Below are 55893 nucleotides of genomic sequence, written 5' to 3'. Positions count from 1 at the left end.
GCGGCGGGTGGTTGCGCGGCAGGGGTTCGGTGTTCTGCGCACCGCCCGACCCGGCACCCGGCTGGCCCTGGTAGTCGTCGTAGGGGTTGTCGTTGACCTCGCGGTAGATCACCGTGTGCACGCGCTCGACCTGGGGGATGTCGTCGAAGCGCAGCGGCTCGTCCGACGCCGATTCGATGATCAGCGTGCCGCAGCCGAACACGCGGTCCAGCAGCCCGTGCTCGAACTGGACGCTGTTGATGCGCGACATCGGGATGTCGATGCCGGTGCGCTTCAGCACGCCCTCGCGCGCGATCAGGCGGTCGGTCGTCACGATGAAGTGCGTGGTGCGCCACCGCACGAGCGGCGTCAGGAACAGCCACACCACCAGCACGAGCGCGACGACACCGATGGCGATCATGGCCACGTTGTTCCAGGGCGCCGTCGCGTCCTGCGCCAGCAGCAGGAGCCAGACGGCGGCCGCGATCGTGATCACGAACGCGACGAACGGGAAGATGAGCATCTTGAAGTGCGGGTGGCTGTGCACCACCACTTCCTCGTTCTGGCTGAGCAAATCGTCCGGATAGGCCACGGCGGACGCTCCCCTGGTGTGTGCCGGTGCTGGTGCACTCACCGTACCGGCGGCGGGCCTGCGCGGACCTGCGGACACCAGGTGATTCCGCTCAAGCGGGACGGACGTGCACCACGTCGCCCGCGGACACGGTCACGCGGCGCCCGTCGGTGGCGTCGACGAGCAGCCGGCCGCTCGCGTCGATGTCGGTGGCGCGGCCGGTGAGGGTGGCGTCGCCGGGCAGCTCCACGCGCACGTCCTGGCCGAGGGTCGCGCAGTGGGCGCGGTACTCGTCGAGCAGGCCGGCGGCGGTGAGGTCGCCGGCCGCGGCGCGCCAGCGGCGTTCGAAGTCGTCGAGCCGGGTGAGCAGGGCGAGCGCCACGTCGGTGCGGTCGGGGTCCGCGGCGCCCTGTTCGGCGAGCGACGTCGCGGGCAGGCCGCCGGGGCCGGCCGGCACGTCTTCACCGAGCGGCAGCACGTTGAGGCCGATGCCGAGGACGACGGCGGGCTCGGGACCGGTCACGGCCTCGGCGAGGATGCCCGCGCACTTCGCGCGGTCCGGCCCGGCGAGCACGTCGTTGGGCCACTTCAGCACCGCGTCGACCCCCACTTCGGCGGCGGCGCCGCGCACGGCCAGGCCGGCCACCACGGACAGTGAACCGAGCGCCGCGAACGGGACCCCCGCGGGCCGCAGCGCCACGCTCAGGTACAGCCCCGCGCCCCTCGGCGAACTCCACGACCGGGCCCGCCGCCCGACGCCCGCGGTCTGCTGCTCGGCGAGCAGCACCGTGCGGTCGGCACCGCCGTTTTCGAGGGCTTCCCGCAGGTCGGCGTTGGTGGAGCCGGTGGTCTCCACCACGTCGACGCGGGTGTAGCGACCGGCGAGTCCATCCCGCAGCCGCGCTGCGTCCATCCCAGACATGTGCTCAGAATATGAAAGTCCCCCTAACGTGCAAGCGACTCGCTCGTTACGCACAGGTGCGCTCTTCTAGATTGGACGCCGTGACGCCGCCGGAACCCGAGCACGACGCCGTGCCCGCCGCCAGGTCGTGGGCGCGCGGCGCCCTCCACCGTGGACTCGTCGCGCTGCCGCTCGTGGCCGGCCTCGTCACCGCGGGCTGGCTCGTGGCGGACGGTGACCAGCCCGTCCCGCCGGCTCCCGTCGCGGCGGCCGCGGTGACCGGTCCTTCGGTGCTCCAGGTGAGCGCACCCGTCCAGGCGCAGGAGCCCGGGCAGGGCGCGTCGGGTGGCGGCGGCAAGACGCCGCTGGAGCAGTGGGCCGACTCGCTGTCCGGCCCGCTCGACATCCCGGCGGCGGCGTTGATGGGCTACGCCGGTGGCGAGCTCGCGCTGCGCTCGGAAGACCCCGGCTGCCACCTGTCCTGGGTGACGCTCGCGGGCGTCGGCGAGGCCAGTTCCGACCACGGCCGCCAGGGGGCGAACCCGCTCGGCCTGTCGTCGGCGATGTGGCAGAAGTACGGCTCGAAGATCCCGGGCGTCGGCAAGCCCGCGCTGACCGACGCCGCTTCCGCCTCGGTCGCCGCCGGCCGCGCCCTGTGCGCGAGCGGCGCCGACCTGTCCGCGGGCACCGGCTGGTGGAAGTCCATCGCGGCGTACGCGAGCAAGGACACCGAGCTGTTCCGCCAGCGCGTGCTGGGCAACGCGCAGCTCTACGCCACGCTCTCGCTGGACCCGGCGAAGGCTTCCTCGCCGGCCGTGCGCGCCACTCGCTTCGCCCTCGGCCAGCTCGGCCTCCCGTACGTCTGGGGCGGCAACGGACCCGACGCCGGCGCCGCGGGCTTCGACTGCTCCGGCCTGACCAAAGCGTCGTACGACAGCGCCGGCGTCGCCCTGCCCCGCACGGCCGACAGCCAGTTCCGCGCCACGCCCCGCGTCGCCGGCGAACCCCAGCTCGGCGACCTCGTCTTCTACGGCGACCCGGCGACGCGCATCCACCACGTGGGGCTGTACCTGGGCAACGGCCTGATGATCAACGCGCCCACCGAGGGCCAGGCCATCCAGATCCACACGTACCACTCCCCGGGCGACGACTACGCGGGCGCCGGACGCCCCGCCTGAGCGGTGTCGGTGCCGTCGTTGCCCGAGTGGCTGCCGGGGTGGTGCCGTGCGCACCTCGGCTCCGCGCCGGCCACCGCGCTGTTCCAGGCGAACGGGATGTCTTCCGTCTTCGGCCTCCGGCTTACCGACGGCACGCCCGTCGTGGTCAAAGCCCGCCCCGACGACGGCCGAGCGGCGTCCTGCGTGGCCGCGCAGGAACGGCTGGCCGACCGGGGGTTCCCGTGCGCCCGGCCACTCACCCCTGTGACGACGGCCGGCGCGCTGGCCGTGCACGCCGAGGAGTTCCGCCCCGGCGGCGAAGTGCTGCGCGGCGATTCGCTGGAAGTGGCAGTTCGCTACGCGCGGGTTTTCGCGTCGTCGATGGCCCTGCTCGCCGACTTCACCGCGCCGCCCCCGCTACCGAACCCGCGCTGGATCCGGTGGGACCACCCGGATTCCGGCGTGTGGCCCGCCATCGACTTCCTCGACGAACGCGACCAGCGCGCCGTACCGGCTTTTGTCGTCGACACGGCTTCGCGAGCCCGCACCCGGCTGCTCGCCGCTGACCTCCCGCGCACACTCGGCCACGGCGACTACGAAGCCCAGAACCTCCGCTGGCACGGCTCGCGCATCCACACCGTGCACGACTGGGACAGCCTCACCTGGCAGCCCGAAGCCGCCCTCGCCGGTGCCGCGAGCGGCACGTTCGCCAGCGCGGGCCCACCGACCCTCGCCCCGATCGAGAGCTCCGCCGCGTTCCTCACGGCGTACCAGCACCTGCGCGGCCGCCCCTTCACCCCGGCGGAACTCCAGGTCGCCTGGGCGGCCTCACTCTGGCCCGCCGCCCACAACGCCCGCTGGGAAGCCCTCCACGACGACCCACCACAGTGCACTTCGGCGTTGCGGGAGCAGGCTGCCGAACGCCTCCACCTCGCGCACGCCTGAGGCGATCACCACTGCGGCACAACGCTTTCCTCCGGCTGCCGGTCCGCGTGCATCGTCCACAGGAGGTCCGCCAGGTCGGCCGGATCGGCGGCCGGGAAGGTGGCCTCGGGTTGGCCGGAGGCGCGGAAGGCGGCGTCGAAGGGGGTGCCGGTGATGCGGGCGCCGATGTAGAGGCGGCCGACGTACACGCCGCGGGCGGAGACCTCCGCGGAGAGGGACTGGAGGTAGTTGCGTTGCGCGGCGAGCAGGGGCGGCCAGCCGCTCATTCCGGCGCGGCCCTCGACGGCCGCGGCGCCCTGGGCGGTGAGGAGGGCGCCGTCGCCACGGGCGAGCATGGGTGGGAGGAACTCGGCGACGACGGCGAGCAAGGTGTCGAGCGTGAGCGGCACGAGCGAGTGGAGCCGGGCGGCGGTCAGGGAAACCGCGGGGGTGAACTCCGGATCCGCGGGAGACGGGCCGTAGTAGAGCGCCGTCGGGTCGCCGACGGCGGAGCGGATCCGCGCGGCGAGGGCCGGCACGTCGCCGGGGCGGGACAGGTCGGCCGGGACGACGTGCGCGGTGACCCCGTCGGCGGACAGCTGCGCCGCGAACTCCTCCAGCGGGCCGCGGCGGCGGGCGACGAGAACGACGTCGTAGCCCTCCTTCCCGTACCGCCGCGCGATCGCCCGGCCCACGCCCGGGCCGGCTCCGAACACCACAAGGGATTTCGTCATGGCTTCAGCCAACTCCGCGTGACCCAGACGATCCATGGCTGATCGTCGCCGATCCCTTTGCGATCGTCTACGCTCGCTGCGGTGGACGTCCTCACCGACCTCCTGAACCGCGCCCGCGCCCGGACCGCGCTGGTGCGCCAGCTGATCCAGCGTCCGCCGTGGTCGGTCACCTACGCCGACGCGCCGCCGCTCACCGTGCTGGCGACGCTCGGCGGCCGCGCGTCGATCCGGCTCGGCGACGGCGCGCCCACCGGGCTCGAACCCGGCGACATCGCCCTGGTCACCGCGAGCCGTGAGCACACGATCGCCGACGACCCGGGCACCGCCGACCAGGTCACCATCCGCGGCGGCCGCAAGTACCTGCCGACGGGCGAACCCACGTCGGCGCAGTGGCTGCTGGCCCCGCGCACGCACGGCGCCGGCGGCGACGGCGCGACGGTCCTGCTGCGCGCCGCGTACGAACTCCACGGCGAAGTCAGCGATCGCCTGCTCGCTCGCCTGCCCCCGCTCGCCGTCGTGCCGGCCGGGGCGCGGACTGACGCGACGCTGGCACTGCTCGCCGCCGAGGTGTCGCGCGACGAACCCGGCCAGGACGCCGTGCTCACCCGGCTGCTCGATCTGGTGCTGGTGCAGGCGTTGCGCGCGTGGTGGGCCGAGGCCGCCAACCCGCCGGCCTGGTACGCCGCCCTCGCGGACCCAGCCGTCGGCGAAGCGCTGCGGCTGCTGCACGCCGAACCCACGCGGCGGTGGACCGTCGCCGAGCTCGCCGGGAAGGTCGGCCTTTCGCGCGCCGCGTTCGCCGCCCGGTTCGCGGCGCTCGTCGGCGAACCGCCGCTCACCTACCTCACCGGCTGGCGCATGACGCTCGCCGCGGATCTGTTGCGCGACACGGAAAAGACCGTCGCGGCGATCGCGGGCGAAGCCGGCTACGCGGACGCGTTCGCGTTCAGCGTGGCGTTCCGGCGCGCCCGCGGCGTCAGCCCCTCCGAATGGCGCAACCCTGCCGGCTAGCTTGCTAGCATGCTAGCCTCAGCCTCGTGGGCGACGAGGACGTGAAGCAGTTCAACGTGTACCTGCCGGTCAGCCTGATCAAGCAGGTCAAGATCCGCGCGATCGAAACGGGCTCGTCGCTGTCCGCGCTCGTCGCGCAAGCGCTGCGCGAGTACCTCGACACCGAGGAGGAAGAGTGACCACCGACGGGATCGAGGCCGTGTTCCTCGAGACGCACAACTGGGGCAAGGCCGCGAAGTTCTTCCAGGCACTGGGGTTCGAGCTGGAGTTCGAAACCGATCACCACTCCGGGCAGTTCCGCGGGAAGCGGGGCCCGGCCGTGTTCATCGCGGAAGTCCCGGAATCCCGGGCGCCGCGCGCGCAGCTCGTACTGACGGCACCTGACGCCGCCGAGCCCGGACCGGACGTCGAAGTCGTGTCGCCGTACGAAGACACGCACTACGGCACGCGCGAGATGGTCGTCCGCGATCCCGACGGTCGCTTGTGGACACTGCAGGCATGACCGTCGACAACACCGCCCTGCGCACCGCGTTGTGGCGCGCGCTGCACCTGGAGGTGGACGCGCCGCCGCACGTGCTCGAAGACCACATCGGACTCGAGATCGCGGCACCGGACGAGGGCTGGCGGCAACGGCCGGACATGGAACCGCGGGCCACGTGCGGGTTCCGGGCGAGCGTGGTCGCACGGGCGCGGTTCGTCGAGGACCTCGTCACGGGCCGTGGCCCGGCCCAGTACGTGCTCCTCGGCGCCGGCCTCGATTCCTTCGCCCAGCGCCGGCCCGGGTTCGGGAAGGTCTTCGAAATCGACCAGCCGGAAACGCAGGCGTGGAAACACCGGCGGCTGCGCGACCTGGGCTACCCGGTCCCGGCGCTCGTCCCCGTCGACTTCGAAGGCGGCGAGTCCTGGCCGGCCGCCCTCACCGCCGCCGGTTTCGACGCCACCGCACCCGCCGTCTTCGCGTCGACCGGCGTGAGCATGTACCTCGAGAAGGACACCACCGCCGAGACCCTGCGCACCATCGCCGGTTTCGCCGCGGGCACGACCGTGGCCATGACGTTCCTCCTGCCCCCGGACCTGCTCGACTCGGAGGACCGCCCGGGCCTGCGCGCGAGCCAGGACGGCGCGAAAGCCGCCGGCACGCCGTTCGTCAGCTTCTTCCGGCCCGAAGAGCTGACAACGTCGGCGCGCGAAGCGGGGTTCACCGACGTCCGGCACGTGTCCGGTGCCGGCCTGGCCGAGCGGTACTTCGCGGGCCGGCCCGACGGGCTGCGGCCGTCGACCGGTGAGGACTTCCTGGTCGCCACGGTCTGACCCGGTACGCAATTCGCCAAGCGGACGAACGTGCTACTCCGCCCACCTGTTGTTCATTTTCCGACCACACCCCGGACTCCAACCGGGCACGCCCCGGTCCGCTCGTCTCCTCATCATGAGTCGCCCTTCTCCCCCCGAACCAGGAGGACTCATGATCCGCAAGCGGATCGTGGCCGCGCTCGCCGTGGCGACGCTGGCCGCGGCCGGCGTGGTGACCGCGGCCGTGACGAACGCCGGTGAACCGGACGTGGCGCCCGCCGCCGCGGCCGTACCGGCCTTCGGCCACGTCGTGCTGGTGATGTTCGAGAACAAGAAAGCCTCGTCCATCACCTCGTCGGCCGCCCCGTACTTCACGTCCTTGGCCGGCCAAGGCGCGAAGTTCACCAGCTCCTTCGCCATCACCCACCCGAGCCAGCCCAACTACGTCGCGCTGTTCTCCGGCGCCACGCAGGGCGTCACGAGCGACTCCTGCCCCGCCAACCTCGGCAGCAAGGCCAACCTCGGCCAGCAGCTGATCGGCGCCGGCAAGTCGTTCAAGGGCTACTCCGAGTCGATGCCGTCCGACGGCTACACCGGCTGCTCCAGCGGCACCTACATGCGCAAGCACAACAGCTGGGTGGACTTCTCGAACGTCCCGGCGTCGAGCAACGTCCGCTTCTCCACCTTCCCCACCGACTACACCCAGCTGCCCACCGTGTCCTTCGTGACGCCGAACATGTGCAACGACATGCACGACTGTTCGATCGGCACCGGTGACACCTGGCTGAAGAACAACCTCGACGGCTACGCCCAGTGGGCCAAGACGCACAACAGCCTGCTGATCGTCACGTTCGACGAGGACAGCGGCACCTCGGTCAACCAGATCTTCACCACGTTCGTCGGCGCCCACGTGAAGCCGGGCAGCTACTCCGAATCCATCAACCACTACACGGTCCTGCGCACCATCGAGGCCTCCTACGGCCTGCCGGGGATCGCGGGCGCGGCGAGCAAGTCGCCGATCCTCGACGTCTGGCAGTGATTCCCGCCGCGGGTGCGTCCACTGTGGACGCACCCGCGGTTTCCGGCTCGCCGAAGGGTGCGCGCGTGTACCTGTCCACCATCGGCCGGAGCGAGCACAAGGTCTCCCGCGGCAAGATCGCGGCGAACGTGCTCGCGCTCGGCACCGTCAGCCTCGTCACCGACATCTCCTCGGAGATGGTCACGGCGGTGCTGCCCATCTACCTCGTTCTCGGCCTGCACCTGAGCCCCGCGATCTACGGCCTGGTCGACGGCCTCTACACCGGCGCGACGGCGCTGCTGCGGCTCGTCGGCGGGTACCTCGCCGACCGCGTGAGCCGGCGCAAGACCATCGCCGGGATCGGCTACGCGCTCTCGGCCGTCGCGAAGCTCGGGCTCGTCGCGGCCGGTTCGTCGGCGGGCGCGATCGGCGCGGTGATCACCGCGGACCGCACCGGCAAGGGCCTGCGCACCGCGCCGCGCGACGCGCTGATCACCCTGTCGGCGCCGCAGGACATGCTCGGGCGCGCGTTCGGCGTGCACCGCGCGATGGACAGCGCGGGCGCGTTCGCCGGCCCGCTCGTGGCGCTCGGCGTGCTCGCGCTGGTCGGCGCTTCGAGCGCCGACGTGTTCGACGCGGTTTTCGTCACCAGCTTCTGCATCGCGGCGATCGGCGTGCTGCTGCTCGTGCTGTTCGTGCGGGACAAGCGCACGGCGCGCCCCGCCACGGGCACCGTCTCGCCGCGGGCCGCCGCGGCGCTCCTGCGGTCGGCGCCCGTGCGCCGGCTGCTGATCGCCGCGTGCGTGCTCGGCACCGCGACGATCGGCGACGGCTTCGTCTACCTGCTGCTGCAGCGGCGCGAGGACATCGGCACGGGCTGGTTCCCGCTGCTGGCCGTCGGCACGAACCTCGCCTACCTCGTGCTGGCGGCGCCGCTCGGTTCGCTGGCCGACCGGTTCGGCCGGCTGCCCGTGGTGCTGTGCGGGTACGGCGCGCTCGTGGCCGTGTACCTGCTGCTGGCCGGGCCGATCTCGGGCTGGCCGCTGGTGGTCCTGTCGCTGGCGCTCTACGGCGCGTTCTACGCCGCGACCGACGGCGTGCTGATGGCGCTGGCCGGGCCGGTGCTGCCCGAAGCGCTGCGGACCACCGGGATTTCCCTGATCCAGACCGGCCAGGCGGTGGCCTACTTCGTGTCGTCGGCCCTGTTCGGCCTGGCTTGGCAGGTGTGGGGCATCGGCTGGTCGATGGCCGTGGCGGCCGGTGCGGCCGTGCTGGCGATCGTGGTGACGTTCGGAATGCTGCGGAAGGTGCGATGAAGACTCGGGTGCTGGTGGCCGTCGCGGGGATCGTGGTGCTCATCGCCGCGGCGGCGGTGTACGTCGGGATGGCGGCGGCGCACAACCGCGACGACGCGGCCACGGGCACGGTGTCGCTGACGCCCGGGCCGCGGTTGCTCGTGCGCAGCACCGCCGACGGCTCGCGCGGCCACCTCGTCACGGTGTCCGCGGCCGACCCCGGCGGCGCGCGCACGGTGTCGCCGGTGACGTGCGCCCGCGTGTACGCCGCCGGCGGCACGGGGTTGTGCCTGCGCCAGGACGGCGACCTGACGACCTACCAGCTGGCCGTGCTGAACTCCGGGCTCGTGTCGCAGCGCGAGATCCCGCTGGTCGGCCTGCCCAACCGCGCCCGCGTGTCCCCGAGCGGGCGCATGGTGGCCTGGACCGTTTTCGTCACGGGCGACTCCTACAACGGCGGCACGTTCTCCACCCGCGCCGGCATCCTCGACACGCGGACCGGTGAGCTGGCGCCGTCGCTGGAGGACTACGCGGTCACGCTGGCCGGCAAGCCCTACCACGCCGTCGACCTCAACTTCTGGGGCGTGAGCTTCACCCGCGACGACCACACCTTCTACGCGACCATGTCCACGGCCGGCCACCGCTACCTCGTGCGTGGCGACTTCCGCGCCCACACGATCGTGTCGCTGCGGGAGAACGTCGAATGCCCGTCGCTGTCGCCGGACGAGACGCGGATCGCGTTCAAGTCGGCGATCGACGACGACCCGAACCAGGGCTGGCGGCTCTCGGTGCTGGACCTCGCGTCGGGTCGCGTGACGCCGCTGGCGGAATCCCGCAACGTCGACGACCAGGCCGCGTGGCTCGACAACCGGTCGGTCGCCTACGGGATCCCGCGGGGCACGCAGCACTCCGACGTCTGGACCGTCGCCGCGGACGGCAGTGGCGTGCCGCGGGTGCTGGTGCCGGACGCGGAGTCGCCGGCCGCGCTTTCGTGAGCTCCGCCCGGGCGGCGCCGGGACCCCGGTGAGTGTCAGACTTGTCCGGAACAGCGGATCTGACACCCAGGGAGAGCGATGAGCGCGGAGCCGGCCCCGGCCGACGTGCTCGCCGCCGAACTGGCCGCCCTGCGCGCCAGCGCCGGCAACCCGTCGTTCCGCAAGATGGCCGAGCGGTCCGGCTGCATCTCCCACACCACCCTCCACGAGGCCGTGAAGGGCACGCGCTTCCCCTCGTGGGAGACCACGCGGGAGTTCGTGAAGGCGTGCGGCGCCGACGAAGGCCCGTGGCGGACGCGGTGGGAAGAGCTGAAGGGCGTCCCGCCGGCACCGAACCAGCCAGCCGCACCGGGCGAAACCACGCAGCTCGGGTCGGCGGCGTTGCCAGGCCCACCGGCGAACGAGGCCGCCGGACCCCCTCCGGCGAGTCCCGCCGAAGTGCCCGCGCAGCTCGGCGAGCCGACCGGCGACGGCGTCCGCCCCGCCCCGCCGCCCCGTGCCCGGCCGCGGCGGCGGACCGCGGTGCTCGTCGCGGCGGCCGTGGTGGTCGTGCTGGCGGCGGTGGCCGCGTTCGTCCTGCCCGGCCGGCTGGGCTCGGCGCCGGCGGGAGACGGCACGGCCCGCATCCCCGGTGACAACACCAAGTTCATCGCCGACGTCACCGTCCCCGACGGCACGCCCGTGCGCGCCGGCGTCACCGTGCAGAAGGTGTGGGAGATCGAGAACGCCGGGTCCGTCGGGTGGCACGAGCGCTACCTGCAGCGCATGGACAGCCCGCCCGCGCCGGGCACCTGCCGCACACCCGACCGTGTGCTGATCGGCGACACCGCGCCCGGGGAGCACGTGATGGTGAGCGTGCCCGTCACCGCGTCCGACACCCCCGGCCGCTGCTGGATCGGCTGGAAGATGGTCGACGCGGCGGGCACCGAGTTCTTCGCCACGCGGCGTCCGGTGTACGTGCTCATCACGGTCGTCCCCTGACGCTGTCAGATTCTGTAAGACCTGGTCAGCCGGGTACCGAACACCCCGGGTCCGCGGGAACGATGGGTCGTGGGCGAAGACGTCCTCCCTCGTCTTCGACGGACCACTGGGGGTCGGTCCGTGGGTGCGACCGGCAAGCGCGCGCCCACGGACCGCCGTTTTCACGCCGTGCGGCGGAAGGTGTGGCGGTACGCGCTCGGCGACACCCCGAGCGCGCTTTGCAGGTGCTGGCGCAGCGACGCCGCCGTGCCGAACCCGCAGTCGGTGGCGATGCGGTCGATCGGCAGGTCCGTCTCCTCCAGCAGCTGCCGCGCCCGTTCCACGCGCTGCTGGGTGAGCCACTGCAGCGCCGACACCCCGACCTCCTCGCGGAAGCGCCGCGTGAACGTGCGCACGCTCATCGACTCCTTCGCCGCCAGGTCCCGCAGCGTCAGCGGCCGGTCGAGGTGCTCCAGCGCCCAGGCCCGCGCGGCGCTCGTCGACGAGGCCCTTGGCTCGGGCACCGGGCGGCGGATGAACTGGGCCTGCCCGCCATCGCGGTGGGGCGACACGACGGTGCCGCGCGCGACCTCGTTGGCCACGGCCGCGCCGAAATCGCGGCGGATCATGTGCAGGCACAGGTCGATGCCGGACGCGACGCCGGCGGAGGTGAGGACGTTGCCGTCCTCGGTGTAGAGCACGTCGGGGTCGAGCTTCACCCGCGGGTACTCGAGCTGGAACTCACAGGCCGAACGCCAGTGCGTGGTCGCGCGGCGGCCGTCGAGCAGGCCGGCGGCCGCGAGCACGAACGCGCCGGTGCAGATCGACGCGACCCGCGCGCCGGGCCGGATGAAACCGACAGCGCGGGCCAGCGACGGGGTGTACTCACGGCCGGTCGGCTCGTACTCCAGGGCGGACGCCGGGATCACCACGGTGTCGGCCTCGGCCAGCGCCTCGGGCCCCTGCGCGACGGGGAGCAGCAGGTCGGAGTCGCTGCGGAGGTCGCCGGGCTCGGGCGTGCAGGTGACGACCTCGTACAGCCGCTCGCCCTCGGCCGACCGCGCCTCGCCGAACAGGCGGTGGACGATGCCGAGCTCCATCACGAGCAGGCCGTTGCGCACGAGCACCGCGACGTGGTGCCGATCGGGATGACGGAAAACGGACATGGCCCGATTCTTGCACAGGTTGACCATCGGGCCACTGGTTCGCCGGCCGGGACCGAGCGAACCTGACGGCATGAACGTCCTCTGGCTCTTCGCCCATCCCGAACCGCACTCCCTCGGCGGCGCCCTGCGCGACGACGGCCTGGCCACGTTGCGCGCCCTCGGCCACGGCGTGTGCGAATCCGACCTCTACGCGATGGGCTGGAACCCCGTCGTCGACGAGATCGCGACGACCCCGCCGGAGGTGCGGGCCGAACAAGCCAAGCTGACCTGGGCCGACGCGGTGGTCGTTCAGTTCCCGTTGTGGTGGTACGGCACGCCGGCGATCTTGAAGGGCTGGTTCGACCGCGTCTTCGTGAAGGGCTACGCCTACGACGTGCGCGGCGCCGACGGCCGCACCCTCCGCTACGGCGAAGGCGCGCTCGCGGGCAAACGCGCGCTGGTCGTCGTCACCGCCGGCTCACCCGCCCCGGCGCTGGGCCCGCGCGGCGTGAACGGCCCACTGGCCGACCTGCTCTTCGGGCTCCAGCACGGCACGCTCTTCTACACCGGGATGTCCGTGCTGCCGCCCTACGCCGTGTACAACGCGGACCGCATGACCGACTGCGCGTACTCCTGCGCCGTCGCGGGCCTGCGGGAGCGCCTGCACGCGCTGGGAACGACGGCGCCGCTGCCGTTCCGCACCCAGAACGGCGGTGACTACGGACGGGATCTGGTGCTTCGCCCGGACCTCGCGCCCGGCCGCGAAGGGCTCGGCGTTCACCTCGGCTGAGGCTGCTTGATCACCTCGACGACGCTGGACACCCCGTGCTCGCCGTGGCCCCGCGCCACCGCCCGGTCGAACAGGCCCCGCACCGCCGCCGGCACCCCGTCGTCCAGCCCCTGCTCCCGCACGGCCGCCACGAGGTGCGCCAGCCCGGCGGCATTGAGATCCACAGTGGACACTTCGGTGCGGTGGTCGCCGCTCGCGACCGCGTCGGCCAGCCGGGGCAGGTTCGCGGTCACCACGTCGAGCCAGCCCGCGGCGAACGGTGCGAACTGCGCGGGCTGAACACCCGCGCCGCCGACTAGCGCGAGCGCTTGCAGGTAGCCGGCCATGGTGGTCCACATGATCCCCAGCAACGCGAGGTCGTGGACGGCCGGCAGGCCCGCGTCGGGCCCGAGGAACGTGGCGGCGCCCAAGGTTTCGAGCACCTCACGGTGTTCGGCGAACGCGGCGGCCGACCCGCCGTACAGCAGCCGCGCCGAGGGGCCGCCCACCGCCTGGGGCACGGCGAGGACCACCCCGTCGACGTAGGTGATCCCGTGCGCCGACGCGAACTCGGCGGTCGCGCGCGCTTCGGCGGGCGTGCCGGAGGTCAGCGACACCAGCGTGGTCCCGGCCGGCAGCCGCTCGAGCACCGGCCGCTGATCGTCGTAGGTCGACAGGCAGGTGACGACGAGCCCCGTCGCGTCCGCGGGATCGGCCAGTGGTTTCGCCCCGCGAGCCGCCGGCGCCGCCACCTTCCGCGGCGAACGGTTCCACACCGCGACGTCGTACCCCGCCGCGAGGAACGCCCCCGCGAGCGCCGACCCCATCCGGCCCAGTCCCAGCACACTCAATTCCATGGCAGCGATGCTGCGGCGCGGCTTTACTGGGCACAAGTACCGACTAATTCGTGCAGTACCCACCGAAACGTGAGGAACCAGCATGCAGCCGCGCAGGTACAACTGCGGACTCGACGCCGCGATCGACGTGATCGGCGGCCGGTGGAAATCGCTCGTGCTGTGGGCGTTGCACGAGCACCCGCTGCGCTTCGGCGAACTCAAGCGCCGCGTTTCGGGCATCAGTGAGAAGATGCTGACCGAGTCGCTGCGCGAACTCGAACACGACGGGATCGTGCACCGCGAGGCCTATCCCGAGATCCCGCCGCGCGTGGAGTACTCCCTCACCGAACGCGGCCAGGCCCTCAACACCGCGCTCCTGACCCTCGGCGACTGGGGCGAGCAGAACATGCACCACATCGCGGAGCGCCGGGGCGTGCTGCCCGCGCCCCGGCACTGACTCAGCCCAACGCCCGGTTGTACGGCGCGAACCGCCGCTCGGCGAGGCCGGGCAAGGCTTTCCCGCCGTGCACGAGCCGCGGCGCGGGGCCCACCGGAAGCAGCCCCGAGGCGCGGCACCAGGCGGAGAGGCCGGCGTGCGCGAAGTCCACGTCCACGCGGATCGGGCCGCCGGCCGCGCGGGCGATGCCGCGGATCAGGGCCTTCGCCTCGTCCTCGGCAGGCGCTACGACGGGGCCGATGACGGTCACGCCGTCGAGCACGGTGCCGAGCGCGAAGCCGCCGTCGGTGATGTGGACGTGTTCGGCTTCGAACAGCAGGCGGTCGAGCAGCGCGCGGCGGGGGAAGCCCTGGGCGAGGGCGTCCAGCTCGTACACGCGGGCCACGTCGGCAGGGGTGATCGGGCGGGCGGCCGGGCCGCCGTCGTCGGTCAGCGTGCCGAGGTGGCCTTCGCAGCCGCCGTCGACGACGAAGCCCAGCGCTTCGTAGAGCCGCCGGCCGAACGAGCTCGCGTGCAGGAACACGGTCGTGTCGCCCGCCGCCTCGACTGCGTGGGACGTCACGCGGCCACCCAGCCCCTGGCGCCCGTAGCGCGAAGCGACGACGACCATGGAGATCGACGCGACCGGTCCCGTTTCGACGAGGATCGAGGTCGCCGCCAGGCCGTCGCCGTCGGGTGCGTCGATGCCGAAACCGCGGCCGACGTCGAGGAGGATGGCCCACTTGCGGTGCTCCCGCGGCCAGTCGCGGTCGGCTCCGAGGTCGAGGCAGGCGGTCAGGTCGGCGGGCGTGAGCGGGCGGACGGGAGCGTCGGCGAGAAGCACACCGCCACCCTATGCCCGGGGAGGCGTACGCCACACGCGAAGCGACCTGGCGGTAGCTAAGCTCCGCTCCATGAGCAGTGCGACGCAGCCGCTCGGGAATCCGCCCGAGGAAGAACCGGACATCCACACCACGGCCGGCAAGCTCGCGGACCTCTACCGCCGCTACGACGAGGCCGTGCACGCCGGGTCGGCGCGCGCGATCGAGAAGCAGCACGCCAAGGGCAAGAAGACGGCCCGCGAACGCATCGACCTCCTGCTCGACGAGGGATCCTTCGTCGAGCTCGACGAGCTGGCGCGGCACCGCTCCACGAACTTCGGGCTGGAGAAGAACCGCCCGTACGGCGACGGCGTGGTCACGGGTTACGGCACCGTCGACGGCCGCCCCGTGTGCGTCTTCTCCCAGGACGTGACGGTGTTCGGCGGCGCGCTGGGCGAGGTCTACGGCGAGAAGATCGTGAAGGTCATGGACCTCGCGCTCAAGACCGGCTGCCCGATCATCGGCATGAACGAGGGCGGCGGCGCACGCATCCAGGAGGGCGTGGTCTCCCTCGGCCTCTACGCCGAGATCTTCCGCCGCAACACCCACGCCTCAGGCGTGATCCCGCAGATCTCGCTGATCATGGGCGCCAACGCGGGCGGGCACGTGTACTCCCCCGCGCTCACCGACTTCGTGGTGATGGTCGACGAGACGTCGCAGATGTTCATCACCGGCCCGGACGTCGTGAAGACCGTGACGGGCGAAGACGTGACGTTCGAGGAGCTCGGCGGCGCGCGCACGCACAACACGAAGTCGGGCGTCGCGCACTACCTGGGTTCCGATGACGACGACGCGATCGCCTACGTCAAGGAGCTGCTGTCCTACCTGCCGCAGAACAACCTGTCCGACCCGCCGGCGTTCGAAGCCGGTGAGCCCGCCGGGTTCTTCGAGAACGTCACCGACACCGACCGCGAGCTCGACACGATCATCCCCGACTCGCCGAACACGCCCTACGACATGCACGAGGTCATCACCCGCGTGCTCGACGACGGCGAGTTCCTCGAGGTCCACGAGCTGTTCGCGCCGAACATCCTCGTGGGCTTCGGCCGCGTCGACGGCCAGAGCGTGGGCATCGTCGCCAACCAGCCGACGCAGTTCGCCGGTTGCCTCGACATCTCGGCGTCGGAGAAGGCCGCGCGGTTCGTGCGGACCTGCGACGCGTTCAACATCCCGGTGCTCACCTTCGTCGACGTGCCCGGCTTCCTGCCCGGCACCGACCAGGAGTGGAACGGCATCATCCGCCGCGGCGCGAAGCTGATCTACGCGTACGCGGAGGCGACCGTCCCGCTCGTCACCGTGATCACGCGCAAGGCCTACGGCGGCGCGTACGACGTGATGGGGTCCAAGCACCTCGGCGCCGACGTCAACCTCGCCTGGCCCACCGCCGAGGTCGCCGTGATGGGCGCGCAGGGCGCGGCGAACATCGTGCACCGCAAGACGCTCGCCGCGGCCGCCGCCGAAGGTCGCGACGTCGACGCCCTCCGGGCCGAGCTGATCCAGGAGTACGAGGACACGCTGCTGAACCCGTACGCCGCCGCCGAACGCGGTTACGTCGACTCGGTGATCGTGCCCGCCCACACGCGCGGCCACGTCAGCAAGGCGCTGTCGCTGCTGAAGACCAAGCGCGAATCGCTGCCGCCCAAGAAGCACGGCAACATCCCCCTGTGAGGTCTCCCGTGAGCGAACGCCCCCTGCTCCGCGTCCTCCGCGGCAACCCGGACGACGCCGAACTGGCTGCGCTGACCGCCGTCGTCGCTGCGGCGGCGGCTTCCGCTGCCACCGCGCCGGCTCCTGCTCGCCGCACGTCGTGGTGGAACGACCGGGCCGCCGCGGTGCGCGCGCCCCTGCACCCGGGCGCCGGCGCGTGGCGGGCTTCGGCTTTGCCACGTTGACGTCGTTCGACAGCGGGCCGGACCTTCGTGGTCCGGCCCGTTTTCGTTGCGGCTAGGCGAAGAACCGGTCGACGAGGTCGTCGGTGAACCGGCGCGTGACCGGGGCGCCCGTGACGAGCACGCGGTAGTGGATCGGCCCGATGAGCTGCTCCACGGCGCGGTCGAGGTCGGTTCCGGGCGGCAGCTCGCCGCGGGCGAGGGCGCGTTCGAAGGGCAGCCGGTCGCGTGCGTGCTGGCCGCGCACGTGCTCGGCGCGCAGCCGCGCGGCCAGCGCGGGGTCGTGCTGGGCCTGACCGAGCAGGGCGCGGAAGACGGCCCCGGCGTCGGCCGTGGTCAGGAAGGTCGCGACGGCGGCGAGGTGCTGACGCAGGTCGCGGCGCAGGTCGCCGTGGTCGGGCGGGACGAGTTCTTCGGCGAGGTCGTCGCCGAGCGCGTCCAGCAGGATGTCCACTTTGGACGGCCACCAGCGGTAGATCGTCTGCTTCGAAACGCCAGCCGTGGCGGCGATGCGCTCCACCGTCAGCCCGGCGAACCCGTGTTCCACCAGCAGGTCGTCGGCGGCCTCGAGCACGGCGCGGCGCGCGTCTTCGCTCCGGCCGTACCGGTTCCCGTGGTGCCGGCGCGTGTCCGGCGCAGTGACCTCTCCCACGTCGCGAAGCCTAATCGGCTTGTAGACAAGACGCAACGTTGCGTCTAGCGTGACTCCTCGTTCAACGGAATGGGGGTCTCGAACTCATGTGTTCCGCGTGTGGGGTGCCGACGCACGTGCCGGAGGAGCCCGCGGCCGTCGCCGCGGCGCCGCGCAAGTTCGCCGCGCTGTACAACAAGGATTGCCGCCCGTACCTGTTCGGCGCGGGCCTGGCGATGATGGCCGACAACATCGAGCACGTGATCACGTACTGGGTGCTGTGGGAGAAGTTCCAGTCGCCCGCGCTCACCGGTTTCGAAGTCATCAGCCACTGGGTGCCGTTCCTGCTGTTCTCGGTGTACTTCGGCGGCCTCGCCGACCGGCACGACTGCCGGCGGATCATCCAGGCCGCGCAAGCGTTGTTCATGGTCGTGTCGGCGCTGTGGGGCGTGCTGATCCTCACCGGTTCCCTGCAGGTGTGGAGCGCGTGCGTGCTGCTCGTGTTGCACGGGTGCGCCGGCGCGATCTGGGGCCCGGGCGAACAGCTGATGCTGCACGACTTCGTGGGCCCCGCCGAACTCCCGAGCGCGGTGCGGCTCAACGCGACGTTCCGCAGCCTGGGCATCCTGTTCGGCCCGGTCGTCGGCTCGGCGCTGCTGCTCGGGCTGGGGCCGGTGGCGGGGATCTTCGTGAACGTCGCGTTCTACCTGCCGCTCACGATCTTCTTGTTCCGCACCAAGTTCACCGGCCACACCCGCGACGGCGGCATCATCGCGCGGCCGCGCGTGGGCCTGTTCGACTCCGTGCGCGTGCTCCGCGAAGTCGGCGCCAACCCGACCATGGTCGGCATGATCATCCTGGCGGGGCTCGGCGCGTTCTTCGTGGGCGCCTCGATGCAGAGCTCCATGCCGATCTTCGCCCAGGACCTCGGCGCGGGCAGCGCCGGCACGGCCTACGGGGTGCTGCTGTTCGCCAACGGCGCCGGCGGTGTCCTCGGCGGCGTCCTCCTGGAGGCGACGGGCCGCATCAAACCCAACGTGCCCGCCGCCGTGGTCAGCACCGCCGTGTACGGGTTGTCGAGCCTGTTCTTCGCCTGGACGGCCAGCTATCCCCTCGCGGTGGTCCTCCTGCTGGTCGGCGGGGTGGCGAACCTCGCGTCGATGTCGATCGGGCAGACGGTGGTGCAGCTGCTGGCCAAACCCGAAGAACGCGGCCGCGTGATCGGCGTCTACAACGTCTCGGCGAACGGCTTGCGCGCCGGCAGCGGGTTCACCGTGGGCCTGTTGGGCGCGGCGGTGGGGGTGCACTGGTCGCTCGGCCTGAGCGCCGCGGCGCTGACCGTGGGAACGGGCATCGCCGGGTGGTACTCGCTGCTGGGCCGGCGCGCGCGGGCGGCCCGGGAGCAGCTGCACCACGTGACCGACTGACCGAATGCTTCGACTTCGAGGCCCGGGCCCCACGGCCCGGGCCTCGTCGCTGCGCGGCTACGCACCGCGACGACCGGTTTTGTCGGACCCCCCGGCTACCGTGGCCGCACAACGCCCAAACCGGGCCATCACGCTCAGCAACAGTGCGTTCACCAGCACAAACCGCACTGGACCGCTGGATGTTCAACGCCGTATAGTCCACGTGGAATAACCACGCTGGATCACTCGAAAGGATCAAGGACCATGCCTTCCGTGAAGCTGACCGCTCTGGGGGTGGCCGTGCTGGAGCTGCTGCACGAGAAGCCGATGCACCCCTACGAGATGGCTCAGCTCATGCGCGAGCGGTACGTCGACCGGCGCGTGAAGCTGAAGGCCGGCTCGCTGTACCACACCGTGGAGCGCTTGCAGCAGAACGGTTTCCTCGAGGTCGTCGACACCCAGCGGGACGGCAGGCGGCCCGAGCGGACCGTGTACGCGATGACGCCCGCCGGCCAGGACGCGCTGGAACAGCGGGGCCGGGAGCTGCTCGGCGACGTCGCCGAGGAGTACCCCGCGTTCCTCAGCGGGCTGGCCGTGATCGACGAACTCGGGCACGACACCGCGCTGGTCGAACTGGAGCACCGGATCACCCTGCTGCGCGCGAGCGTCGCGGCGGACCAGGTGATGCTGAAGCAGGTGCGCGGCGAGGCCGTGCCCGAGGTCTACTGGCTCGACTTCCGCTACGCCGCCGACCACCGGGCGTTCGAGCTCGAGTGGTGCGAACGCCTCTACGCCGATCTTTCGTCCGGCCGCATTCCCTTCCAGGGCCACAAGCCCGCATTGAGCCTGATCACCGAGGAAACCCATGACCGCGAGACAAGCTAACCCGTGGGCCGCGCTCGGCGCGCTGTGCCTGGGGTTCTTCATGATCCTGCTGGACACGACCATCGTGTCCATCGCAGTGCCGGCGATGCTCAGAGAGCTGGACGCCGGCCTCAACGCCGTGGTGTGGGTGATCAGCGTCTACCTGCTGACCTACGCCGTGCCCATGCTGTTCACCAGCCGCCTCGGCGACCGCTTCGGGCCGAAGCGCGTGTTCCTCGCCGGCCTGATCGTCTTCACGGGCGCGTCGCTGTGGTGCGGCCTGTCCGGCAACGTCGAACTGCTCATCGCGGCCCGCGCCGTGCAGGGTCTCGGCGCCGCGCTGATGACGCCGCAGACGCTGGCGTTCATCACGCACCTGTTCCCGCCCGCCAAGCGCGGCCCGGCCATGGGGGCGTGGGGTGGCGTCGCCGGCCTGGCCACGATCGCGGGCCCGCTGCTGGGTGGCGTGCTCGTCGACCACCTCGGCTGGGAGTGGATCTTCTTCGTCAACGTGCCCATCGGCGCCGTCGCGATCGTGCTGACGCTGCTGCTCGTGCCCGACTGGCAGCCGAGGCACTCGCACTCCTTCGACTTCATCGGCATCTTCCTCTCGGCCGCGGGGCTGTTCTGCCTCGTGTTCGGCGTGCAGAACGGCCAGCAGTACGACTGGGGCACCGTCTTCGGCGGCATCACCGTGTTCGAGTTCATCGGCGCCGGTGTGGTGCTGCTCGTGGCTTTCGTGCTGTGGCAACGGTTCAACCGCCGGGAGCCGCTCGTGCCGCTCGCCGTGTTCGCCAACCGCAACTTCTCCGCCGGCACGCTCACCGCCACCACCGTCGGCTTCACGATGACGGGCATGTTCCTGCCGCTGATCATCTACATCCAGACGGTGCTCGGCCTGACCCCGACGCTCGCCGGCGCGCTGACCGCGCCGATGTCGCTGCTGTCCGGGGTCATCGCACCGTTCGTCGGCCGCGCGTCGGACCGGATCAACGGCAAGTACCTCGTGATGGGCGGCCTGTCGCTGCTGGCGCTCGGCATGGGCACCATCGCGCTGCAGGCGCGGCCGGACACGAGCCCGTGGGCGCTGATCCCGGCGCTGCTGGTTTGCGGCCTCGGCATCGGCTGCATCTTCTCACCGATGAGCAACCTGACGATGGCGTCGGTCCAGCCTCAGCTCGCCGGCACCGCGTCGGGCATCTTCAACACCGCCCGCCAGGTCGGCGGTGTGCTCGGCAGCGCGGCCATCGGCGTGCTGCTGCAGGCCCGCATCAGCGCCTCGATCACCGACGAAGCGGCGAACGCCGCGGCCCAGCTGCCCGAGCAGTACCGCCGGCCCTTCGCCGAAGGCATCGCCCACGCGGCGGCCTCGACGGGCGAGTTCGGCTCGTCCGGCGGCCCGGCGCCCTTGCCGGGGCTGCCCGCGGACGTCGCCGCGCAGGCCGGTCGCCTCGCCACCGAAGCCGTGCAGCACGGACTCACCGACGCGGCCCGTGCCACGCTGATCCTGCCGATCGCCGTGCTGGTGCTGGGGGTCGTCTCCGCGTCGTTCCTGCGCCGCGTCACCCCGCGCCCGCAGGCCCCGGCGAGCGCCCGGGAGTCGCAAGCGCCCGCCACCGCCTGACCCACGCGCCGCCCCTCGGCCACCGGCGCGGGAACCGGGGCCGAGGGGACGGTGCGCTTACCGCGGGAGAGAAAGGTCGAGGGGTCGTGCGCCAGTGGTCGGCCGATTGCAGCGGGTAGTCGGTCCGGCCGCGCCGGTCCGAGCGGCGCGCAGCCGGGCAGCGCAGGCGCGCGGCACGTGCGTCACCCGCGCAGCGGCGGGGAGGTCTTGCTGACCGCGCCGGTGTCCGGGCGCACCACCTCGCGGTGCTTCGGCGCACGCAGCCGGGCCCACCACGGAGAGCGCGACCTGGTCGCAGGCGTGGATTCGGTCACCCTCACGGTCATGCGTTCACCGTCGTCCCTTCCCGGCAATGCCCTGATACCGTCGAGGCCGGTCGTGCCGGGGAGCGCACGCGGGAGGCCCGGGCCGATATGTTGTGAGCAACAACAAACTACTCCCCGATCGAGTGTCGCAGGTCACAATTCGGCAACGCCCGCTACGAGCGGTAACTTTCACCCGTGCGCCTCGTTCTCGCCTCCCAGTCCCCCGCCCGCCTCGCCCTGCTCCGCTCCGCCGGTTTCGATCCGAGCGTCGTGGTGTCCGGGGTCGACGAAGACGCCGTCGCGGCGTCGCTCACCGACCCGGCCCCCGAGGAACTCGTCACAGCCTTGGCGAGCGCCAAGGGCAACGCCGTCTTCGCCGAGGTGGCCGGCGCGCTCACCGACGCCGTGATCGTGGCGTGCGATTCGATGCTCGACATCGGCGGCGAGATGGTCGGCAAGCCCGGTACGCCCGAGGTGGCACGCCGCCGGTGGGCGGCGATGGCGGGCAACTCCGGCGACCTGCTCACGGGTCACGCCATCATCCGCGTCGAAAGCGGCCACCGCACCAAGGAAGCCACCGGCACGCAGCGCACCACCGTCCACTTCGGACGACCCAGCGAAGAGGAACTCGAGGCGTACATCGCCAGCGGCGAGCCGCTGCAGGTGGCGGGCGCCTTCACGCTCGACGGGCTCGGCGGCTGGTTCGTCGACGGCATCGAGGGCGACCCGTCGAGCGTCATCGGGCTGAGCCTCCCGCTCGTGCGGCGCCTGCTGGCCGAGGTCGGCGTGAGTGTCGTGGACCTCTGGACGCCTCCCACATCCTGAGACAACTTTCACTCCACCGAGTGATCGAAGAAAGTTCATGTTCGGCCCGGATCGGGCCGGAACGGGAACTTTCGACCTCTGGGGTGGCTTCGTGTCTTTCCTCCGCGCGTACACCAAACCTCGTGTCTTCGCGGCCGCGGTGATCGGCTCGCTCGTCGTCGGCGCGGCGCTCGGCGTCCTGGCCAGGACGACGGGCGCCACGACGCTCACCGAAGTGCTGCACCAGATCGGCTCGATCTTCACGACGCTCCTGCAGATCGCGGTGATCCCGCTGGTCTTCACGGCGATCGTGGTCGGCATCACCAGCCTGCGCGGCCTCGGCGGCGGCCGGAAAGCTGCGCGCCTCGGCGGCCGCACCGTGCTGTGGTTCGCCATCACGTCGTTCATCGCGTCGCTCATCGGCATCGTGATCGGCAAGCTGTTCAACCCCGGTTCGGGCGGCCTCGGCGCCGGCGTCGCGGCCACGGCCAAGAACGCCGACAAGGCCGCGAAGAGCGTGAGCAACTGGGGCTCGTGGGACGCCTTCATCGACGGCCTGCTCCCCCAGAACTTCTTCGCCGCCTTCGCCGAGGGCAACACGCTGCAGGTGCTCTTCCTCGCCGTGCTGATCGGCGCCGCCGCCTACAGCCTGGGTGACAAGGCGAAGCCGTTCGTCGACTTCACCACGAGCGTCTTCGAGATCGTGCAGCGCTACCTCGGCTGGATCGTGCGCCTCGCCCCGATCGGCATCGCGGGCCTGATCGGCGCGGCCGTCGCCAACTACGGCGACGCGCTGTTCCGCCCGCTGCTGTCGGCCACAGTCGCGGTGTACGCCGGCTGCCTGCTGGTGCTGTTCGTCGTCTACCCGATCCTGCTGCAGTTCGTGGCGAAGGTCAGCCCGCTGACGTTCTTCGCCAAGGCCGGCACGGCGATCCAGTTCGCGTTCGCTTCGCAGTCGTCCGCCGCGACGCTGCCGCTGACCCGCCAGGCCGCGGTGAACCTCGGGGTCGAACCGTCGTACGCGGCCTTCGCCACCCCGCTCGCCAGTGCGACCAAAATGGACGGTTGCGCCGCCGTGTTCCCGGCCATCGGCGCCATCTTCATCGCCAACCTGTCCGGGGTTTCGCTGAGCATCGGCCAGTACGCGGGCATCGTCGTGGTCGCGGTGCTCGGCGCGCTCGCGACGGCGGGCACCACCGGCTGGCTCACGGCGCTCACCCTCACCACGGCGTTCATCGGCCTCGACGCCAAGCAGGTAGCGCTCGGCATCGCGCTCATCTACTCCGTGAACCCGATCATGGACATGATGCGCACGGCCACCAACGTCGCCGGCCAGATCGTGGTGCCGGCCGTCGTCGCCCGAGGCGAAGGCCTGCTCGACGACACCGTCCGCGACGCCCCGGCGCCGAAGCCCGCCACCCCCGTCACGGCCTGATCCCCCGCGGCGGCTGGGCCGACCCGGTCAGCCGCCGTCCGGGCAGGGCCGCAGTTCCGAAGCCCGCACCTCGATCTCCGGCCAGCCCCGCAGGTCCGAGGGCGCCGTCACCTTCTTCGTGCACCCGATCACCGCGCCGCTCAGCTGGTAGGCCTCCGCGAGCACCGGCGCCGCCTGGCACTTCGGGGTGCCGGGTGTCGCATCGGGACACTCGTGGCGCACGACGATCACGTCCGGACGCCCGTCGGCCGTCGTGTCGAACAGCGAAAGCGTTCCAGCGTCGGCGAAGTAGGGCTTGCCGAAGTCGCGCCACACGCCGTCGGACCCGATCAGCAGCTCGCCGTACGCGCCGCCCGCGCCGTCGACCGCACCGCCCACGGTGCCGCGCACGAGGCACGCCGAGGTCTTGCCGGCGATGCACCGCAGCGACTGCGCGTTCAGCTTCGCGCCCATCGTCGTGATCGCGAGCTCGAACTCCGTGCCCGGCTGCGGTCCGACCTGCACGCGACCCCAGCCGCCCGACGCGTCGGCCAGCAGCACCACGGGCGTGCCGCCCACCGTGACCGCGGCCAGCTGCCGGCACGGGCCCGGACCGCAGGTCGTGGCGGTGGGCGCCGCGGGCTCGGGGATCCCGGACACGCCGGGCGCGGCCACGTCGGCGGGCTTCGGCCGCAGTCCGACGACGACCACGAGCGCCGCCACCGTCACGACGGCGGCGAGCACCGCTGTGAACAGCGCGGATCGGGGGATCCGCACGGTCGAGGTCCGCATATCCGAGACTGTAGGCGACCTTGCGGACGGTGTCCGTCTATGTTGTCCCCGTGACGAACCCCAACCTGCCCCCGGCCCTGTACCTGCCGACGAGCCCGGTCGCCCCGACCACCGACGGCGGCACCGGCGCGAACATCGAGCTGCGCCACACGCCGGACGGCCGCGTCGCGCTCGTCGCGTTCACGTCACTCGAAAAGCTGGTCGAGTGCTGCGGCGAGCACCAGCCGTGGCTCGTGCTCGACACCGCGCACCTGGCGAAGCTCCACCAGGTCAACCCCTACGACGTCATCGTGCTCGACACCGAGCTCCCGGTCGAGCTGCGGCACACCGCGCGGGTATAACCGTCAACAACCGGGTGGTCCAGCTCTCATCCCAGCGGGTATTGCGGTCCGTAGACTCCCGGACACCAGGCAGTGGAGCGCACCGGACACGGGAGGTTACGGGTGACCGAGCAGGACATCGCGAGCACGGGTGGTCCGGTGACCAAGATCCTCGTCGCCAACCGCGGTGAGATCGCGGTCCGAGTGATCAGGGCGGCCAAGGACGCGGGCCTCGCGAGCGTCGCGGTCTACGCCGACCCCGACCGCGACGCACCCCACGTGCGCCTGGCCGACGAAGCTTTCGCGCTCGGCGGTTCGACCGCCGCCGAGAGCTACCTCTCCATCGACAAGATCCTCGACGCCGCGAAGCGCTCCGGCGCGGACTCCGTCCACCCGGGATACGGCTTCCTGTCCGAGAACGCCGAGTTCGCCCAGGCCGTCCTCGACGCCGGGCTCACGTGGATCGGGCCGAGCCCGCAGTCCATTCGGGACCTCGGTGACAAGGTGACCGCGCGGCACATCGCGACGCGCGCCGGCGCGCCACTCGTGCCCGGCACCAAGGAACCGGTGAAGGACGCGAGCGAGATCGTCGCGTTCGCCGACGAGCACGGCCTGCCCGTGGCGATCAAGGCGGCGTTCGGCGGCGGCGGCCGCGGCCTCAAGGTCGCCCGTACCCGTGAGGAAATCCCGGAGCTGTTCGAGTCGGCGACGCGCGAAGCGGTGGCCGCGTTCGGCCGCGGCGAGTGCTTCGTGGAGCGCTACCTCGACAAGCCGCGCCACGTCGAGGCGCAGGTGCTGGCCGACCAGCACGGCAACGCGATCGTGGTCGGCACGCGCGACTGCTCGCTGCAGCGCCGCCACCAGAAGCTCGTCGAGGAGGCGCCCGCGCCGTTCCTGTCCGACGACCAGCGCCGGCGCATCCACGAATCGGCCAAGGCGATCTGCAAGGAAGCCGGGTACTACGGCGCCGGCACCGTCGAGTACCTCGTGGCCACCGACGGCACCATCTCCTTCCTCGAGGTGAACACCCGGCTGCAGGTCGAGCACCCCGTGTCGGAGGAGACGACGGGCCTGGACCTCGTGCGCGAGATGTTCCGCATCGCGCGCGGCGAGAAGCTGCGCATCACCGAAGACCCCGAGCCGCGCGGGCACTCGATCGAATTCCGCATCAACGGCGAGGACGCCGGGCGCGGCTTCCTGCCGGCACCGGGCACGGTCACGAAGTTCATCTCGCCCAACGGTCCCGGCGTGCGCGTCGACTCCGGCGTGGAGTCGGGCAGCGTGATCGGCGGGCAGTTCGACTCGATGCTCGCGAAGCTCATCGTCACCGGTTCCGACCGGACCAACGCGCTCGAACGCAGCCGGCGCGCGCTCGCCGAGTTCGTGGTCGAGGGCATGGCCACGGTGCTGCCGTTCGACCGCGTGATCGTGGACGACCCGGCGTTCATCGGCGACGAGAACGGGTTCAGCGTGCACACCCGCTGGATCGAGACGGAGTTCGACAACAAGATCGAACCGTTCGTGGCTCCTGACGCCGAGGCCGAAGAAGAGGCGCCGCGGCAGAACGTGGTGGTCGAGGTCGGCGGGCGCCGGCTCGAGGTGTCGCTGCCGGGTGGGTTCGCGGTCGAAGGCGCGGGCGGCGGCGCGGCGGCCGCGAAGGCCAAGCCGCGCAAGCGTTCCGGGGGCGCGAAGGCTGCGGTGAGTGGCGACGCGGTCACGGCGCCGATGCAGGGCACCATCGTGAAGATCGCCGTCGAGGACGGGCAGCACGTCGAGGCGGGCGAGCTGATCGTGGTCCTCGAGGCGATGAAGATGGAAAACCCGGTCACGGCACACAAAGCGGGCACCGTCACGGGACTTTCGGTCCAGGTCGGCGCCGCGGTGACCCAGGGCACCCAGCTTCTGGAGCTCAAGGACTGAAGTTGTGCCGAATGTCGTGGGTGGACCAGCCCGCGGCGGCATACCATCGGTGGTGTGAACGAGGTTCCGGCTCCGCAGCTGCGGATCAGCGACCAGGAACGGGAATCCGCGCTGAATGCGCTCGGTGAGCACATGACCGCGGGGCGGATCGACATCGACGAGTACGGCGAGCGCTCGGCTCGCATCACCGCGGCCAAGACGCGGGGCGAGCTGGCCGAGCTGTTCGCCGACCTGCCGGCGCCGCATCCGTCGTACGGGGGTGCGCCGCCCGCGCAGCCTCCGGTGCCGGCCCCGCCGCCGCCCGCCGGAGTCCCGGCGCCGGCGCCGCAGACCGCGGTGGCCCGGCCGGAGGGCTGGTCGGGCGGGCAGCGCTTCACGGCCGCGATCGTCCCGTTGACGTGGATCGCGGCCATCGCGCTGATCGCCACGGGGACGCTGCCGGTGTTTCCGCTGGTCCTCGCGCCGATCGTGCTGAGCATCATCGGCCGCGCGCTGTGGGGCCAGGGCGGTGACCACCGCGGTAACCTCGAACGCCGCCACCGCGAACACCGGCTCGAGCACCGCGAGATGCGGCGCGAGATGCGCGACGAATTCCGTCGCCGCCGCTGGGACCGCTGAGGCCCGTCCGTGTCCGACATGCGTCTCAGCGACGCCGAACGCCAGGACGCACTCGACGTCCTCTCCGAACACGTCCGCACCGGCCGGCTCGACGTCGACGAATACGGCACCCGGTCCGCGAAGGTCACGGCCGCCAAGGTGGTCAGTGACCTGGTGCCGTTGTTCGACGACCTGCCGTCACCGCGGCCGAGCGCGCTGCTGGCCGTGTCCCGCGGCGCCGATCCGGAGCCGGCCCCCGGCCCGTCCTCGGACAGCGCGTTGGTGCGCTTCGCCACGCGCTACGCCGTCGCGATCTCCGTGGTCATCGCGATCGTGGTGCTCGTCCTCTCCCGCGGGCGGCTGCTGCTGGTGTTCGCCCTGCCCATCGCGGTCCTGCTGATCACGGGCTGGCGCCGCCGCTGATCCACCGATCGGTGGACCCCCGCGTCAAAACGGTGGAGCCACCGGCCCGTCCGCAGCTGCGAGAATCGCGCTCATGATGGGTGTGGTGCCGGGTGCCGTGCACCCGGGCGCGGAACGGCGGGCGGGACCGCTGTTCGCCGGGATCGGGCTGGCGGCGCTCGTCGCGTGCACGATCTGGGCGGCGACGAGCGACCACGGCAGCCCGGCGCGGTGGCGGATCACGCTGGCGGTCGCCGCCGCGGCGGCCGGGTGGCTTCTGCTGCTCGTGCCGCTGTTCCCGCGGCGGGCCCGGTATCCGTGGCTCGCCGTCGGCTACTTCGCGGGCCTGCTCGCCGCGGGCGCGGCGCTGGCGACGCTCGTCGACGCGTTCACCGCGTTCGCGTCGATCGGCTACCCCATCGCGTTCGTGCTCTTCCCGGCGCGCTGGTCGATCTTCGCCGTCACCGCGACGGCCGCGGTTCCGTTGCTGGCCAAGGAGATCTGGGGCACGCACACACCGACGCCGGCGTGGGTGTTCGTGGCGTCGGTCGCCGGGCCGATGCTCTACGCCGCGTGGTTCGTCGGTGCGGAGAACGAGAAGCGCCGCCGCGCCAACGCCGCGCTGGCCGAAGCCAACGCGCGCCTCGAAACCGCGCTCGAGGAGAACGCCGGGCTCCACGCGCAGCTGCTCACGCAGGCGCGCGAGGCCGGTGTCCACGACGAACGCCAGCGCCTGGCCCGCGAAATCCACGACACGCTCGCGCAGGGCCTCACCGGCATCGTCACGCAGCTGCAGGCCGCCGACCGCGCGACGTCGGAGGACGCCCGGCAGCGCCACCTCGGGCAGGTCCACACGCTCGCCAAGGACAGCCTCACCGAGGCCCGCCGGGCTGTGCAGGCCCTGCGCCCGGAACCGCTCGCCGACTCGCACCTGCCCAGCGCGCTGGCGGATCTGGCCCGCCGCATCACGGACACCTCCGGCGTCGCGGTGACGGCCGAGACCTCCGGCGAACCCGTGCCGCTGCTGCCGGAGCTGGAGGTGACGCTGTACCGCGTGGCGCAGGAAGCCTTGGCCAACGCGGAAAAGCACGCCCGTGCGCAGCGCATCGCCGTCACGCTCACCTACGCCGGCGACGTCGTGCTCCTCGACGTCCGCGACGACGGCGCCGGCTTCGACCCCGCGTCGCCGGCTCGCGGTGACGGCACGGGCTTCGGCCTGCAGGCGATGCGCCAGCGCGTGCGGCGCGTCGCGGGGACGTTCACCCTCGAGTCCGCGCCCGGCGACGGCACCGCGGTCAACGTCCAGCTGCCGGCGATCGTCGTGAGCGAGCCGGACCGGTGATCCGCGTCCTGCTCACCGACGACCACCCCGTCGTGCGCGACGGCCTGCGCGGCGCGTTCACCGGCTGCGGCGACATCGAAGTCGTCGGCGAAGCGGCCACCGGCGCCGAAGCGCTGGCCTTCGTCGCGCGCCACCGGCCGGACGTCGTGCTGATGGACCTGCGCATGCCCGGGCTCGACGGCGTCAGCGCGATCCGCCGCCTGGCCGCCGAGCACCCGGCCGTCCGCGTCCTGGTCCTCACCACCTACGACTCCGACGCCGACGTGCTGCCCGCGATCGAGGCCGGCGCCACCGGCTACCTCCTCAAGGACGCTCCCGTCGCCGACCTGCAGCACGCCGTGCGCGCCGCCGCGCGCGGCGAACCGGTGCTCGCGCCGAGCGTCGCCGCGCGGCTGATGGCACCGCTGCGCCGCCCCGCCCCGGGCGCGCTGACGTCCCGCGAGCTCGACGTGCTGCGCCTCGTCGCCGGCGGCGCCACCAACCGCGCGGCGGCGAAGCGGCTGTTCATCAGCGAAGCCAGCATCAAAACGCACCTGCTGCACGTTTACGCCAAGCTCGACGTGCCCGACCGGGCGGCCGCCGTCGCGGAGGCCTACCGGCGCGGGCTGCTCCGACCTTCACCTGGTTGCCCGGAAACACCCACGGATTCCTGTTAGCCGGTAACGGTTTCCCGCTCCTGCCGACGGTCCCGGCCACGGCGGCACCGCTGCTGCGCCGGCGCGCCGGTCCGCTCGACGAGGGTGGTGTGCCCGTCATCTCGCAGCGCCGAGGGGCACGGCTTGGTTACCCTCGTGACGTGGAACCCGTGGAGATCAACGCGGGCGCGTACTACCTGCGCCAGCTGCGCGCGGACCGGCACCTCGACGACCGGGTCGCGTTGATGGAGGCGTTCGCGGACCCGGATCACCGGCGGTACGTGCTGAACTACCGGCTGCGCAACGTCGACGAAGCCACCGAGTACATCGCGTTGCGCGCGGCGCAGTGGGCGGGCGACGAGCGCTGCTCGTGGGCCGTCGCGGAGCCGACGACGGGGCGGCTGCTCGGCGAGGTCGGGCTGCGGGACCTGGACTTCACGTTCGGCTTGGCCGAAGCGTCGGTCTGGACGCACCCCGCCGAGCGCGGCCAGGGCATCGCGAGCACGGCGCTCGCCGCGGCGCTGCGCTACGGCTTCGGCGGCCTCGGCCTGCAGGAGATCTGCTACCGCCACGAGGAGAGCAACGCGGTCTCCGCTTCGGTCGCCGCGCGGTGCGGGTTCACGCACGTCGGCGCCGAGCGGACCCCGGCGCCGACCGGCGAGCCGTTGATCCGCTGGATCCGCAAGTCGTGAAAGGCGCCCCGGGCCGGGACCCGGGGCGCCCTGAAAAAATCAGCTGACCGGTTCGATGATCCCGGCGCGGGCCTCCGGCGCGGCCGCCCGCAGCGCGTCGGCCGACTCGTCCGTCGGCTGCGACTGCGACTCGCGCTCGGCCTCCACCCGCGCGGTGTAGACCTCCACCTCGCGCTTGATCGTCTCGGCCGACCAGCCCAGGACCTCACCGGCGAGCCGCGCGACCTGCTCGGCGCAGTCGACGCCCCGGTGGGCGTACTCGATCGAGATCCGCGTGCGGCGGGCGAGCACGTCCTCCAGGTGCAGCGCGCCTTCGTGGCTCGCGGCGTACACGACCTCGACGCCGAGGTAGTCGGGCGCCGACTCGATGGGCTTGAGCAGCTCCGGCTTGCCGTCGGCCAGTGCGAGGACCTCGTGGACGAGCGAGCCGTAGCGGTCGAGCAGGTGCCGCACGCGGTACGGGTGCAGCCCGTGCTCCGCGGCCAGGTGATCGGCCTGGTTGACCAGCGCGTGGTAACCGTCGGCGCCGAGCAGCGGCACTTTGTCCGTGATGGACGACGGCGGCCGGCCCGGCAGGTCGACCACGGCGGCGTCGACGGCGTCGGCCGCCATCACGCGGTACGTCGTGTACTTGCCGCCCGCGATCGCGACCAGACCCGGCGCCACGCGCGCGACGGCGTGCTCGCGCGAGAGCTTCGACGTCTCCTCGCTCTCGCCCGCCAGCAGCGGCCGCAGGCCCGCGTACACGCCTTCGATGTCGTCGTGCGTGAGCGGCGTCGCGAGCACCGAGTTCACGTGCTCGAGGAGGTAGTCGATGTCGTGCTTCGTCGCGGCGGGGTGCGCCAGGTCGAGGTGCCAGTCGGTGTCAGTGGTCCCGACGATCCAGTGGTTGCGCCACGGGATGACGAACAGCACGGATTTTTCAGTGCGCAGGATCAGTCCCGACTCCGAAACGATCCGGTCACGCGGCACCACGATGTGCACGCCCTTGCTCGCGCGCACCCGGAACCGCCCGCGCCCGCCCGACAGGCGCTGCAGCTCGTCGGTCCACACCCCCGTGCAGTTGATCACCGCACCGGCCTGGACCTCCGTCTCACGCCCGTCCTCGACGTCGCGCACGCGCACGCCCGAGATGCGGTCGGCCTCGCGCAGGAACCCGACCACCTGCGTCGACATCCGCACGACCGCGCCGTAGTGCGCGGCGGTGCGGGCGACGGTCATGGTGTGCCGGGCGTCGTCGGACTGCGCATCGTAGTACCGGATCCCCCCGATGAGCGCCGACCTTTTCAACGCGGGCACCATCCGCAATGCACCCGCACGGGTGAGGTGCTTCTGCCCGGGCACGGACCGCGCGCCGCCCATCGTGTCGTACATCAGCAGGCCCGCCGCGGTGTACGGGCGCTCCCAGACGCGGCGGGTGAGCGGGTACAGGAAACTCACCGGTTTGACCAGGTGCGGCGCGATCGTGGTCAGCATCAGCTCGCGCTCGTGGAGCGCCTCGCGCACGAGCCCGAACTCGAGCTGTTCCAGGTAGCGAAGCCCACCGTGGAAGAGTTTGCTCGACCGGCTCGACGTGCCGGACGCCAGGTCACGGGCCTCGATGAGCGCGACGCGCAGGCCACGGGTCGCCGCGTCGAGAGCGGTCCCGGCGCCCACGACGCCACCGCCGATGACGACCAGGTCGAACGTGTCCTTGCCGAGGCGCTGCCAGGATTCCTCACGCGCCGCCGGTCCCAGCTTCGCTTCCGTCACAGCGGCTGCCCTCCTTGCGACTCGCTGTTGTGCACACCCCCAGCATCGCACGAGGACCGAGCGCTCCGCCCGGCCGGAAACTTGTCCGTTCCGGCGAGGCGGAGCAGCATGGGGTTCTCGACGCATCGAGGCGTCGATTTGGGAGGGCAGCGATGAGCGAACAAATCTCTCAACAGTCAAACGCTTGGAGCCGACTGCGCGCCAACGTCGGTGGCGAATTACTCGCGGAATTCCTCGGCACTGCAATCCTCATCGTCCTCGGCTGCGGCTCGGTCGCGCTGGCGGTGGCGGGTCTACCCGGCTCTGGCCGGCAATCTGTCGACTTCGGGGCCGGAAACTGGTTGATCATCGCATTCGGCTGGGGTCTAGCCGTGGTGTTCGCCGTCTACGTCGCTGGCGGGGTCAGCGGCGCGCACATCAATCCCGCGGTGACGCTGGCCTTCGCAGTCCGGCGGAAGTTCCCTTGGCCGAAGGTACTCCCATACTGGTTCGCGCAGGTGGTCGGCGCGCTGGCCGGTGCAGCGGTGGTCTACGCGGTCTACCACGATGCGATCGACGCGTTCAACGCCGCGCAGACCCCGCCGCTGTCGCGGCCCGATTCACTGGCCACCTTCTCGATCTTCGCGACCTTCCCCGCTGAGTACTTCGGCGGCAGCGTCTGGGGACCCCTGATCGACCAGATTGTCGGCACCGCCATCCTGGTTGGCATCATCGCGGCCCTTATCGATACCCGGAACCAGGCTCCGCAGGGCAACATGGCGCCGTTCATGGTCGGCCTGGTCGTGCTGGTGATCGGCCTGACCTACGGCACGAACGCGGGCTACGCGATCAACCCCGCACGTGACTTCGGCCCGCGACTGTTCACCCTGTTCGAGGGATGGGGGAACAAGGCATTCCCTGGCGACGGAGCCTGGTTCAGCAACTACTGGTGGATCCCGATCGCCGGGCCACTCATCGGTGGCGTGGTTGGCATCCTGATCTACGACCTGTTCATCGGCCAGGTCCTCACGGCCCGCGAGAAGGCGGGTGAATTCCTGCCGGAGCCGGGCCGGGTCCCGGAAGAGGAATCGACGGAGAGTCAGCGGACGGCCGCCGAATGACCGGCAAGATCACCGTTTCGGCGGATTTCGCCAGAGCGAGGGGATGACCATGACGTCTTACGTCGCCGCCATCGACCAGGGCACCACTTCGACCCGGTGCATGATCTTCGACCACTCCGGCCACGTCGTGGCCTCGGACCAGCGCGAGCACGAGCAGATCTTCCCCAAGGCCGGCTGGGTCGAGCACAACGCCGAAGAGATCTGGGAGAACACGCGCGCGGTCGCCGGTGGCGCGCTCGCGAAGGCGGACCTGCACACCCGCGACGTGGTCGCGGTCGGCATCACCAACCAGCGTGAGACCACGCTGGTGTGGGACAAGAAAACCGGCAAGCCGGTGTACAACGCGATCGTCTGGCAGGACACGCGGACCGACCGGATCATCACCGCGCTCGGCGAGCTCGGCGGCGGTCAGGAACGCTACCGCGCGAAAACCGGCCTGCCGCTCGCGACGTACTTCTCCGGTCCGAAGATCAAGTGGATCCTCGACAACGTCGACGGCGCCCGCGCCAGGGCCGAGGCCGGTGACCTGCTCTTCGGCAACATGGACACCTGGGTGCTGTGGAACATGACGGGCGGGGCCGACGGCGGCGTGCACGTCACCGACCCGACCAACGCGTCGCGCACCCTGCTGATGGACCTCGGCACGCTGCAGTGGGACGAGGGGATCGCCGCGGACATGGGCATCCCGCTGTCGATGCTGCCCGAGATCCGCTCGTCGTCCGAGGTGTACGGCAACGTGCGCGAGAAGGGTGCGCTCGCCGGCGTGCCCATCGCGGGCATCCTGGGCGACCAGCAGGCCGCGACGTTCGGGCAGGCGTGCCTGTCGCCGGGCGAAGCCAAGAACACCTACGGCACCGGCAACTTCGTGCTGCTCAACACCGGCACGGAGAAGGTGATGTCGGAGAACGGCCTGCTGACCACCGTCTGCTACAAGATCGGCTCCAACGACACGATCTACGCGCTGGAAGGCTCGATCGCCGTCACGGGTTCGCTGGTGCAGTGGCTGCGCGACAACCTGGGCATGATCTCGTCGGCCGCGGAGATCGAGGAGCACGCCCGCCAGGTCGAGGACAACGGCGGCGCGTACTTCGTGCCGGCGTTCTCGGGTCTGTTCGCACCCTACTGGCGCTCGGACGCCCGCGGCGCGATCGTGGGCCTGACGCGGTTCGTCAACAAGGGACACCTCGCCCGCGCGGTGCTCGAGGCGACGGCGTTCCAGTCGCGTGAGGTCATCGACGCGATGAACGCCGACTCCGGCGTGCCGCTGAAGTCGCTCAAGGTCGACGGCGGCATGGTCGTGAACGAGCTGCTCATGCAGTTCCAGGCGGACATCCTCGGCGTGCCGGTGATCCGGCCGGTGGTGGCCGAGACCACGGCGCTGGGCGCCGCGTACGCCGCCGGCCTTGCCGTCGGGTTCTGGAAGTCCGAGGAGGACATCCGCACCAACTGGGCGCAGGACAAGCAGTGGGACCCGGCCATGGACGAGGCCCGCCGCGAATCCGAGTACCGCAACTGGAAGAAGGCGGTGACGAAGACCTTCGACTGGGTCACCGACTGAACCCGGTTTTCCGGTTCGGCCCCGCTCGGTACTCCGGGCGGGGCCGTTCGCGTTTCTGAACAAATGGCGTGGGGTTTCGGCGTATTTTCCATTCAGCGTCGTGAATGGATGTTCACCCATGTGACGCTTCCCGTGGGTTGACTCGAAAATCGTCGCCGAGGTCTTGACCTTCTTGGTTCAGACCACACACACTGTGCTCGCCAGAACCTCCTCCGTCCCCCAAACTGGAGAACCATGTCCACCATTCGTGTGGCTCGGGCTGTCGCGTGCTCCGTCGCGCTGGGAATCGCCGTGTGCCAAGCCGGACCGGCTTCCGCGGCAGCCGCACTCGACCCCGGCGCACCGCCCGGTTCGAACTTCGACCTCTCGGTGTGGGAACTGCAGGAACCCACGGGTTCGCCCGGCAGCCCCACCACGATCTCCCCGTCCCGCCTCGAGGGCGGCTACACGGACAAGTACTTCTACACCGACTCCGGCGACGGTTCCATGACCTTCTGGGACCCCGAAAACGGCGTCACCACGCCGAACTCCAACTACTCGCGCTCCGAACTGCGCGAGATGACGTCCGGCGGCAAGGCCGCCGCCTGGGCGGTGTCCGGCACCCACAAGCTGAACGCGAGCGTGAAGGTCACCGAGGTCCCCGACCACGTGTGCGTCGGCCAGATCCACCTCGCCGAAGGCAGCGGCTCGACGAAACCGCTGGTGGAGCTGTACTACTACAGCAACGGCGACCTCAAGGCCGGCATCGAGAACTCCCCCAGCGGCGGGCAGACGCAGCATTCGCTCGGCAACGTGCCGTTGAACACGAAGTGGTCGTACACGATCAGTCTGACCGGCGGGAACACGATCGGGGTGACGGTGAACGGGAAGACGTCGTCGTTCCCGATGCCGTCTTCGTTCAAGAGCTACCCGATGTACTTCAAGGCCGGGGATTACGACCAGTCGAGCGGGAGCAGTTCAACGGTGGGAGCTCGGGTGCACTTTTATTCGTTGTCTGTTTCGCACAGCTGAAATTCAAGCCTTTTCCACAGCGAGGTGACCCGAAAAGGGGGGAGCAGCCACACCCCGCCCTGCATCCCGATATGAAGCCTTCCTTGCGGTCCGGAGGTTTTGTCAAGACACGCTTTTCGTCTTGACAAAACCTCCGGACCGTAAGACGCTCGGGCTTCGGGATGCTGCCCCAAGTCACGCTTCAATCGCCCGAGCGCACGGCCATTCCTTGAAGCGTTGGCCTCAGGCGCTCCAGCCCTCTTGCGTGCCCGATTGTTCGTTGGGGGCCATCAGCTGGAAGCCCGCGCCCTGGTTGTCCTTGGCCATGAGCATGCGGCCGAAGGGGGTGTCGACGGGGGCCGAGACGATCGTGCCGCCCAGTTCGGGGATGCGGGCGGCGGCCGCGTCGGCGTCGGCGGTCCAGAAGTAGAGCATCCAGCCGGGTTCGTAGTCGGTGCCGGTGGCCTGGCCGAGGCCGCCGACGGGGCGGCCGTCGACGTCCAGCGTGGCGTAGGTGAAGTCCTCGGTGGACAGGTCGCCGAAGGAGTAGCCGAAGACGTCACCGTAGAAGGCCTTCGCGGTGGCGTAGTCGCGGGACATGCACTCGTTCCAGGCCAGCGCGCCGGGCGCCAGGGTGACCTGGGTGCCGAAGTGGCGGCCGGACTGCCACAGGCCGAAGGCGGCGCCCGTCGGGTCGGTGGCGATGGCCATGCGGCCCTCCTCCATCACGTCCATGGGCGGGGCCACGATCCGGCCGCCCGCCTCGATGATCGCGGCCACCGCCTTGTCCACATCGGACACGCCGAGGTACGTGGTCCACACGGCCGGCATGCCCTTCTGCCCGGACGGGGTCTCCCCCACCCCGGCCACCGGTCGCCCGGCCAGCTGCGCCATCCCGTAGAACCCGGTTTCGGCACCGCCGAACTGGATGTCCCAGCCCAGCAGCGCCTGGTAGAACTGCGCGGCCGCGGCGCGGTCCGGCACCATCAGGTCGACCCAGCACGGCGTGCCGTCGGGCCAGCGTTCGTCGCGGAACAACATGTGCGCTCCCCATCGTCGGTTGTGTCAGCGGTCACAGTCTTGCACCGGCTGCCGACAAAACCGCGAACTACCACGAAGGGGCCGCGATCAGTGACCGTCCGCGACGAGCCGCGCGTAGACGATCACATTGTCCACGTAGTTGTGCGCCGACCGGTCGAACGCGCCCCCGCACGTGATCAACCGCAGCTCCGCGTCCGGGGTGTCGCCGTAGACCGCGTCGCTCGGGAACACGTCCTTCGGCACCTGGTCCACCCCGGTCACCTCGAACCGCGCCGTGGTGCCGTCCGCGCGCGCCACCGACACGTCGTCGCCGGGCGCCAGTTCCTTGAGGCGGTAGAAGATCCCCTTCTGCTTGTTGCCGTCCACGTGCCCGAGCACCACGGCGGGCCCGAGCTCACCCGGCGTCGGCGAGTACTCGTACCAGCCGGCCTGCAACGGCGTGCTGACCGGCGGCACCTGCACGGTGTGGTCGGCGTTGAGCCCGAGCGGCACGAGGGTCGAGTGCGCACCGATCTTCGGGATGTCCAGCGAAACCGGCTTCGACTCCGGCATCGCGCTCGACGCCGGCGCCGGCAGCACCACGGAATGCGGCGGCGCGGAGGGCGCAACCTCCGCCGGCGCGGCACAACCCCCGACCACCGCCAGCGCGGCGAGCACCCCCACCACGAGCGTCTTCCTGATCACGACTCCCCCTCCGGGTCCCGGGGCGGCTCCCACCCAACCAGGTGCCGGACCGCGCCCGCCGAAGACCCCACGACTCCCCTCGGGCGGGGCACGCCCGGGCGTTGCGGATACCGCGCCTCGCCACCGTGCCCCAGCGCTCGCCGGCTTCCCCGACGCGAGGAACACGCCGCCGGGCCCGCGCGGGTTGCCCGCAGTGTGACGCGCGCGCACGAAAAAGCCGCCGGGAGTGATTCCCGGCGGCTGGTGATCGTGTTCGGCGCGCTATTCGGCGAGGCTTCCGTCGCCGGCTTTCGCCGCGCCCGACGGTACTCGGGCCACCTGGGCGGCCGGCACGGAGAACGTGGTGCTGTAGGACTTCCCGGCGCACGACACGGTGAGCGGGTACGTGCCGGCGGCCGTGCCCGGCGCGAGGTCGGCGCCGGCGCTCACCGTCGCCTGGACGCCGATGAACGGTCCGAAGTCGTAGTCGGCGAACTTCAGTACGGGCGAGCTGAACGTCGTCGAGCCGGCCTTGGCGCCGGGGCAGTCGGCGAGGGCGACGTTCGCCTCGCCGCGCTGGTACTTGCCGACCATGCCGTGCAGCGCCACCGTGTCCTGGTTCAGCTGCACGGTCACGGCCGGGGCCGCCGGCGCGGGCGCGGCGGCCGGGCCACCCGTCGCCGCCACCGCCTGGCCGGCCACCGCGATCGTCCCGATCGTCACCGCCGCAACGAAAACCGCCCTCTTGCGCACCCTCGGCCCCTTGTCCCGCGTCGCCATCAGCCTGTCACCGCACAAGACGCGGCGAACCGCACCGGGTTGCGCGGACCGGAAAAATCAGTCGAGATCGTCGTGCCGCATCAGCTGACGGCCCGCTTCGGTGATCGAGCCGCTCAGCGACGGGTACACCGAGAACGTCAGCGCCAGGTGGTCCACCGTCAGCTGGTTCTGCACCGCGAGCGCGATCGGCAGGATCAGCTCGCTCGCCGACGGCGCCACGACGACCCCGCCGACCACCACCCCGGTGGCGGGGCGGCAGAAGAGCTTCACGAAACCGCGGCGCAGGCCTTCCATCTTGGCGCGCGCGTTGGTGGCCAGCGGCAGCATGATCGTGCGCGCGGGCACCTCACCGGAGTCGATGGCGTGCTGGCTGATGCCGACCGTCGCGATCTCCGGGTGCGTGAACACGTTGGCGGCCACGGTCTTCAGCTTGATCGGCGCGACGCCTTCGCCCAGCGCGTGCCACATCGCGATGCGGCCCTGCATGCTCGCCACGGACGCGAGCATCAGCACGCCGGTGCAGTCACCCGCCGCGTAGATGCCGGGGACGGTCGTGCGCGACACGCGGTCGACGGTGATGAACCCGCCGGGGCCGGGCTCGATGCCCACGCGGTCGAGGCCGATGTCGGAGGTGTTCGGAATGGACCCGACGGTCATCAGCGCGTGGCTGGCCTCGATCACGCGGCCGTCGGTCAGGTGGACCGCCACGCCCTTCTCGGTGCGCTCCACGCGCTCGGCGCGCGCGTGCTTGGCGACGGTGGTGCCGCGCTGCGAGAAGACCTCTTCGAGCACCGCGGCGGCGTCGGCGTCCTCGTGGGGCAACACGCGGTCGCGGCTGGACACCACCGTGACCTTCACACCCATCTCGGTGTACGCGGAGGCGAACTCGGCGCCGGTGACCCCCGACCCGATCACGGCGAGGTGCTCGGGCAGCTCGGTGAGGTCGTAGAGCTGGCGCCAGTCGAGGATGCGCTCGCCGTCCGGCACCGCGCCGGGCAGCACGCGCGGGGTGGCGCCGGTGGAGATGAGGACGACGTCGGCCTGCAGCGCTTCGGCGGTGCCGTCGACGTGGGTGACGGCGACCTTGTGGGTGGCCAGGCCCGGCTCGTCGTCGCAGAAGCGCGCGGTGCCGTTGATCACGCGCACGCCCTCGCGCTGCACGCGCGCGCGGATGTCGGCCGACTGCGCGAGCGCGAGGCCCTTCACCCGGCCGTGGACGGTCGGGAGGTCGACGCTCGTGTCGGCGAGGTCGGTGTTGATGCCCAGCTCACCGAGGTCGTGCATCTTGGCCAGCGCGCCGGAGGAGGCGATGAACGTCTTCGAGGGGACGCAGTCGTAGAGGACGCACGCACCGCCCAGACCGTCGCGTTCGACAATCGTCACGTCGGCGCCGTGCTGCGCGGCGACCAAGGCGGCTTCGTAACCCGCCGGGCCCCCGCCCATGATCACGATCCTGGTCACCTGAGGTCCTCCTCGATACGCCTGTGGCCGGTGGGTCCAACGGTACGCGGCGGGGTCCGGCGGAATTCACTGACGGGCTTCGTCCCCGGACAGGGCATGTGCATCCGCTCGTGCGGCGAGAGGTCGCTACGCTGTCCGAGTGCCGTTGTATGCCGCTTACGGATCGAACATGGAGCCCGCCCAGATGCTGGAGCGCGCCCCGCACTCACCGATGGCCGGCACCGGCTGGCTGGAGGGCTGGCGCCTGACCTTCGGCGGCGAGGACCTCGGCTGGGAAGGCGCGCTGGCCACGATCGTCGAAGACGCGGCCTCACGCGTGTTCGTCGTGCTCTACGACGTGACCTCGCTGGACGAAACCGGCCTCGACCGCTGGGAAGGCGGCGAGCTCGGCATCCACACCAAGATCCGGCTGCGCGTCCAGACCATGGACGGGTCCGCGCTGGCCTGGCTGTACGTCCTCGACGCCTACGAGGGCGGCCTCCCCTCCGCGCGCTACCTCGGTGTGCTCGCCGACGCGGCCGAAGCGGCGGGCGCCCCGGCCGACTACGTGGACGACCTGCGCACCCGCCCCTGCTCCGGCATCACCGGCTGAAGTTACCCACAGGCGCCCGGCGCCCTGTGGACAACTCGGCGGATCCGCGCATCCACCAGGGGATCGTGAACGACCTTCGGCATCGTCCGGTAAAGCTCTGACGGCGGTTCACGTTTTATGGGTGAGACAGTTTGTTCTGCCCGCCGCACGCGAGTTGTCGAACATGCTTATAGGCGTACGAAAACCGTTGGGACACAAGGTAAAACGGCGTTATTGTCCATGCCGCGGGCAGTCGAGAAATGACGTCGTGCTCACCGCGGGTGAATAATTCGGCCTGGACTTCGGCCCGGGTTAACAAGACTGGGTGAATTGCCGCTCAGGCGTGCTCCGGAAGGGTGAAATCCACCCGCCTGAGTTATCCACAGCGCGCGAGAGCCTGTGGATAACTCAGGCGGGTGGGGATGGTTCGAGCGGCCCGGCGGGGGTGCGCCGGGCACTCCCGGCGCACCCGGCTCAAGCGAGCGTCGCCAGCGCCGTGTGCACCAGCGTCCGCACGCCGACCAGCAGAGCCCGCTCGTCGAGCGTGAAGGTCGGGCGGTGGATGTCCGCCTGCGGGGCGGGCGGGCCGGGCCACACGCCGAGGCGGGCGAAGCCGCCCTGGACGTGCTCGAGGTACCAGCCGAAGTCCTCGCCACCCGAGGACTGTTCCGTGGGAGCCAGGCCCGCTTCGCCGACCGCGGCCTCGACGCCGGCGCGCATGAGCGCCGTGGACTCCGGGTCGGAGACGACCGGGGGCACCCCGCGGCGGTAGTCGAGGGAGAAGCCGACGCCGGTCGGGGCCAGCAGCGATTCGACGGACGCCGCGACCAGCGGTTCGAGGGACTTCCAGACCTCGTGGTCGGCCGTGCGCAGCGTGCCGCGCAGGACCCCGTCCTGGGGCACGGCGTTGGCGGCCTGGCCGGCGTGCACGGCGCCCCACACGAGGACCGTGCCGGAGCGCGGGTCGATGCGGCGCGACAGCACCGACGGCAGCGACGTGATGACCGTGCCCAGCGCGTACACCAAGTCCGCGGTGAGGTGCGGCCGCGACGTGTGCCCACCGGGCGAGGTCAGGCGGAGCTCGATGAGGTCGGCGGCCGACGTCAGCGCGCCCACGCGCGTGCCGACCTTGCCGACCTCCAGCCGCGGGTCGCAGTGCAGGCCGTAGATCCGCTCGACGCCGTCGAGGGCGCCCGCCGCGATCATGTCCAGCGCGCCGCCGGGCATGACCTCCTCGGCGGGCTGGAAGATCAGCCGCACGCGGCCGGGCAGCTCGGGCGCGCCGGCCAGCGCGCGGGCGGCGCCCAGCAGGATCGCGGTGTGCGCGTCGTGCCCGCACATGTGGGCCGCACCCTCCGTGGTGGAGGAGTACGGGAGGCCGGTGTCTTCCGTGAGCGGCAGGGCGTCCATGTCGGCGCGCAGCGCGACGCAGCGCTCGCCCTGGCCGATGTCGCACACCACCCCCGTGCCACCGGGCAGGACCCACGGCTTGAGGCCGACGGTGCGCAGCACCGACACGACCAGCTCCGTCGTCGCGAACTCGTGCCGCGACAGCTCCGGGTGGGCGTGGATGTGCCGGCGCCACGCCAGCACGTCGGTGGCGTTGGCGCGCAGCCAATCGTCCAGCCAGAACGGGCCGCGGCCCGCACCGAGATCCTCCACAGGAGCCATGCTGACGCCGGCTTCGGTGATCAGCGAGGCAGGCGCCTCGATCGGGTTGGCGAGGCGACCGTCGGGGTCGCCGGGAACGTCCGGTCGTGAATCCAGCACCGTCACGCCGCACCTCCTCCCGCAACACGGGTGGCCCGAGCAGCGCCGGGGGTCACGCAACGTGCCGTTCGATCTGTCGTACGCATTTGCAGATGATCGTGCACCATGCAGGTGGCAACCCGCTCGCCGCGAACCGGGACCCGAGACGGCCGGTACCGGATCTGCGTTGAACGGCCGTGGTGACTTCAGTCAGGGTGAACGGTACCCGCTCAGTCGCCCTTCTTGCGCTTGGCACGAGTCCGGCGGCCGAAGAACACGATCACCAGCAGCACGACGGCGATCCCGCCCGCGATCAGCTTGTTGCGGCTCTTCTGGGCGTTGGCCTTGTCCGTCTGCGTCGGGTCGAGCACCGGCCCCGGCTGCGTCTGCCGCGGCGCCGGGAGCAGCGCTTCCGCGGGCGCGGTCACCCTCGCGACCTGCGCCGCGGCGGGCGCGCCCGCCGTTTCGACGACGGCCGCCTGTGCCGGCGCCGCCCACAGCAGCAGCACTCCCAGCAGGCCGGCCAGCAGCAGTCCCCGCACCTTCGCCATGACATCCCTTCTACGGCACTGGCCTGCATTCTGCCCGCCGAACCCCCGCCCCGTCAGCCGCCACGCGGTGTTTCACGCCCCGCTCACCCCGCGGCGACGCCCGCCGATCGCACCTTCGCACGGTGACCGGTCGTAACGGAGCGTGGAGCGGTCATGAGGTCAGACCAAAGTCAGTTCGGGGGACCGTTCGTCAGCCGAACGGGGTGAGCGGTCAACCGTCGGTAGGCCGCCGGGCCGATGAGCGGTCAGCCGTCGGTGGGCTCCGCGAACGCCGAGAGGATCCGCTCGGCGCCCAGCGTCGCGGTCAGGGAACCCTCGCGGACCGCGCGTTCGACGTCGGCCACCTGGGCGCGCACGGACGGGTGCGCGGTCAGCCGATCGAGGAGCTGTTCGCGGACCATGGCCCACGTCCAGTCCACTTGCTGCTGACGGCGGCGGGCCGTCAGCTCCCCCGACTCCTGCATGAGGTCGCGGTGCCGGCCGATCTCCGCCCACACCTCGTCGAGGCCGACGTCCTCCAGGGCGCTGCACGTCAGCACCGGCGGCGTCCACGGCGCGTCCTTGCCGTAGATCATCCGCAGCGCGCCCGACAGCTCGCGGGCCGCCCGCGCGGCGTCGCGGGCGTGCGCCCCGTCGGCCTTGTTGACGGCGATGACGTCCGCCAGCTCCAGCACACCCTTCTTGATGCCCTGCAGCTGATCACCGGTGCGGGCGAGCGTCAGGAAGAGGAAGCAGTCGACCATGTTGGCCACCGTGACCTCGGACTGCCCGACGCCGACGGTCTCCACGAGCACGACGTCGAAGCCCGCCGCCTCCATCAGCACGATCGTCTCGCGCGTCGCCCGCGCGACCCCGCCCAGCGTGCCCGAGGTGGGCGACGGCCGGATGAACGCGCGCTCGTCCACGGCCAGCCGGGCCATGCGGGTCTTGTCGCCGAGGATCGAGCCGCCCGTGCGGGTCGACGACGGGTCCACGGCGAGCACGGCGACGCGGTGGCCCGTCGCCGTCAGGTCCGTGCCGAGCTGGTCGATGAAGGTCGACTTGCCGACGCCGGGCACCCCCGTGATGCCGACGCGCTGGGCGCCACCGGCGTGCGGCAGCAGCTCGACCAGCAGTTCCTGCGCCTGCGCCCGGTGGTCGGCGCGGTGCGACTCGACCAGCGTGATCGCCTTCGACAGGGTGCCGCGGTCGCCCGCGAGCACCCCCTTGGCGTAGGCGGCGACGTCGATCTTGCGCGGCAAGGCTCAGGACTCCTGGTGCACGAGCTGCTCGAGCAGGCCGATCGCCGCGTCGGCGATGACCGTGCCCGGGCCGAAGATCGCGGCCGCGCCGGCGGCGCGCAACTCGTCGTAGTCCTGCGGTGGGATGACGCCGCCCACCACGACCATGATGTCCGAGCGCCCCAGCTGAGCCAGCTCGTGCCGCAGGGCCGGCACGAGCGACAGGTGCCCGGCGGCCAGCGACGACACGCCGATCACGTGCACGTCGGCCTCGGAAGCCTGCCGCGCGACCTCGCCCGGCGTGGAGAACAGCGGGCCGACGTCGACGTCGAAGCCCAGGTCCGCGAAGCCGGTGGCGATCACCTTCTGGCCGCGGTCGTGGCCGTCCTGGCCCATCTTCGCGATCAGGATGCGCGGCCGGCGCCCCTCGTCCTCGGCGAACCGCTCGACGAGCGCGCGCGCCTTCTCGACGTTGTCCGACTTCCCCACCTCTTCCCGGTACACGCCGGAGATCGTGCGGATCTGCCCGGAGTGGCGGCCCCAGATCTTCTCCAGCGCGTCGGAGATCTCGCCGACGGTGGCCTTCGCGCGCGCCGCGTCGATGGCCAGCGCGAGCAGGTTCCCGCCGTTGCGGGCACCTTCGGTCAGCCGGCGCAACGCGTCCTCGGTGGCCTGTCCGTCGCGCTCGGCGCGCAGCCGGCTCAGCTTCTCCAGCTGTTGTGCGCGAACGCCCGCGTTGTCGACCTTGAGCACGTCGATCTGCTCGTCGTCGGTCACGCGGTACTTGTTCACGCCGATCACGGGCTGGCGGCCGGAGTCGATGCGCGCCTGCGTGCGGGCGGCCGCCTCCTCGATGCGCAGCTTCGGGATGCCCTCGTCGATCGCGCGCGCCATGCCGCCCGCGCTCTCGACCTCAGTGATGTGCGCCCACGCCTTGCGCGCCAGGTCGTAGGTCAGCTTCTCGACGAACGCGCTGCCGCCCCACGGGTCGATCACGCGCGTGGTGCCGGACTCCTGCTGCAGCAGCAGCTGCGTGTTGCGGGCGATGCGCGCGGAGAAGTCCGTGGGCAGCGCGAGCGCCTCGTCGAGCGCGTTGGTGTGCAGCGACTGCGTGTGCCCCTGGGTCGCGGCCATCGCCTCGACGCAGGTGCGGGTGACGTTGTTGTAGACGTCCTGCGCGGTCAGCGACCAGCCCGACGTCTGCGAGTGCGTCCGCAGCGAAAGCGACTTCTCACTCTTCGGGTCGAACTGCTTCACGAGCTTCGCCCACAGCAGCCGCGCGGCGCGCAGCTTCGCGACCTCCATGAAGAAGTTCATGCCGATGGCCCAGAAGAACGAGAGCCGCGGCGCGAACTTGTCCACGTCCAGCCCGGCGTCGACGCCCGCGCGGAGGTACTCGACGCCGTCGGCCAGCGTGTACGCCAGCTCCAGATCGGCGGTCGCCCCGGCTTCCTGCATGTGGTAGCCGGAGATGGAGATCGAGTTGTACTTCGGCATGTGCTGCGAGGTGAACGCGAAGATGTCCGAAATGATCCGCATCGACGGCTGCGGCGGGTAGATGTAGGTGTTGCGGACCATGAACTCCTTGAGGATGTCGTTCTGGATGGTCCCCGCGAGCTGCTCCGGCTTCACCCCCTGCTCCTCAGCCGCGACGACGTAGAGCGCGAGCACCGGCAGCACGGCGCCGTTCATCGTCATCGACACGCTCATCTTGTCGAACGGGATGCCGTCGAAGAGCTGGCGCATGTCGTAGATCGAGTCGATCGCCACGCCCGCCATGCCGACGTCACCGGACACGCGCGGGTGGTCGGAGTCGTAACCGCGGTGCGTGGCCAGGTCGAACGCGACCGACAGGCCCTTCTGCCCGGCCGCGAGGTTGCGGCGGTAGAAGGCGTTGGACTCCTCGGCGGTGGAGAACCCCGCGTACTGGCGGATCGTCCACGGCTGGTTCACGTACATCGTGGGGTACGGCCCGCGCAGGAACGGCGCGATGCCCGGGTACGTGTCCAGGAAGTCCACATCGGACAGATCCGCCGCGGTGTACACGAGCTTGATGCCGATGCCCTCCGGCGTCTCCCAGGCCAGCGCGTCGGGGCCCTTGCCGGTGGCGTCCTGCACGGCTTGCGCCCACGCGGCGCGGTCCCCCGGCTCGGGGGTGCCGAGCGGGACGTCGGCGAAGTTCGGAATGCTCATGCCGCCGCCTCCCCGAGGAGTTGCACGCCGGCCGACCGGGAGGCGCCGGCGTGAATGTCGATGGTTCGCTTGCGAGCTGCGCTCATGCTTCCACTCCCAGCTGTGCGTGGATGCCGGTCAGGACCTCGAGGGCGTCGCAGCCCGCGTAGACGTTGCCGCTCACGCCCGGGTAGCTCGCCTTGCCCGCGAGCAGCACGGTTTCAGCGCCGAGCGCGCCGGCCACCTCGGCCGCCTGCTCCTCGTACGCGGCGTCGGTGCCGCAGAGGCAGGCGATGCGCGCGCCGCTCTCGCGGAACGCGCTGGGCAGGTCGTCGGTGGCGCCGGGGTTCACGGTTTCGAGGCCGCCGGCCTGGAACAGGTTCGCGGCGAAGCCCGCGCGCGTCGTGTGCGCGGCGACCGGGCCGAGCGTGGCGAGGAAGACCTTCGGCCGTTCACCGTGTTCCGCCAGGTGTGCGTCGGACGCGTCGCGCAGCTTCTCGAAGCCTTCGGCGTAGCGGTGGCGCGGCAGGCCACCGTCCACAGTGGAGCTCGCGGCTTCCCTGGTCACGGGTTTCTCGGCCAGGTCCGGGAACTCGCTCACGCCGGTGATCGGGTCGCGCCGCGTGGCCAGGCGCTTCGCGCGCTCGTCCCAGGTCCGGGCCAGCCGCGCGGCGAGCGCACCCGAAGCCAGCTCGGCTTCGACGCCACCCGCGCCTTCGATCGCGGTGAACTCGGCCCACGCGGCCTTGGCCAGCTCGTCGGTCAGCTGCTCGACGTACCAGGAGCCGCCCGCCGGGTCGAGCACGCTGCCGAGCTTCGATTCCTCGATGAGGATCGCGTTGGTGTTGCGGGCGATGCGTGCGGCGAACGCGTCGGGCACACCGATCGCGGAGTCGAACGGCAGCACGGTCACCGCGTCCGCCCCGCCGACGCCCGCGGCGAAGCACGCGACGGTGGTGCGCAGCATGTTCACCCACGGATCGCGCTGCGTCAGCATCGCGGGCGAGGTCACGGCGTGCTGGTGCGTACCACGCACGCCGGCGGGCGCGCCGGAAACTTCGAGCACGCGGTCCCACAGCCGGCGCGCGGCGCGGAACTTCGCGATGGTCGTGAACTGGTCGGCCGTGGCGGCCAGCCGGAACTCCAGCTGCGCGGCCGCGGCGGCGACGTCGAGGCCCGCGTCCGTCAAGGCCCGCAGGTACGCGACGCCGGCGGCGATCGTCGCGCCCAGCTCCTGCGCGTCCGAACCACCGGCCTCGTGGAACGGCAGCCCGTCCGCGACGAGCGTGCGCACCTTCGGGTACTTCGCGGCGAGGCGCGCGGCCAGCTCGGCGGCCGGGGCGACGGGCAGCGCCGCACCCGTCCGGGCGCGGACGCCGATCGGGTCCGCCCCGAGCACCGCGTGCGCCTCACTGGGCGGAATTTCGCGCTCCGCCAGGACTTCCAGCAGCGCGGTGGCCGCGGCTTCGTAACCGGCGCCCGCGTCGAGGACCACGGGGGCGAGGTCGAGGTAGACCTCGTTGAGCGCGTCCGCGAGCGCTTCGGGCGGCAGCGCGTCTTCGCCGACGCGCAGCCAGACGGACGTCGCGCCGCCTTCGAGGTCGGCGAGGATCGCGGAGTTGGCGGCCTTCGCGTCGGCGCGGTCGTGGCGCACGCGCACGTCCCACCCGGTGCCGATCACGCCTTCGGGCCGGGCGCCGCGCACGAACGGCGGCAGGCCGGGGAAGCCGAGCTCACCGGTGGCGTCTTCGGCGGTGTAGAGCGGCTGGATGTCGAACCCGTCGTACGTGTGGGTGACGAGCTTGCTCTCGGGTGCGCCCGTGAAGTCCTCGGGCAGGCGGCCGCTCTTGCGCAGCACCCCCGCCACGAGCTCCTGCCACCGGGCCCGGTCGGCGGCCGGGAACTCCGCCGCCAGCGCGAGCTCGGGTTCGGAGATCGGCACCGATTCCGGACCAGCCGTGTTCGTCATACCCATGGATGGTAGAGCCACGCCAGTGCCGCCACCTGTGACTCCGGTCGCCCCTGCGGGCACTTCTGGGGTACCCCGCAAACCCGGGCGGGCGGGACTTGCACACTGAGTCGAAGGCTGTCGGTGCCTTACGACACAATCAGGGGGTGTCCTCCTCGAGCGAAGAGTCGTCGAGCGCCGCCGAAGAGCCGTCCCGTGTGGTCGCCGGGCGGTACCGGCTGCGATCCGTTCTCGGTTCGGGCTCGATGGGCACGGTGTGGTCGGCCTACGACGAGTTCCTGCACCGGCCGGTGGCCGTCAAGGAGATGAAGCTGCCGCCGGGCGTGCCGGCGTCGCAGGCGGACGAGCTGCGGGAGCGGACGCTGCGCGAGGCGCGCGCGATCGCGGTGCTGTCCCACCCGAACGTGATCATCCTGCACGACGTCGCGCGCGACGACAACGAACCGTTCGTGGTCATGGAGCTGCTGCCCTCGCGCAGCCTCGCGCACATCCTGCGCGACCACGGGCCGTTGTCCGTCGAGCAGGCGGCCGCCGTCGGCATCGCGGTCGCCGCCGCGCTCGAAGCGGCGCACGACGCAGGCATCACGCACCGCGACGTGAAGCCGGGCAACGTGCTCGTCGCCGGCGACGGGCGGATCAAGCTCACCGACTTCGGCATCGCGCGCAACGTCTCCGAAGCGACGATGACGCGCACCGGGATCATGCTCGGCTCGCCCGCCTACATCGCGCCGGAGGTCGCGTCGGGTGGGGCGGTCACGCCGGGCGCCGACCTGTGGGGGCTGGGCGCGACGCTGTTCGCCGCCGTCGAGGGTGCTCCGCCGTACGACGCCGACGGCGATCCGCTGGAGACCGTCGGCAAGGTCGTGAACGGCTCGGTGCCCAAACCGAAGCCGGGCCCGCTGGCCGACGTGATCACGGCCCTGATGAAGAAGGAGCCGGAGAAGCGGATCTCGCTGCGCGAGGTGCGCCACCGGCTGTACCCGTTGCAGGGCAAGACGGCGCTGGACCTGTTCGGGCCGGAACTCTTCCGCACACCGGACGGGAAGAAGACGTCGGCGCAGCTGGACGCCACGGACACGCAGGTGCTGAAGACGGTCGCGCCGGTGTCCGGCGTGCCCGCGGTGGAGGCGAAAGCGGAGGCCAGCTCCGAGCTGGCGGCCGATCCCGGGCCGCTGCCGTTCCTGCGGTCTTCGACGTCGGCACCGGTCGCCGCTCCGGTTGCTCCTCGGCGCAGCTCGCGCGCGTCGGCGCTGCTGGCGGTGGCGGCGGTGGTGCTGTTCCTCGTCGCGGGTTGCGGCGGGTTCGCGCTGGCGCGCCTGATCAGCGGGCAACCGCTCGTGCCGCCCGCGGGCGGCGCGGCCCCGGCCGGCTCCGCCGAGTCCACAGGGCCGCCGGCGCCGCTGAAGCTGGTGCCGCAGCACGGCAACGCGAGCGACACGGCCAACGTGTCGCGCGACAGCGAGTACGCGATCTCGGTGCCCGAAGGCTGGCAGCGGTTCATCGCCACTCGCCAGTCCACCTCGCTCGGCTCGTCCGTCGTCGTCCAGTACGTGTCGCCCGACGGGCACTGGTCCCTGCGCATCGAGCGCTACGCCGGTTACCTCCCCGACCACGACGACGGTGACTACGAACGGAACCTGCGCGCCGGCACCAACCGCGACTCGTTCAACTTCGCCAAGCCGCCGATCAAGACGACGGCCGGCGTCGAGATGGCGTACCGCACGGTGGAGCCCAGCCAGCCGGCGAAAGGCAGCCGGTCCGACGCCACGATCACCCGCGCGACCTTCGCGGTGCTGAAGACCTCGGACAACGCGCTCTGGGCCATCTCCCTCACGGTGCCCGCGGAGATCGAAGACAGCGCCGTGGCCACCTGGAACCAGATCAAGCCGACGGTGTCGTTCCCGGGCGAACAGTGAGCGGAATTCGCTTGCCCCGCGGATGAAGATCGGCACATGGACCAGCCCACGCTGCGCACCCGGCGCCTGACCCTCGTCCCGCTGGCCGACGAGCACCTCGAACTCGAGGTCGAACTCGACTCCGATCCCGAGGTGATGCGCTACCTCATCGGCCGCGCCGCCGCCCGCGCCGAGGTCGAACGCGCGCACCACCGCCGGCTGGCGGCCGCGCACGAAGCACCCGGCCTGGGCTTCTGGGCCGGCTTCGCCGCGAACGGGTTCGTCGGCTGGTGGATCCTGCAACCCCCGCACGGCCCCGACCAGGTCAAGACGCCGGGCGAAGCCGACCTCGGTTACCGCCTGCTGCGCAGCCGCTGGCGCCAGGGCTACGCCACGGAAGGCGCGCGCGAACTCCTCCGCTACGCGTTCGAAGACGTCGGCCTCGACCGCGTCTTCGCCCAGACCATGGCCGTCAACACCGCCTCCCGGGCGACCATGAGCGCCGCCGGCCTCGCCTTCGCCCGCGCGTTCACCTCGGCGGCGGACGACGAGCCGATCCCGGGTGCCGAGCAGGGCGAAGTCGAGTACGAGCTGACCCGGGACGCGTGGCTGGCTCAGCGCGGCCCGATGGACTGAGCGCCGGGCTCTCCCCCGAAACTCAGACCCGCTCCTCGCCCGGGTCGGGGTCGATCCGGTTCAGGATGACGACCGGGATCCGCCGGGCCGTCTTGGCCTGGTAGTCGGCGTAGCCCGGTGCTTCGCGGACAACCCGGCCGAAGAGCTCGTCGCGCGCCGCGCCCTCGGGCACGCTCGCAACGGCGCGGTAGGTGTCCTCGCCGGTCTCGACCGTCACGACCGGGTTCTTGCGAAGGTTGTGGTACCAGGCCGGATGGTGGTCCGAACCGTTCGCCGACGCGACGACGACGGCGTTGCCGTCCACCTCAAGGCGGCCGAGGAGGGTCTCCCGGCGCCGGCCGGTCCGGGCGCCGATCGTGGTCAGGACCACGAGCGACCAGCCCTCGAACAGGCCGGTCAGCTTCCCGTTGTTCGCCCGGAACTCGGCGATGACCTGCCGCTGGAACGCGGTGGCGTCGAAGCCGGACCAGGTGTCGGTGTGCTCGTTCACGTACTGCCTTTCGGGAGAATTTCCGGAAAGGAGGTCAGCAGCACAGGTGCCGGCACGACAGTGCCCCGAAGTCCCAGGCATGGCGCTCTCCGCGAGAGAACTCTGTGCCGGCTGGTTAGCCGCTACCTCCATGCGTAGGCCCATCCGGGGCTCACCCCCAACCTAGGACAGCTCGCCGGCCGCGGGCAAGCCCGCCTCAGCGCAGCCCGTCCGGGTAGCGCCGCCCGGATTCGGCGGCCTGGGCGAGGCGGCGCAGGCCCGCGAAGAGGCGATCGCCGAGGACGGTGCCGACGACGGCGGCCTCGACGATGCGGTCGAGCGACGGCTGGGCGGCCAGCGTGTCCAGGTCGGTGACGGCGATGCGGTCGGCGAGGTCGGCGTAGTCGTCGAGGCGGTCGAGCAGGGCTGGGTGGCCCATCGCGCGCAGGGCGCACAGCGTCGAGACCAGGCTGGGTGCCGCCGCGTGGCCGGGACCGAACTTCCAGCCGTGGGCGGCGGCGAGTGAGCTCAGCCGGTCCAGCGCCCACGCGCGGGCCTCGTCGTCGGCCTCGGCGGTGCCGCCGACGAGCGCGCGCTGGGTGACGCCCAGGACCTCGTGCGTCGGTTCGCCCGCGTCGATCGCGCCCAGGACGTCGCCGACGGTCGCCACGGACAGGCCGCCGACGTCGAGCAGCGCGCGGATGAGCTTGAGGCGCTGCACGTGTTCCTCGCCGTAGCGCGCCTGGTTGGGGCTGGTGCGCTCGCCGGGGTGCAGGAGCCCTTCGCGCAGGTAGTACTTGATCGTCGCGACCGGCATCCCGGACGCGACGCTCAGTTCGGCCATCCGCACCGTCGAACCACTCCCATCTCGGGGAAAAACCCTGAGGACTTCTCAGCATGGATAGTTTAGCTTCCCATAACGGATACTCGAACTATCCATTCTGGGAGGACCTGATGTTGCAGAGAACGCGCTCCTGGCACCGCCCGTCCACGACGTTCGCGGCGGCCCTCGCCGTGACGGCCGTGGTCTGCGTGGTCGCGATGGTCGTGGACCAGCGGACCGTGCTGGGCGCACCCGTGTGGGACAAGCTGTTCAAGTTCGCCGTCTCGGGTGCGCTGTACTTCTTCACCTGGGGCTGGCTCGTCTCGCTGCTCCCCCGGTTCCAGCGGACCGCCCGGATCGCCACGGACGTGGTGATCGTGCTGTTCGCCGCCGAGTACGTGGTGATGGTGTTCCAGGCCGCCCGCGCCCGGCCGAGCCACTTCAACAACGCGACCCCCCTCGACAAAACGCTGTTCAACGCCATGGGCGGCATGGTCGCCGGCATCTGGATCGCGACGCTCGTGCTCACCGTCGCGCTGATGTTCACGCGCCTCGAAGACCGCGCCACGCACTGGGCCGTCCGCACCGGCGCGGTCATCTCCCTCATCGGCATCGGCCTCGGCGCCCTGATGCTCGGGCCCACGCCGCAGCAGCGCACGCAGCTCAAGGCCACCGGCGCGGCGGACCTGATCGGCGCGCACAGCGTCGGCGTTCCCGACGGCGGCGCCGGCCTGCCGATCCTCGGCTGGAGCACCACCGGTGGCGACCTGCGCATCCCGCACTTCACCGGCATGCACGCGCTGCAGGTGCTGCCGTTGCTCGCCCTCGGGCTCGGCCTGCTCGCCACCCGGTTCCCGCGCCTGCGCGACAGCGCCGTGCGCGTGCGGCTGGTGTGGGTCGGTTCGTTCGGCTACGCGGGCCTCGTCGCCCTCGTCACCTGGCAGGCCCTGCGCGGTGAACCCCTGATCCACCCGAGCGCGGCCACGCTCACGGCCGCCGCGACGCTCGTCGCCGCCGTCGCGCTGGCGGTCGCGGCGTCCGTCTACCGCCCGCAGCGGGCGCCGGTGCGATGACCGGCCAGCTCTTCACGTGGGCGTTCCCGATCGCGACTCCGTTCTGGGCGCTGATGATCTTCCTGCCGACGTGGCGCGGCACCCGCCGGATCATGGCGTCGCCGTGGGTGCCGGTGCTGCCGCTGGTGTGCTACTTCGCGCTCGCCGTGGCGCACTTCGGCGAACTGTGGCAGGCGGTCAGCCGGCCGGACTTGGCGCAGCTGCAAGCGTTTGCGGGCTCGCCCGCAGGGGCCGCGATCCTGTGGGCGCACCTGATCGCGTTCGACCTGTTCCTCGGGCGGTGGATGTTCTTCGAAGCGCGCGAGCGCGGGATCCCGTGGTGGCTGGTCAGCCCGGTCCTCGTGCTGACGATCTTCCTGTCCCCGTTCGGGCTGGTGGTGTTCCTGGTGATCCGCACCGCCCGGATACGCTCGGCGCCATGACCAACCACGAGGACGCGGCCGCGGCCGCCATCGCCGAGCGCACCGGCGTCGAGAAGCACGACATCGCCGTGGTGCTGGGCTCGGGCTGGCGCCCGGCCGCGGACGTGATCGGGACGGCCGACGCGGAGATCCCGTTCGGCGACCTGCCCGGTTTCACCACCCCGGGTGCCGTGGGGCACGGCGGGACCGTTCGTTCGCTGCGGGTGGGCGGCAAGCACGCCCTCGTGCTGCTGGGCCGCACGCACTTCTACGAGGGCAAGGGCATCGACCCGGTGGTGCACAACGTGCGCACGGCCGCCGCGGCCGGCGCCCGGACGGTGCTGCTCACCAACGCGGCCGGCGGCCTGCGCGAGGGCTTCCAGGTCGGGCAGCCCGTGCTGATCTCCGACCACCTCAACCTCACGGCCCGCTCGCCGATCGTGGGCGCGAACTTCGTCGACCTCACCGACCTCTACTCCGCCCGCCTGCGCGGCCTCGCGAAGGAGATCGACGGGACGCTCGAAGAGGGCGTGTACGCCGGCCTGACCGGCCCGCACTTCGAGACGCCCGCCGAGATCCGCATGCTGCGCACGATGGGCGCGGACCTCGTCGGCATGTCGACCGTGCTCGAGGCCATCGCGGCCCGCGCGGCCGGGGTCGAGGTGTTCGGCCTGTCGCTCGTCACGAACCTCGCCGCGGGCATGACGGGCGAGCCGCTCAACCACGAAGAGGTCCTCGAAGCGGGCCGCCAGGCGGCGACGCGCATGGGTTCGCTGCTGAAGGACCTCATCAGCCGCGCGTGACGCACTCCGGGCCGGGCCTCCCTCGAGAGGCCCGGCCCGGCTCACGCGTAGTCGGGCAGCTGGGCCGCGACCTCTTCGGGCGAGGGCATTCCCGCCACTTCGGCGGCGAGCGCGCGCACAGCGTCGGCCACGGCCGGGTCCGTGAGCAGCCGGCGGGCCTTCTCCCCCACGGCCTCGGCCGTCACCTCGTCGCCGAGCAGGCGTTCGCCGGCCCCGGCCGTGACCACGGCTTCGGCGTTCGTGAACTGGTCCGCGCCCTGCGGCAGCACGAGTTGCGGCGCGCCGGCGGAGAACGCGCCCATCGTCGTGCCGCTGCCGCCGTGGTGCACCACGAGATCCACGTGCGGCAGCAACTCCGACTGCGGCACCCAGGCCTCCAGCCGGACGTTCGCCGGTACCTCACCGAGAGCCGCGACGTCCACCGACGGCCCGGTCGCCACCAGCACGTCGGCGTCGAGCGCGGCCAGCCCGGTGATCGCCGAGGTGAGCAAGTGCGCCTGGCTCATCGGCGTGGTGCCCAGGGTCAGGTAGACCAGCGGACGGCTCCGGTCGCGGTTCGCGACCCCCGCGGGCAGGTCGGCGGGCTCGCTCCAGCCGACCGGCCGCAGCGGGAGCCGCCGGGCGCGCGCGACGAACTCGGGCGACTGCACCGAGGGCGGGCAGATGTCGACGAACGGGTTGCCCCACGACGGCCGATCGCCGCCGGTGATGCCCAGCTCGGTGGCGTAGTCGTCGAGCTCGCCGCGGATCTCCATCATCAGCCCGTCGGCCGACACCCGGCCGAATCCGTGGCCCATGGCCGGGATGCCGGCCTTCATCGCGGCGAACGCGCCGCCGGAGTTGCCGACCTCGTAGACCACGAGATCCGGCCGGTCCTGTTCGAAGAGCGCGCCGAGATCGGCGACGAACCGCTCCGGCAGCACGCGGCCGAAGACCCGGCCGATCGTCTCGTTCAGGACCTCCTCCGGCACCTCGAGGCGCCGTTGTCCGGGGTTGCCGGAGAACTGCGAGGCGAACGCTTCGTAGATCGTCAGGCCGGCCTTGGCGGGCTCCAGCCCCGCCTTCTCGAGCACCGGGTGGAAGTCCTCCGCCGTCGCGAAGACGACGTGGTGCCCGGCGGCGCGCGCGGCGACCGCGAGCGGCATCAGGGGGTAGAGGTGGCCGTGGGACGCGAGGGAGGTGAAGACAAGTCGCACAGTCCCGACGTTAGCGACTCCGCCGCGGGCCGTCAGGCGATTTCGACGAGAACCCGGGTGGTTCTGCCTTGCTCCGCAACGGATCCGTAAGGCGCAGCCCAAAACTCGGTCACGCCGGCGTCGCGCAGCCGCTTCAGCTGTCCGGCCACGGCGTCCTCGTCGCCGACGACCGCGACGTCTCCCGCGCCCGCCACGCCTTCGCGCTCGAAGCCCGCCCGGTACTCGTCCGCGCTCGCGGCCATCGCGAAGGTTTCGGCGATCCGCGCCCGCGCGCCGGCTTCGTCGGCGGTGACGCACACCGGCAGCCCGGCGATCACGCGCTGCCCGTCGCCGAGGCGCGGCACGATGTGCGCGGCGAGCGTGCGCGGTCCGGCCAGCCACGTCACCGCGCCGTCGGCGAGCTCCCGCGCCACCCCCAGCATCGCGGGCCCCAGCGCTGCCACGACCACCGACGGCGGCCGCACCCCCGGCACTGTCACCG

The 55893-nt window shown here is 71.6% G+C and carries 58 protein-coding genes (2 of these 58 cut by a window edge); 35 read left to right on the top strand and 23 right to left on the bottom strand.

The window, feature by feature from the left end:
• Positions 1-571: the 5' portion of a PH domain-containing protein gene (locus tag ACIA77_RS03755; RefSeq protein WP_395884202.1), read on the bottom strand. 17 nt of this gene lie to the left of the window's left edge; only the first 571 of its 588 coding nucleotides appear in the window; it begins with the start codon at positions 569-571; its stop codon lies off the left edge, out of view.
• 91 nt (positions 572-662) lie between these two features.
• On the bottom strand, positions 663-1472 hold the full coding sequence (locus tag ACIA77_RS03750; protein WP_395884201.1) for a biotin--[acetyl-CoA-carboxylase] ligase: 810 nt from the start codon (positions 1470-1472) through the stop codon (positions 663-665).
• 80 nt (positions 1473-1552) lie between these two features.
• Between ACIA77_RS03750 and ACIA77_RS03745 the strand changes: the two genes are divergently transcribed.
• Entirely contained in the window at positions 1553-2629 is a 1077-nt protein-coding gene (locus tag ACIA77_RS03745) for a C40 family peptidase (RefSeq protein WP_395884200.1), read from the top strand.
• A 3-nt stretch (positions 2630-2632) separates the two neighbouring features.
• Positions 2633-3553 (top strand): phosphotransferase enzyme family protein, encoded by a 921-nt coding sequence (locus ACIA77_RS03740; protein ID WP_395884199.1) that lies wholly within the window; start codon positions 2633-2635, stop codon positions 3551-3553.
• Between the two features lie 5 nt (positions 3554-3558).
• Here ACIA77_RS03740 and ACIA77_RS03735 read toward each other — a convergent pair whose 3' ends face one another.
• Complete coding sequence (locus ACIA77_RS03735) at positions 3559-4266, bottom strand: SDR family NAD(P)-dependent oxidoreductase (RefSeq protein WP_395884198.1); 708 nt, start codon at positions 4264-4266, stop codon at positions 3559-3561.
• Positions 4267-4347: 81 nt separating this feature from the next.
• Between ACIA77_RS03735 and ACIA77_RS03730 the strand changes: the two genes are divergently transcribed.
• The 8 genes from ACIA77_RS03730 (at position 4348) to ACIA77_RS03695 (ending at position 10856) form a co-directional block, all read left to right on the top strand.
• The gene (locus ACIA77_RS03730) at positions 4348-5277 is read left to right on the top strand and encodes an AraC family transcriptional regulator (RefSeq protein ID WP_395884197.1); all 930 of its coding nucleotides are present in this window, start codon (positions 4348-4350) and stop codon (positions 5275-5277) included.
• A gap of 26 nt (positions 5278-5303) precedes the next feature.
• Entirely contained in the window at positions 5304-5456 is a 153-nt protein-coding gene (locus ACIA77_RS03725) for a CopG family transcriptional regulator (protein ID WP_395884196.1), read from the top strand.
• The gene (locus ACIA77_RS03720; protein WP_395884195.1) at positions 5453-5779 is read left to right on the top strand and encodes a VOC family protein; all 327 of its coding nucleotides are present in this window, start codon (positions 5453-5455) and stop codon (positions 5777-5779) included. The genes ACIA77_RS03725 and ACIA77_RS03720 overlap by 4 nt, the downstream gene beginning before the upstream one ends.
• Positions 5776-6588, top strand: coding sequence for a class I SAM-dependent methyltransferase (locus ACIA77_RS03715; RefSeq protein WP_395884194.1), 813 nt, complete (start codon positions 5776-5778; stop codon positions 6586-6588). The genes ACIA77_RS03720 and ACIA77_RS03715 overlap by 4 nt, the downstream gene beginning before the upstream one ends.
• Before the next feature lie 151 nt (positions 6589-6739).
• A complete protein-coding gene (locus ACIA77_RS03710) occupies positions 6740-7606 on the top strand; it encodes an alkaline phosphatase family protein (RefSeq protein WP_395884193.1) in 867 nt (288 codons plus the stop codon).
• Between the two features lie 65 nt (positions 7607-7671).
• Positions 7672-8901 carry an MFS transporter gene (locus tag ACIA77_RS03705; RefSeq protein ID WP_395884328.1) on the top strand — a complete coding sequence of 410 codons (1230 nt, stop codon included), beginning with the start codon at positions 7672-7674 and terminating at the stop codon, positions 8899-8901.
• Positions 8898-9875 (top strand): TolB family protein, encoded by a 978-nt coding sequence (locus ACIA77_RS03700; RefSeq protein ID WP_395884192.1) that lies wholly within the window; start codon positions 8898-8900, stop codon positions 9873-9875. The genes ACIA77_RS03705 and ACIA77_RS03700 overlap by 4 nt, the downstream gene beginning before the upstream one ends.
• 78 nt (positions 9876-9953) lie before the next feature.
• On the top strand, positions 9954-10856 hold the full coding sequence (locus tag ACIA77_RS03695) for an NBR1-Ig-like domain-containing protein (RefSeq protein WP_395884191.1): 903 nt from the start codon (positions 9954-9956) through the stop codon (positions 10854-10856).
• 161 nt (positions 10857-11017) lie between these two features.
• Here ACIA77_RS03695 and ACIA77_RS03690 read toward each other — a convergent pair whose 3' ends face one another.
• Entirely contained in the window at positions 11018-12001 is a 984-nt protein-coding gene (locus ACIA77_RS03690; RefSeq protein ID WP_395884190.1) for a GlxA family transcriptional regulator, read from the bottom strand.
• A 70-nt stretch (positions 12002-12071) separates the two neighbouring features.
• Between ACIA77_RS03690 and ACIA77_RS03685 the strand changes: the two genes are divergently transcribed.
• Complete coding sequence (locus ACIA77_RS03685) at positions 12072-12770, top strand: NAD(P)H-dependent oxidoreductase (RefSeq protein ID WP_395884189.1); 699 nt, start codon at positions 12072-12074, stop codon at positions 12768-12770.
• Here the strand turns inward: ACIA77_RS03685 and ACIA77_RS03680 are convergent.
• A complete protein-coding gene (locus ACIA77_RS03680; protein ID WP_395884188.1) occupies positions 12758-13606 on the bottom strand; it encodes an NAD(P)-dependent oxidoreductase in 849 nt (282 codons plus the stop codon). The genes ACIA77_RS03685 and ACIA77_RS03680 overlap by 13 nt on opposite strands.
• 82 nt (positions 13607-13688) lie before the next feature.
• Here ACIA77_RS03680 and ACIA77_RS03675 point away from each other — a divergent pair, with 82 nt between their 5' ends.
• Positions 13689-14042, top strand: coding sequence for a winged helix-turn-helix transcriptional regulator (locus tag ACIA77_RS03675; RefSeq protein ID WP_395884187.1), 354 nt, complete (start codon positions 13689-13691; stop codon positions 14040-14042).
• 1 nt (position 14043) lies between these two features.
• On the opposite strand, the gene ACIA77_RS03670 is transcribed toward ACIA77_RS03675, so the two are convergent.
• A complete protein-coding gene (locus ACIA77_RS03670) occupies positions 14044-14865 on the bottom strand; it encodes a GNAT family N-acetyltransferase (protein ID WP_395884186.1) in 822 nt (273 codons plus the stop codon).
• A gap of 70 nt (positions 14866-14935) precedes the next feature.
• Between ACIA77_RS03670 and ACIA77_RS03665 the strand changes: the two genes are divergently transcribed.
• A complete protein-coding gene (locus ACIA77_RS03665) occupies positions 14936-16570 on the top strand; it encodes an acyl-CoA carboxylase subunit beta (RefSeq protein ID WP_395884185.1) in 1635 nt (544 codons plus the stop codon).
• Between the two features lie 8 nt (positions 16571-16578).
• Positions 16579-16794 (top strand): acyl-CoA carboxylase subunit epsilon, encoded by a 216-nt coding sequence (locus ACIA77_RS03660; protein ID WP_395884184.1) that lies wholly within the window; start codon positions 16579-16581, stop codon positions 16792-16794.
• Between the two features lie 52 nt (positions 16795-16846).
• On the opposite strand, the gene ACIA77_RS03655 is transcribed toward ACIA77_RS03660, so the two are convergent.
• Complete coding sequence (locus ACIA77_RS03655; RefSeq protein WP_395884183.1) at positions 16847-17443, bottom strand: TetR/AcrR family transcriptional regulator; 597 nt, start codon at positions 17441-17443, stop codon at positions 16847-16849.
• Between the two features lie 116 nt (positions 17444-17559).
• On the opposite strand from ACIA77_RS03655, the gene ACIA77_RS03650 reads away from it, so the two are divergent.
• The 3 genes from ACIA77_RS03650 to ACIA77_RS03640 all read left to right on the top strand — a co-directional run bounded on the left by ACIA77_RS03650 (position 17560) and on the right by ACIA77_RS03640 (position 21316).
• Positions 17560-18849: an MFS transporter gene (locus tag ACIA77_RS03650; protein WP_395884182.1), complete on the top strand. Its 1290-nt coding sequence runs from the start codon at positions 17560-17562 to the stop codon at positions 18847-18849.
• A 243-nt stretch (positions 18850-19092) separates the two neighbouring features.
• On the top strand, positions 19093-19713 hold the full coding sequence (locus ACIA77_RS03645) for a PadR family transcriptional regulator (RefSeq protein ID WP_395884181.1): 621 nt from the start codon (positions 19093-19095) through the stop codon (positions 19711-19713).
• Complete coding sequence (locus ACIA77_RS03640) at positions 19694-21316, top strand: DHA2 family efflux MFS transporter permease subunit (protein ID WP_395884180.1); 1623 nt, start codon at positions 19694-19696, stop codon at positions 21314-21316. Before ACIA77_RS03645 ends, ACIA77_RS03640 begins: the two co-directional genes overlap by 20 nt.
• 182 nt (positions 21317-21498) lie before the next feature.
• Here the strand turns inward: ACIA77_RS03640 and ACIA77_RS03635 are convergent, their stop codons facing one another.
• The gene (locus ACIA77_RS03635; protein WP_395884179.1) at positions 21499-21642 is read right to left on the bottom strand and encodes a hypothetical protein; all 144 of its coding nucleotides are present in this window, start codon (positions 21640-21642) and stop codon (positions 21499-21501) included.
• Between the two features lie 174 nt (positions 21643-21816).
• Between ACIA77_RS03635 and ACIA77_RS03630 the strand changes: the two genes are divergently transcribed.
• Together ACIA77_RS03630 and ACIA77_RS03625 are read left to right on the top strand one after the other, a co-directional pair.
• Positions 21817-22446, top strand: coding sequence for a Maf family protein (locus ACIA77_RS03630; protein ID WP_395884178.1), 630 nt, complete (start codon positions 21817-21819; stop codon positions 22444-22446).
• Between the two features lie 91 nt (positions 22447-22537).
• Entirely contained in the window at positions 22538-23860 is a 1323-nt protein-coding gene (locus ACIA77_RS03625; RefSeq protein ID WP_395884177.1) for a dicarboxylate/amino acid:cation symporter, read from the top strand.
• A gap of 27 nt (positions 23861-23887) precedes the next feature.
• Here the strand turns inward: ACIA77_RS03625 and ACIA77_RS03620 are convergent, their stop codons facing one another.
• On the bottom strand, positions 23888-24631 hold the full coding sequence (locus ACIA77_RS03620) for a hypothetical protein (protein ID WP_395884176.1): 744 nt from the start codon (positions 24629-24631) through the stop codon (positions 23888-23890).
• Positions 24632-24681: 50 nt separating this feature from the next.
• Here ACIA77_RS03620 and ACIA77_RS03615 point away from each other — a divergent pair, with 50 nt between their 5' ends.
• The 7 genes from ACIA77_RS03615 to ACIA77_RS03585 all read left to right on the top strand — a co-directional run bounded on the left by ACIA77_RS03615 (position 24682) and on the right by ACIA77_RS03585 (position 30539).
• Positions 24682-24972 (top strand): SAV_915 family protein, encoded by a 291-nt coding sequence (locus ACIA77_RS03615; protein ID WP_395884175.1) that lies wholly within the window; start codon positions 24682-24684, stop codon positions 24970-24972.
• Between the two features lie 102 nt (positions 24973-25074).
• Entirely contained in the window at positions 25075-26871 is a 1797-nt protein-coding gene (locus tag ACIA77_RS03610; protein ID WP_395884174.1) for an acetyl/propionyl/methylcrotonyl-CoA carboxylase subunit alpha, read from the top strand.
• 54 nt (positions 26872-26925) lie between these two features.
• The gene (locus tag ACIA77_RS03605) at positions 26926-27489 is read left to right on the top strand and encodes a DUF1707 domain-containing protein (RefSeq protein WP_395884173.1); all 564 of its coding nucleotides are present in this window, start codon (positions 26926-26928) and stop codon (positions 27487-27489) included.
• Between the two features lie 9 nt (positions 27490-27498).
• On the top strand, positions 27499-27891 hold the full coding sequence (locus tag ACIA77_RS03600) for a DUF1707 domain-containing protein (RefSeq protein WP_395884172.1): 393 nt from the start codon (positions 27499-27501) through the stop codon (positions 27889-27891).
• Positions 27892-27964: 73 nt separating this feature from the next.
• Positions 27965-29212, top strand: coding sequence for a sensor histidine kinase (locus tag ACIA77_RS03595; RefSeq protein WP_395884171.1), 1248 nt, complete (start codon positions 27965-27967; stop codon positions 29210-29212).
• A complete protein-coding gene (locus tag ACIA77_RS03590) occupies positions 29209-29868 on the top strand; it encodes a response regulator (RefSeq protein WP_395884170.1) in 660 nt (219 codons plus the stop codon). Before ACIA77_RS03595 ends, ACIA77_RS03590 begins: the two co-directional genes overlap by 4 nt.
• A gap of 140 nt (positions 29869-30008) precedes the next feature.
• Entirely contained in the window at positions 30009-30539 is a 531-nt protein-coding gene (locus ACIA77_RS03585) for a GNAT family N-acetyltransferase (protein WP_395884169.1), read from the top strand.
• 39 nt (positions 30540-30578) lie between these two features.
• Here ACIA77_RS03585 and ACIA77_RS03580 read toward each other — a convergent pair whose 3' ends face one another.
• The gene (locus ACIA77_RS03580) at positions 30579-32291 is read right to left on the bottom strand and encodes a glycerol-3-phosphate dehydrogenase/oxidase (RefSeq protein ID WP_395884168.1); all 1713 of its coding nucleotides are present in this window, start codon (positions 32289-32291) and stop codon (positions 30579-30581) included.
• 152 nt (positions 32292-32443) lie between these two features.
• On the opposite strand from ACIA77_RS03580, the gene ACIA77_RS03575 reads away from it, so the two are divergent.
• The 3 genes from ACIA77_RS03575 to ACIA77_RS03565 all read left to right on the top strand — a co-directional run bounded on the left by ACIA77_RS03575 (position 32444) and on the right by ACIA77_RS03565 (position 35960).
• Positions 32444-33391 (top strand): MIP/aquaporin family protein, encoded by a 948-nt coding sequence (locus ACIA77_RS03575; protein ID WP_395884167.1) that lies wholly within the window; start codon positions 32444-32446, stop codon positions 33389-33391.
• 49 nt (positions 33392-33440) lie between these two features.
• Positions 33441-34949: a glycerol kinase GlpK gene (gene glpK, locus ACIA77_RS03570; RefSeq protein WP_395884166.1), complete on the top strand. Its 1509-nt coding sequence runs from the start codon at positions 33441-33443 to the stop codon at positions 34947-34949.
• A gap of 234 nt (positions 34950-35183) precedes the next feature.
• A complete protein-coding gene (locus ACIA77_RS03565; protein ID WP_395884165.1) occupies positions 35184-35960 on the top strand; it encodes a polysaccharide lyase family 7 protein in 777 nt (258 codons plus the stop codon).
• Positions 35961-36182: 222 nt separating this feature from the next.
• Here ACIA77_RS03565 and ACIA77_RS03560 read toward each other — a convergent pair whose 3' ends face one another.
• The 4 genes from ACIA77_RS03560 to ACIA77_RS03545 all read right to left on the bottom strand — a co-directional run bounded on the left by ACIA77_RS03560 (position 36183) and on the right by ACIA77_RS03545 (position 39884).
• Positions 36183-36980 (bottom strand): VOC family protein, encoded by a 798-nt coding sequence (locus ACIA77_RS03560; RefSeq protein WP_395884164.1) that lies wholly within the window; start codon positions 36978-36980, stop codon positions 36183-36185.
• 87 nt (positions 36981-37067) lie between these two features.
• The gene (locus ACIA77_RS03555) at positions 37068-37664 is read right to left on the bottom strand and encodes a class F sortase (RefSeq protein WP_395884163.1); all 597 of its coding nucleotides are present in this window, start codon (positions 37662-37664) and stop codon (positions 37068-37070) included.
• Positions 37665-37925: 261 nt separating this feature from the next.
• The gene (locus tag ACIA77_RS03550) at positions 37926-38396 is read right to left on the bottom strand and encodes a hypothetical protein (RefSeq protein WP_395884162.1); all 471 of its coding nucleotides are present in this window, start codon (positions 38394-38396) and stop codon (positions 37926-37928) included.
• A gap of 84 nt (positions 38397-38480) precedes the next feature.
• A complete protein-coding gene (locus ACIA77_RS03545; protein ID WP_395884161.1) occupies positions 38481-39884 on the bottom strand; it encodes an NAD(P)H-quinone dehydrogenase in 1404 nt (467 codons plus the stop codon).
• 139 nt (positions 39885-40023) lie between these two features.
• On the opposite strand from ACIA77_RS03545, the gene ACIA77_RS03540 reads away from it, so the two are divergent.
• Positions 40024-40476, top strand: coding sequence for a gamma-glutamylcyclotransferase (locus ACIA77_RS03540; protein WP_395884160.1), 453 nt, complete (start codon positions 40024-40026; stop codon positions 40474-40476).
• A gap of 453 nt (positions 40477-40929) precedes the next feature.
• Here the strand turns inward: ACIA77_RS03540 and ACIA77_RS03535 are convergent, their stop codons facing one another.
• From ACIA77_RS03535 to ACIA77_RS03515, 5 genes are all read right to left on the bottom strand, one after another.
• On the bottom strand, positions 40930-42231 hold the full coding sequence (locus ACIA77_RS03535; RefSeq protein WP_395884159.1) for an amidohydrolase: 1302 nt from the start codon (positions 42229-42231) through the stop codon (positions 40930-40932).
• A 203-nt stretch (positions 42232-42434) separates the two neighbouring features.
• Complete coding sequence (locus ACIA77_RS03530) at positions 42435-42755, bottom strand: hypothetical protein (RefSeq protein WP_395884158.1); 321 nt, start codon at positions 42753-42755, stop codon at positions 42435-42437.
• Between the two features lie 245 nt (positions 42756-43000).
• A complete protein-coding gene (gene meaB / locus ACIA77_RS03525) occupies positions 43001-43996 on the bottom strand; it encodes a methylmalonyl Co-A mutase-associated GTPase MeaB (RefSeq protein ID WP_395884157.1) in 996 nt (331 codons plus the stop codon).
• 3 nt (positions 43997-43999) lie between these two features.
• Positions 44000-46168, bottom strand: coding sequence for a methylmalonyl-CoA mutase (gene scpA, locus ACIA77_RS03520; protein WP_395884156.1), 2169 nt, complete (start codon positions 46166-46168; stop codon positions 44000-44002).
• 82 nt (positions 46169-46250) lie between these two features.
• Complete coding sequence (locus tag ACIA77_RS03515; protein WP_395884155.1) at positions 46251-48116, bottom strand: methylmalonyl-CoA mutase family protein; 1866 nt, start codon at positions 48114-48116, stop codon at positions 46251-46253.
• A 146-nt stretch (positions 48117-48262) separates the two neighbouring features.
• Between ACIA77_RS03515 and ACIA77_RS03510 the strand changes: the two genes are divergently transcribed.
• Positions 48263-50032, top strand: a complete 1770-nt coding sequence (locus ACIA77_RS03510; protein ID WP_395884154.1) for a serine/threonine-protein kinase — start codon at positions 48263-48265, stop codon at positions 50030-50032.
• 36 nt (positions 50033-50068) lie between these two features.
• Positions 50069-50647, top strand: a complete 579-nt coding sequence (locus ACIA77_RS03505; protein ID WP_395884153.1) for a GNAT family N-acetyltransferase — start codon at positions 50069-50071, stop codon at positions 50645-50647.
• A 22-nt stretch (positions 50648-50669) separates the two neighbouring features.
• On the opposite strand, the gene ACIA77_RS03500 is transcribed toward ACIA77_RS03505, so the two are convergent.
• Both ACIA77_RS03500 and ACIA77_RS03495 read right to left on the bottom strand, forming a co-directional pair.
• The gene (locus ACIA77_RS03500) at positions 50670-51137 is read right to left on the bottom strand and encodes a nitroreductase family deazaflavin-dependent oxidoreductase (RefSeq protein WP_395884152.1); all 468 of its coding nucleotides are present in this window, start codon (positions 51135-51137) and stop codon (positions 50670-50672) included.
• Positions 51138-51333: 196 nt separating this feature from the next.
• Positions 51334-51960: a MerR family transcriptional regulator gene (locus tag ACIA77_RS03495; RefSeq protein ID WP_395884151.1), complete on the bottom strand. Its 627-nt coding sequence runs from the start codon at positions 51958-51960 to the stop codon at positions 51334-51336.
• A gap of 110 nt (positions 51961-52070) precedes the next feature.
• On the opposite strand from ACIA77_RS03495, the gene ACIA77_RS03490 reads away from it, so the two are divergent.
• Genes ACIA77_RS03490 through ACIA77_RS03480 form a run of 3 tightly spaced genes read left to right on the top strand, consistent with a single transcriptional unit; the run spans position 52071 to position 54216 of the window.
• A complete protein-coding gene (locus tag ACIA77_RS03490) occupies positions 52071-53012 on the top strand; it encodes a hypothetical protein (protein ID WP_395884150.1) in 942 nt (313 codons plus the stop codon).
• Entirely contained in the window at positions 53009-53434 is a 426-nt protein-coding gene (locus ACIA77_RS03485; RefSeq protein ID WP_395884149.1) for an ABA4-like family protein, read from the top strand. The genes ACIA77_RS03490 and ACIA77_RS03485 overlap by 4 nt, the downstream gene beginning before the upstream one ends.
• On the top strand, positions 53431-54216 hold the full coding sequence (locus tag ACIA77_RS03480) for a purine-nucleoside phosphorylase (protein ID WP_395884148.1): 786 nt from the start codon (positions 53431-53433) through the stop codon (positions 54214-54216). The genes ACIA77_RS03485 and ACIA77_RS03480 overlap by 4 nt, the downstream gene beginning before the upstream one ends.
• A 41-nt stretch (positions 54217-54257) precedes the next feature.
• Here ACIA77_RS03480 and ACIA77_RS03475 read toward each other — a convergent pair whose 3' ends face one another.
• Positions 54258-55412 carry a glycosyltransferase gene (locus ACIA77_RS03475; protein ID WP_395884147.1) on the bottom strand — a complete coding sequence of 385 codons (1155 nt, stop codon included), beginning with the start codon at positions 55410-55412 and terminating at the stop codon, positions 54258-54260.
• Between the two features lie 32 nt (positions 55413-55444).
• On the bottom strand, positions 55445-55893 hold the 3' portion of the coding sequence (locus tag ACIA77_RS03470) for a TIGR03564 family F420-dependent LLM class oxidoreductase (RefSeq protein ID WP_395884146.1). The gene runs 430 nt beyond the window's last position; 449 of the gene's 879 nt are visible here — the last part of the coding sequence; the start codon falls outside the window, past its right edge; the stop codon is at positions 55445-55447.

The organism is Amycolatopsis sp. NPDC051903 (genome assembly GCF_044452505.1).
Taxonomy (GTDB): Bacteria; Actinomycetota; Actinomycetes; order Mycobacteriales; family Pseudonocardiaceae; genus Amycolatopsis.
This window is presented reverse-complemented; position numbering and strand designations above follow the sequence as displayed.

Coding starts and splice junctions, on each gene's coding strand:
- ACIA77_RS03750 (WP_395884201.1), bottom strand. CDS start 1,472: ATGTCTGGGATGGACGCAGCGCGGCTGCGGGATGGACTCGCCGGTCGC.
- ACIA77_RS03735 (WP_395884198.1), bottom strand. CDS start 4,266: ATGACGAAATCCCTTGTGGTGTTCGGAGCCGGCCCGGGCGTGGGCCGG.
- ACIA77_RS03715 (WP_395884194.1), top strand. CDS start 5,776: ATGACCGTCGACAACACCGCCCTGCGCACCGCGTTGTGGCGCGCGCTG.
- ACIA77_RS03710 (WP_395884193.1), top strand. CDS start 6,740: ATGATCCGCAAGCGGATCGTGGCCGCGCTCGCCGTGGCGACGCTGGCC.
- ACIA77_RS03700 (WP_395884192.1), top strand. CDS start 8,898: ATGAAGACTCGGGTGCTGGTGGCCGTCGCGGGGATCGTGGTGCTCATC.
- ACIA77_RS03695 (WP_395884191.1), top strand. CDS start 9,954: ATGAGCGCGGAGCCGGCCCCGGCCGACGTGCTCGCCGCCGAACTGGCC.
- ACIA77_RS03690 (WP_395884190.1), bottom strand. CDS start 12,001: ATGTCCGTTTTCCGTCATCCCGATCGGCACCACGTCGCGGTGCTCGTG.
- ACIA77_RS03685 (WP_395884189.1), top strand. CDS start 12,072: ATGAACGTCCTCTGGCTCTTCGCCCATCCCGAACCGCACTCCCTCGGC.
- ACIA77_RS03680 (WP_395884188.1), bottom strand. CDS start 13,606: ATGGAATTGAGTGTGCTGGGACTGGGCCGGATGGGGTCGGCGCTCGCG.
- ACIA77_RS03675 (WP_395884187.1), top strand. CDS start 13,689: ATGCAGCCGCGCAGGTACAACTGCGGACTCGACGCCGCGATCGACGTG.
- ACIA77_RS03665 (WP_395884185.1), top strand. CDS start 14,936: ATGAGCAGTGCGACGCAGCCGCTCGGGAATCCGCCCGAGGAAGAACCG.
- ACIA77_RS03645 (WP_395884181.1), top strand. CDS start 19,093: ATGCCTTCCGTGAAGCTGACCGCTCTGGGGGTGGCCGTGCTGGAGCTG.
- ACIA77_RS03640 (WP_395884180.1), top strand. CDS start 19,694: ATGACCGCGAGACAAGCTAACCCGTGGGCCGCGCTCGGCGCGCTGTGC.
- ACIA77_RS03635 (WP_395884179.1), bottom strand. CDS start 21,642: ATGACCGTGAGGGTGACCGAATCCACGCCTGCGACCAGGTCGCGCTCT.
- ACIA77_RS03620 (WP_395884176.1), bottom strand. CDS start 24,631: ATGCGGACCTCGACCGTGCGGATCCCCCGATCCGCGCTGTTCACAGCG.
- ACIA77_RS03595 (WP_395884171.1), top strand. CDS start 27,965: ATGATGGGTGTGGTGCCGGGTGCCGTGCACCCGGGCGCGGAACGGCGG.
- ACIA77_RS03575 (WP_395884167.1), top strand. CDS start 32,444: ATGAGCGAACAAATCTCTCAACAGTCAAACGCTTGGAGCCGACTGCGC.
- glpK (WP_395884166.1), top strand. CDS start 33,441: ATGACGTCTTACGTCGCCGCCATCGACCAGGGCACCACTTCGACCCGG.
- ACIA77_RS03565 (WP_395884165.1), top strand. CDS start 35,184: ATGTCCACCATTCGTGTGGCTCGGGCTGTCGCGTGCTCCGTCGCGCTG.
- ACIA77_RS03560 (WP_395884164.1), bottom strand. CDS start 36,980: ATGTTGTTCCGCGACGAACGCTGGCCCGACGGCACGCCGTGCTGGGTC.
- ACIA77_RS03530 (WP_395884158.1), bottom strand. CDS start 42,755: ATGGCGAAGGTGCGGGGACTGCTGCTGGCCGGCCTGCTGGGAGTGCTG.
- scpA (WP_395884156.1), bottom strand. CDS start 46,168: ATGAGCATTCCGAACTTCGCCGACGTCCCGCTCGGCACCCCCGAGCCG.
- ACIA77_RS03515 (WP_395884155.1), bottom strand. CDS start 48,116: ATGACGAACACGGCTGGTCCGGAATCGGTGCCGATCTCCGAACCCGAG.
- ACIA77_RS03505 (WP_395884153.1), top strand. CDS start 50,069: ATGGACCAGCCCACGCTGCGCACCCGGCGCCTGACCCTCGTCCCGCTG.
- ACIA77_RS03495 (WP_395884151.1), bottom strand. CDS start 51,960: ATGGCCGAACTGAGCGTCGCGTCCGGGATGCCGGTCGCGACGATCAAG.
- ACIA77_RS03490 (WP_395884150.1), top strand. CDS start 52,071: ATGTTGCAGAGAACGCGCTCCTGGCACCGCCCGTCCACGACGTTCGCG.
- ACIA77_RS03485 (WP_395884149.1), top strand. CDS start 53,009: ATGACCGGCCAGCTCTTCACGTGGGCGTTCCCGATCGCGACTCCGTTC.
- ACIA77_RS03480 (WP_395884148.1), top strand. CDS start 53,431: ATGACCAACCACGAGGACGCGGCCGCGGCCGCCATCGCCGAGCGCACC.